The following is a 57,172-nucleotide window of genomic DNA, read 5'->3' as shown; positions in this document are numbered from 1 at the left end:
GACTACAAAATATCCGAAAAATTAATAACTACCTGACTCCTGACTCCTAGCCCTAATTATCTGGTGATTTGAGAGCTTGATCTAAAACCTGCCTTGCTTGTTCAGCTTTAGTTCTAGCTTCTTGATAACGGATATTGGCTTGGGCAAAGTTTTTGAGAACCTTAAAACCTTCCTTGAGTCGAGAAATTTCTTCTTCTGATACTAAACTATCAGAGAAAAGAACATCAACCGCTTTGCGAATTTCCAAAGCTTCAGCCCGTGACTCTTGCACTTTGAGCTTGAGTGTAGCTAAATTGCTCAGAAGTTGAACAGCTTGGGTAATTGTATCCTCACCAGCAGCCGGATCAATATTAGATTCCTTAACTTCAATCAACTGTTGAGGGCTAAATCCCTCTTCTAATTCTGTGGGTAACGTTCCTGCGTCCATCATTTCCATCAGTTGATCCATTGCTTTGTCCCGTGCTTTAGCTGAATCTTTACCGGGAACAGAGAGAATAATTTCTGGGCTTTGAGCTAGAGTATACTGAACCATATTTAGAAAGAAAATTTCCTGGTTAACTAAGTCAAATAGAGATTAGATGGCTTTTAAATTTACCATTTTTCTTTTTAATAACATATTTTGGTGACATTTATTTCAATATTGTCTAAATCGCAAGATTCAGATCCCCTACTTCTTAGAGAAATTGGGGATCTCAGTAGTTCAAATCTAGGTTATAATCTATTTGCAGCCGGTACCAAATCCTTACAGGTTGATGAAATACTGCTATAAATTAAAGATAAAGTGAAATACTAGAGGAGGGGAAAGAAATGATTCCCAATCCCGCCATCATGCGATCTGTGGAAGAACTGGGCTATCGAGTTACCGTTGGTGATGTGGCAACCCAGGCAGGATTAAATGTAGCTGAGGCAAATCAAGGATTATTAGCCCTAGCATCTGAGGCTGGAGGGCATTTGCAGGTTGCAGAATCGGGTGATATTGCTTACCAGTTTCCGAGAGATTTTCGGACAATTTTACGGAATAAATTCTGGCAATTACGGCTACAAGAATGGTGGAAAAAGGTTTGGGGGGTTTTATTTTACCTAATTCGCATTTCCTTTGGCATTTTTTTGATTGTATCCATTGCCTTGATTACTGTCACCATCGTTATTATTATTACTGCTGCTAACTCCAATCGGGACAATGACGATCGCAGCGATAATTCCCGTGGGTTTAACTTCTTCTTTTTCCCAGATTTATTTTGGTATTTTAGCCCTAATTATAGCGATCGCTCTATAGAAAGGCGACAACAAAGGGCAGAAAAAAACGATTTGAATTTCTTTGAAGCGGTATTCTCATTTTTGTTTGGTGATGGTGATCCTAACGCCAATTTACAGGAACGACGCTGGCAAGAAATCGCTACAGTAATTCGTCATCAACAAGGAGCAATAGTCGCAGAACAAGTTACTCCATATCTTGATGATTTGGGCGAGTCTTATCAACAAGATTATGAAGATTATATGCTAACTGTACTCAGGCAATTTAATGGCGAACCAGAGGCAAGTCCAGAGGGTCAACTTGTTTATTATTTCCCAGAATTGCAGGTAAGAGCCAGTAAAAAGGAGCGTCACCCAGTAACAGAGTATTTACATGAATTTCCCTGGCGTTTTAGTGCAGCTAGTTCTGGGCAAATAATGTTGAGTGCTGGTTTAGGTATACTCAATTTTGTTGGTGCATTGGTGCTGGGAAGTCTGTTAACAGATGGTACAGCCGCAGCCGAATTGGGGGGATTGGTGGCATTTGTCCAAGCAATTTATTGGCTACTCTTGGCTTATGGAACGGGTTTTTTAGGTATACCCTTAGCCCGTTATTTTTGGATTCAATGGCGTAATAAAAAGATTAGCGATCGCAATCAAAAACGTCAACAACGAGCCGAGCTTTTAGCAAATCCCGATCCAGCATTAGAGAATAAAATCAACTTTGCCCGTCAATTTAGCGCAGAGAAAGTCATCAGTCAAGAAGATTTGGTCTATACCACCGAAACAGACCTACTAGAACAAGAATTTGAGCAAGTTAAAAAACAGCAAGATTAGGTAATAGGTAATTGGATAATATTCAAATCCGTGTCATCCGTGTAATCCGTTAAATCCGTGTTTGTGATTGGTAATAAATTAATTATTCCTCCCCTGCCCCCTACCCCCTGACTCCTGCTATAATTGCTTTGCTAATTCTATCGCTTCTGCTGCTGTGGAAATTTTTCCTTCAGCCTGTGCCACAGCAATTTCTGTTAAGAGTCTACCGATTTCTGGTGAAGCGGGAATTTCTAAAGCGGCAATTATCTCTTTTCCAGTTAGTAAAGGGGTGGGATGGGCTACCAGATTATCGGGGGTGAGGTAACGATTAATCATGGGGGCTATTTCTTCGATTAGGATATCATTGATTAGGGCTAAAAGAGCGATCGCTCTAAAGACATTCCCGGCTTCACGAAAGAAAAAATACTGTTCTCGAATCGACATATCAGTTTTTTGACATTGGGGAAACAGTCTCATGGCAGTGGTTACAGCTTTATTTTCGACACGACTGTAAGTTAATTCCTGTAGTTGTATTTCCGCAATTTCTGGATTTGGATTAACTAGACAAGCCAGTTTAGCAATCCCTAACCAAGTGGTTTTAGTTGTATCGCGGATATATTCTGATAATTCCTGCCCTAGCTGTTGCCAATTTTGAGAAAGTATGATATAGGCTTGATCAATTGCTGCTACTTTCTGCAAACTTTCAGCAGTGACATTTGGGAAAATTTTAGTTAATAAACCATCTTCCCAGGCAGCTTTTAACCAAGGAGTACCTTGAGAATTTGCTAAAAGATAACCAATTTCTACCCGCACTCTTTCGGCTGCGACTTGAGTAATATCTGCTGATAAAGCACGAATTACGGTTTGGGTAGTTGGTTCAATGATAAAACCGAGTTGAGCAGCTTGACGATAAGCTCGCATTAACCGCAGGGGATCGTCTTGCAGATTTTTACATGAGATCATCCGCAATAAACCAGACTTGATATCTGCACAACCTTGGAGAGGATCAATAATTTCTTGGGTGTGGGGATTGTAAGCGATCGCGTTAATGGTAAAATCCCTTCTATGCAAGTCTGTGATTAAACTATCGCCTTCTTGTTGAGCAAAATCAGCCGTAGCTTGGGGAAATACCACACGGGCAATTTGTCGTTCAGCATCGAGTAAAACAAAACCGGCTTGATAATGTTTAGCGATCGCTCTGGCTATTTTTACCGCCCCAGATGGGATAATAAAATCTAAATCCCAATATTCTCGACTCCTGCCCAAAATGGCATCACGTACCGCACCACCAACCATATAAGCAGGTTGTGGCAACCATTCTAGGCTAAAAGGCCAATTGTTTACGGCTAGGTGAGAAGCTAGTGAATCATACATATAATAAAAATCAACCTAGCAACTAATGATTAATGCTGTGGTTTGAGCTAAATTAACTATATAAGGTTTCTGGAGTTGGTACTATTATGTGTATTTGCGTCAACTGCCACTATGTAGACCGTTGTGTAACCTACAATGCTGTAGAAGCACAGCACCAACAGCCCCACTTAACCGAAACCCCAGATTTTGACCCCAATGAACCCTCCATTAATGTCAATATTCGCACAGCCAATGAGATGATTGAGATGGAATGGGATGTAGTCGGTTGTCTGAGTTTTAAACGGGAAATGGGTAAGTGGTCTAAGTTACGTCCTGGTGAATTAGTTCCTACTTGAATGATGATAGCGATCGCCATGAGGTTGAGTTGGTAGTGATGACAAAGAGCGATCGCTAGAAACAATTTCTACATCTAATCTTCTTTCCCAACTAAATAAACTAGGACTTACGCACTATATAAAATGCAGATGATATGTAGGGTTTGCGGAAAAAGTCCTTTCGTTAGGGCTAGGAGTCAGGAGTCAGGAGTCAGGAGAATAGTTTAAAACATTTTTTCATCCTTGGCTATCGACAAAAGTGCAAGGTTTTTCAGTAACTCCTAGTTTTCGTAGGTTGGGTTAAGCGATAGCGCAACCCAACAAAAGCCTATCAATGTTGGGTTTCCTAACGTCAACCCAACCTACATAATTATATTTTTTGGTGGGATTAACCGAAAAGTATTATGGCTACTGTTGGTGAAATTATCGGGTCTTGAAAATTAGTGACTCTAACCTAAATTATTCTGTTTGACGCACCCTACAGACTACAAAATACAAAATATCCAAAAGTTAATATCTAGCAAGTCGAGTTAATAAATTTAATTTTTGCAGAAAACAGAACAATACCGTCCAATTCTAATAAAAATATAGCATAAAAATAAATCTTGTAAACCCCCCTAGCTGAAATGACCAAAATTCGTTAAATTATTGACATTATTCTCAACATTATTGAGAATAAGCTAGATTTTATTGCGAAAATCTTTTTTGACTATCAGGTTAATTAATCTCAATCTCCCCTTACTTTATCGCCATTGTGTAATTAATTCATTAGGATTAAATGATATGATTTTAATCATCAATAAACCTATAGCGGTATGCACTTGCATGAGCTATATTATAGCCCCCTCCTCGCTTGCGGGGAGGGGCTTGGGGGTGGGGTTTTTGTATCTCACTCAATCGAGTACCGTTGTATATACCTAAATTTACTTTGACAACTCAACTCCAACATTTCCCACAAACAAAATACGCACTGGGACTACATACCAGCACCCCTGAATTAGGTTTAACTATCACTAATTTTGCAGGTGATACCCGTTGTCAGATTTGGAATTTGGGACGGGATTTATCCAGTCATCTACATCAATATTTAATTGATTTTATTAAACCACAAAACTGGGGTGATTTAGAATTTATTGCCGTTGCTAAAGGTCCTGGAGGTTTTACTGGAACTCGCATTGGTGTAGTTACAGCCCGTACATTAGGACAACAGTTAGACATTCCTGTATTTGCTGTTTCTACTTTAGCCGCAGTAGCTTGGACAGAAATAATTAAAAGCCAAACAAATCAAGCTATTGCTGTAGAAATGCCTGCACAACGAGGGCAAATTTTTGGTGCTATTTATCAATCTACATCTAATAATTTTGGACTCACAACTTTATTATCAGATAATGTATTCACACCAGAAACATGGCAAGAAAATCTCACTAATTGCAATTGTAGCTATCAATTAATTAAAGCCACATCTGGTTTAGCCGCAACAGTTGATAGTATTGTAACATTAGCTGGTTTCGATTGGCAACAAGGGCTGCGTCCTGATTGGTCTCAAGCTTTACCTTATTATGGACAGCATCCAGTAGATGTGTAATTATTTAGCAAGCAGTAGGAGTCAGGAGGTTTTCTATTTAGTTCAGCCAATTTACTTAAAATACAAAAAGGGCTTGGCCATTTTAACCAAGCCCAGATATATACCAAGTGTTTACCATACCTAGCTAATTTATAACTACTTTTAATTCTATTCATCTATCTAAAGGAAGTGTACAAGGATCAGCTAAAATGATATTGCTAAAAATAAGAGTGTAATTCATGTTTTCGCTGATTTTAAGGGTATTGTTGGGTTTCTTTGTGTTAACCCAATCGACAAACTACTGGAGATATAATTCCTATATTTAATCCTCGAAAACAAAAATGGTCTGATCATTTCATTTGGTCAGCAGATGGTTTAAAAATTATTGGTATTACTCCTAGAGGAAGGGCTACTTGTAATCGCTTAGACCTCAATAATGAAAGGCATAATGAAGGTTGTATTGTCAAAGCACGTCGTTTTTGAGTAAAAGGTGGTTAGCATCCACCAGATGAAGACTTTAACTTTTACTCCTTGATACGGCTGGTCTTTTTTTATTAGTTGAGCTTTATGAACTTCAGCTTCAATAGAGTCTGGTAAGAAAATAATGCCATCTTCTTCACACTCTATCAAGCAAATTTCTTGAAAAACTTTCTTTATATATTCGACTTCATTATTGCCATGACTCAGAAAATCTATATCTTTTGTTGCTCTATGTGGTTCACCATTCCACACATTAAAAAGAGTAGATCCTTTTAAAAGCTTCATTTTTCAATTTACCTTGGATAGAGACTGCTATATTAGTAGGCTTTTTCGATGTCATGGGAGTGATTCTAGATAAAGACGCATTACATTATGGACTCGGCAAATTTTAGCGTAATGCCATAGTTCATCCATTGAGCATCTTCTTTCTTTCCAACATTCTCGAAGTGCTTCTAGTGCTACTTCTAGAGTAACTTTGTTACGAAATTTAAAACAATCCACGACTGTTTTAGCCAAGGAATATACTCTTACATTAACACCCTCTATTAGATGGTTTTCAATGCCTTCTTCTAGAGATTGACCAGACATATAAACGATTCTTAGAGGTAGAAGATTATCTTTTGGTGGACGATGTTTGTGAGGAATAGCAAGCCATACTTCAAAAGGTGATTGCGTAGTTAGCTCATAAAAACTGAGTGCTGATAGAAGACAAACTACCCCACTAGGAACTCGTTTAGCAGTTTCAGCCAAAGTGTGACTTTAAAGGTCTTTAATCGAACCGCAGAGGCGCAGAAAACACAGATTCAGGAGGCAGAAGTAACCCAAGGTTAAAAACGTGAGTGCTACGCATCTCGCTTAATTCCTCTCTGCGCCTCTGCGCCTCTGCGTGAGACAGAAAAAGGTGGAGCATTTTCAACACACAACATCTAAACCCAAAGCCACAGCCCCCCATAATGGCGCATCATCACCTAACAAAGCCCGGACAATTTCAAAATTCACTTCTGGGAGTGCAGTTTCCCGTGCCACCTTTCGCACTACTGACCAAAAAGTTTCCCCAGCCTTGGTAACACCACCACCTAAAATAAAACGTTGGGGATTCATCAAATTAGCAACATTACCAATACCTACACCCAACGCCCAAGCCGCTTTGTACATAACTTCCTGGGCTAATTCATCTCCAGCCCCAGCCGCAGCACTTACTACCTGCCCGGTAACTAAGTTTAAGTCATTTCCTACCAAATACCTGAGTATTTCTCCTCTATTATTTATTGGAGAATCCTGGGTTTCTTTCTCTAACAATTCCCGTGCATTTTGCGCTATGTAGGGTCCAGAAGCGAAACGTTCCACGCATCCCCGCTTCCCACATAAACAGATTGGTCCACTAGGATCTACTACTATATGTCCAATTTCTCCGGCCATGCCTGATGCACCTGACCATGACTGATTATTCAGTATCCAACCACCACCTACACCAGTGCTGATGGTGATATAAAATAAGCTATCATATCCCTGACCTGCGCCGAAGCGATGTTCACCAAAGGCTGCCACATTAGCATCGTTATCTACACTGGTAGGGGCATGATAATCTTCCTCTAGCAGTTGTTTGAGGGGAATATTTTCCCATCCAGGGACATGGTGAGAAAGTCTGACTATACCGGTCGCTGCGTCTACAGGCCCCCCAAAGCTGACACCGATCGCATCCGGTTTACTGCCATCTAGCACCGAATCAATTAGCGATCGCATAATATCTATATCACTAATAGCATCTGCATTTGCTGGTGACAAGCGCCGTTCATACCGCAGCCACTCCCTAGAACCAACCTTTACTGTCCCTGCGGCTAATTTAGTTCCGCCAAAATCAAGAGCTAAGATTATTTTCATAGAACTTTACAATGAGCATAGATGCCGAATAAGATCAAAGAGGTTTATCCTCCACCTATCCCCTTAATCCCTCATTCCCATTATCACTTTAATAACCACTTGTAGTCGTTCATCATGAGATCCTTTCTAAAATCAATATCTCAAACAAGGAAATAAAAAAAATTATTCCAAATCCAAAATTATGGCTCTTTTTAAGATTTTTTGCGTAGATTCTACATATTAGGTACTGAAAAACCTAAAATGCTTGCCTTTTTGACTAAATTCAGTTATAATCGAAAAGCGATTTCTGATTTCAAACCCAATGCAATCAGCCAAAACTTGATGTATTATAAATATTCGGCATTTGAAGATGCTCGGATTATATCAATTTTTACATCAATAATAGCCGTTGTATTTTTTTAAAAGATAATTGAGAATCTTTCGCAATATATCTATATTCAGATAATAAAACTTTATCAAGATATGCTTATTGCTGAATGGAGAATTTATTAACCGGAAAGACTTAAAAAAGTCAGTATCTTATAAAATGCCTACTTGTTATTTAGTTGAGAAATCTTTTTGAGAATAATTGATTTCTTTAAAAAATTAGCATTTGTAGCCCTAAACACAATGATACTTTTTGATTACCTTTGTCCATAAAATCTATTCTTGAGTACATCTAGATGAATACTTTATTTTGCTCTGAATATTCGCGGCAAATAGGAGAGGAAATTATTGGTAGTGCCACCAACTACCAAACCTATATTTTAGTAGAATGTCCCCAACCTTGGGTATCAGCAGCATTTAAATCTAAATGGGTTCCAGATAACTTGCGGGTTTTGGTAGAAGAAGTAAAACGAGCTAAATTACCAATTCAGTTTTTATTAATTGCTAATGGTCAATCACATAAAGTAGATTATACAACTCTTTTGATTTATCAAAAACGAGAAGGTTTAAGTAATGGCTACTGTCGGCAAGAATATAAACTACCAAATATTGAACAAGTAGCTGGATTAGTCCGTAAATGGTTATTGGGTATTGCTTCTGACTATCAAGTTGAATCTAATATCAATAGAGATATTTTAGTTTGTACTCATGGTAGCCATGATCAATGTTGCGCGAAACATGGCAACCCTTTTTATTTTTATGCTACCAAAACCATCTCTAATTTACATTTAGATCATATCCGACTTTGGAAATCCACTCACTTTGGTGGACATCGCTTTGCACCAACAGCAATAGATTTACCAGAAGGGAGATATTATGGTCTTCTTGATCAAGATTCTTTCAGTTCAATTTTAATCCATAGTGGTGATATTCAATGTTTGAATAAAGTCTATCGTGGCTGGGGAATTTTGCCATCTGCATTACAAATTTTAGAAAGGGAATTTATTTTTGCTCACGGTTGGGATTGGTTTAATTATCAAGTAGCCGGTAAAATATTAGAGCAAAGTTTAGATAATAATACGATGTTAGCCGAGCTAAGTTTTGAACAACCTGGTGGTGCTTTCTACACTTACCAAGCCAAACTCGTGAAAGATGAAATCAAGACTCAAGTTGTCAAGAGTTCTTGTAATGCTACACAAGAGTTAACGGTTGTTAAATATGCTGTTGCTAATGTCTGGATGGTTGCGAGGAAGGTAGCCACATTCGCAAATAATTGAGTCAAGTTGCTAGTTATGACTTGGTGATAGGGTTTTCCTCAAGTTCTATAATAGGAATCAAAACTCAACAAAAGAGCGAGATGAGTATTAACCTGAATTTACCACCAGAACTAGAAAAAGAGCTTCACACCGAAGCTTCTCAACTTGATGTACCGTTATCCGAATATATTTTAAGTATTTTATTTACCAGGAATGTTGCAGATAATCTCCCCAAAACTGGAGCAGAACTTGTTAAGTATTGGGAAAATGAAGGTGTAATCAGTTCAGTTCCTGATATTACTGATAGTCAAGCATACTCTCGTGAGTTACGTCATCAGGCTGAAACAAGGGATCGAGCATAGGTAAATTTAATGTACTTATTAGATACAGATATTCTAATTGACATTCAGCGCGGTCACGCTCCTGCAATTACCTGGTTTGCCAGTCTCCTAGAAGTACCGAGCGTTCCCGGTTTTGTGGTTATGGAACTCATTCAAAATGCCCAAAATACCCAACGACTCCGGGATACTCTCAAGCTCGTTGCTCCTCTACCAGTCATTTGGCCTACTGAGGTTGACTGTGCTTTTGCTCTATCCAATTTCACCACCTATCACTTATCAGATAATTTAGGGTTATACTAAAGACGGCTTAATTATTTGATTCTGTGGGTAGGGGTTTAGCACTGCTAAACCCCTACAAATCCCGGTTTTTCGTAATTTTGCAAAAGTCCATGTCTCAACCGTTTTTAGTATACTTGATACTTTGATTGGTGCTTGTGCCGTTGGTAGAGGAGCTACCCTATGTACTTTCAACGTCAAGCATTACAGGATGATACCTAACCTTACTATAGCAAAACCCTATACACGATGAAAGCTGATTATATTTTGGTATATGGGCAGTACGATCGCTATAATGTCATCTTAGTAATGAATGGGGGAAACCCTCTTCCCTGCGGGACGCTTTGCGATCGCCTAGCATCTCGTAGAGAAGACTGGGTGCTTCACCTGTTCCCTTTTTCCTATAGTGTTAAAGATTGGGGATTGGTTTCAATCAATTTTGCTAAATCTTGCAAGAAAGCCGCCGCATGAGCGCCGTAAATAATGCGGTGATCTGAGGTAATATTAACTTGCATTTGTTGACGTACACCAAATAAACCATCAGCAGTGGCTACAACTTGGGGACGGGATGCACCGATCGCTAAAATTGAGCCTTGTCCTGGTGGTAAAATCGCATCAAATGTATCTACACCAAACATCCCCAGGTTAGACAGAGTAAAAGTACCACTGTTGTATTCTTCTGGTTGGAGTTGTTTAGCTTTAGCCCGTTCTACTAAAGATTTCCAGGTGCGTGATAGAGAATAAATATCTATGGCATCGGCATTTTGTAACACGGGTGTAATCAATCCCCCATCATCCATCGCTACTGCTACAGCAATGTTGATATTGGAATGATGGACAATTCCCTGATCTGAATAACTGGCATTTAATAGAGGGTGTTTTTGCAACGTCATGGCTACGGCTTTTGCTAGTAAAGCCGTCATTGTTACGCCTTTAGACTTAATTTGTTTGTAAATTTTGTCTAGTCCATCAGTGCTAATTGTGTAAGTTACACGGAAGACTGGCACGGTGAGGCTAGATACCATACCCCGAACTACGGCATTTTGCAGAGTGGTAAAAGGTACTACCTGACCTGGAACGGAAGTGACTGGTGCTGGTGCTGGTTTTGGTGCTGGTGTGGGTTGTTTTTCAATTACAGCAGGGGTAATTGCTGGTTGAACTTTACCAACTGCGGCTTCCACATCTTCCGCCACAATGCGACCGTAAGGGCCACTACCCTGGAGAGTATTTAAATCTACTTTAAGTTCTTTTGCTAACTTGCGGGCGCGGGGGGAAACTACGAGCCTTTCTGGACTATGGTTTGAGCCATTTTGAGATCCTGTGGCTGGTGTGATGACTGAGGCAGTAGCGGCAACGGGTACGGGAGCAGGTGTAGCAGGTGTAGCGGTACTGGTGGGGTTAGCCAAAGACTTTGCGGTTTCGATTTCTGCTTGGGTTTCGGCTACGTAAGCGATCGCTGCACCTACAGGGGCGGTTTCACCGGCTGGGACGATAATATGGGCGAGAAATCCTTCATAGAAAGATTCTACATCCATATCTGCCTTATCTGACTCGACAACCACCACTGTTTCGCCTTTTTCCACTTTATCTCCTGGCGACTTTACCCAAGAGACTATTTTCCCTTCGGTCATGGTGGAACTAAGCGCCGGCATAAATACTTCGTTAATGCTCATAATGGTGGTTCGAGAATCAATAATTTATGGAGTTTAACAGCTATTGCTAGATCGAATTGTATCTTGACTAGAAAGTTTTTGTACCTTGATCATGGTTTTATTTTTTCCGTTATTTCCCTGTTGACAGACCAGAACAAGTTAAGACAACCTTGATCCCTATCTGGTAGATTAACTGTTCACAGTTGGAACATTAGCTTGGGGTAAATGTCTATGTATACCAGGTGAGAGGGAAATAAGGAAGGTAGAGGAAAAATGATGATCAGTCTTCAATATCCATTGTGCTGATCAAAAGTTGTCTGTCAAGGGGAATTAAGAGCGATCGCCCGATCTTTCTCTCAGAAATTTAAATTTGGTGATTAACCTGTTTGTACTTATAGCAGGAGTCAGGAGTCAGGAGTCAGGAGTCAGGAGTTAAGAGTCTCTTGCCATAAGGCTTTTACTGTAGATTCTGTATCTCATTCAAGTGCATACCGCTATATCTTTTAATATTATGTCGGTAAAGTTCAAATTGTGTTTAATTTTGACATTAGGCATTTTTGTCACTACTGTTGGCGCTTATCTCAGCCAGCATCAGCCAGATGGAAATATTACCCAAACTACTTATCGAACAGAACAGCCCCAAGTGTCGGCAGTTCTAGTCTACCGCCAGCGTGCTAATTATCAAACAATTCCTTTAGAAAGTATCAATTCTTTGCTGCGGGGGAGTGATCCTGCGGCTTTGGCGTTAAATGCTTTAGAAGGAATAGGGGTGGATCAGGGGGAGCGAAAAATCAAGGTTGAATATCCCGAACCCAATCAGGCTTTAGTGACTGTTACGGAAATTCAGCAGGGGCGTAATAATTCAATAAGTCAAATAAATTACCGTGTTGAAATGAGTAGTTTTGGGCGATCGCTCTTAGTTAGTTCCCCTCCTATTTGGCAAATTATTTGGGCTGGGGCGAGTAAGGGTAAAACACCGTAGTTTACCCCTACTGCTAATTTTTTAGATGTCGCCGCGAATTTCTTCTACAATGCCATCACGTAAAAGGATTTCCACCTGCGTCTTGCTAATTAAGTTATCACCGGGTTCGATGCTAAAAAATCCTTCCATTTGACCTTGAATAACTTCCTGTTCTGATTCTAAAAACTGTACTTGCTGAAGATTTTGCAGCAATTGATTTTTTTGTTCTAGAAATTCACTTTTCTTTTGATTAACTTGGAGTTGGATATTGTCAATTTGTTGGAGAGTTTGGGGTCCTGGTGGTTGTAAACTCTGCTTTTGAATCGCGCTAATTGCTCTTTGTCCTTCAATGTCTAGCTGTTGTAGTTGCTGATCAAGTTGATTGATCTGTGCTTGTAACTGCTGTTGTATTTCGTCTTTCCACAGGGGAGTGACGACAGCTTTGACATTAACCACGCGCTTTAAAAGCAATTTAGGGTTGGAGACATCCATAAAGATTTCACGTTCACTCTGATAGTTTACAAGGAAATTTATTTGGCAAACATTCCGTCAATAATATCGCGATAGCGTTCTGTAACAACGTGCCGGCGAATTTTGAGGGTTTGTGTCATCATGCCATTTTCAATGGAAAATGGTTCGAGAATTAGCTTGAACTGGGCAATACGGTCGTCGGCTCGATAACCTGGACGATTTTGTACTTCCCGATTCAATTCTTGCCGAAATAAATCCTGGATTATTTTACTCTCCAACTGCGTAGATAGGTTAGCTTTCTGGAGTCCTTCATCTGTATTATTGATGCTCAATGAGGATTCTTTTGCCAGATTTAGGGATAAATTCTGGGTTCGCGCCCATTTTTCTAAAGCTTCAAAATTGGGAACTATTAAAGCACCGATGCTGCGCTGATCTTGTCCCACTAGCATAATCTGATCAATGTAGGGCGATCGCACACAGGCATCTTCTATGGGTTGGGGTTCGATATTTTCCCCATTGGTTAAGACAATTGTATCTTTGGCTCTCCCTGTTAACACTAAATCATTTTCCGGTGTCACCCAGCCTAAATCACCACTATCAAACCAACCTTGTTCATCAATGGCTTTTTTGGTCGCTTCGGGATTTTGGTAATAGCCCTGCATAATTTGTGGACCTTTGAGCAGCACTAAACCACGTTTCCCCACTGGTAGCGGTGTACGAGTTTCAGGATCAACTATTTTAACTTCTGTTCCCGGAATGGGTTGCCCAGATGAACCCCGAAAATTCCGCCAAGGACGACGGGCATTAGTTACTGGTGAGGTTTCTGTTAAACCATAGCCTTGTAATATCTCAACGCTAATAATTTCAAAAAAGTTATCTATGTGCCGAGGCAACGCACCACCACCGCTAATTACGTGTTTAATTTTTCCACCTGTGGCTTCTCGCACTTTAGCGTAAACTAATTTTTCTCCCAGGGCATGAAATGGCAGCAAAACAATTTCTAAGATTTTAGCTGTGAATTTGGCAATAGATGAAGCGTGAGTATGTTCTAAACTTAACCCATTGGCTATTCTTTTCGCTCGAATATATTTGTGACTCATCTCCAGCAAAAAGTTAATTAGTTGTTGTTTTTTCGCTGGTTGTTTACGAAACTGTTTTTGTACTCCTTCGTAAATTGATTCCCATAACCTGGGTACGGCAATCATGTAGTTAGGTTTGAATTTCTCTAAATCTTCTTTAACTGAACGTAAGTTGGTGTAAATTTGTGTACAACCTTGAGAAAGTAAAAAATATTCTCCACTTCGTTCGTAACTGTGCCACGTTGGTAAAATGCTGAGGGCAATATCGCCTTTTTGTGGTTGTACTACTGTTCCTAAAGTTTTGACTTGGTGCAGCAAGTTACCATGAGACAACATTACTCCCTTGGGTTTGCCTGTTGTTCCAGAGGTGTAAATTAAGGTTGCTAATGTGTCGTTGTTTTGCTTAGATAACACCAAAGTGCTGTTTTTACCAATTTCTAGTAATTGCGAAAAGTTGATTACTCTCTGGTTTTCTTCTGGTGCGGCTTCTTCGGTGAGTAATATTACTAATTTAATCGGTAAATCATTCAATTTTGGCTGTAGTTTATTGAGGGTTTTCATATCCTCAACTACTAACACCGTACTGCCACTATTAGCGATAATATAAAGTAGTTCTTCCCTTTCTGCTTGGGCGCTACGCACTGCATTTACAGCCCCAGCAGTCATGATACCTTGATCGGCTATGAACCAACGAGGGCTATTGTCGGCAATTAGGGAAATGCGATCGCCCCCTTGTACTCCTAAAGTTTGCAACCCAGAGGCAAATTGCTGAATTTTTTCTGCTAGTTGCTGATAAGTTATCTTGACTTCTGGTTGGCTATGGGGATTATACAAAGCCACCGTATCACCAAACTTTTTGGCAGCTAAAATCCAAATTTCTGGTAGTGATTTGACATCGGTATAGTCTACCAAAGTCTGTAATGCCCGATATTCTCGTTCGGTAATATTGGATAAGTAATCAGTTTGAGGTTTGGTCATAACAAAAGCTAGAACTATGAATTTATACAGTTTAAATGCAGAATAGTTTATGGCTTCTAAAAATTTAACTGGATCTTGGGTTTATAAATATAAACCTTTATGCTATGATAGGAATATGTATGAATACTATGATCCCGTTTTTATGAAGTTTCATAGATTCTATCACGAGCATCAATTAATAAACAAATAATTCGTATTCACTTCATTACAGTTTCTAATTACGAATTATATTTTCCATGGTAAATACTTATGGGTTTTATGGATATGCTACTGATTACATTTATCAACCTAGTGGTTTGTTTAGCTTCTCCTAAAGTTATATCTATTTTGATCAATAGGAAAAGCAAACCTTTGGATCTATCACCAATAGATTCCAAATCGAAAAAACCAAAGATCACAGTTACGAGTTTCCCCTATTGTACTACTTATTCATTGACTGGTCGCCAATTCTGTAAATTTAGTCCTAATTTTTGCAGCCGATGTTCTGTTAATTGAATCAGCGAATACAGGACTTCAGAAAATAAGTAGGGTTTGATGAAAAAGTCTTTTCATTAGGGCTAGGAGTCAGGAGTCAGGAGTCAGGAGTCAGGAGTCAGGAGGAAGAATTAGAAGCAGAGAAGAACAGTATTCAATCTGGTCAAGTGATAGGTAAATGAACAGTTTCAACGCTTAATTCCTTGCACTTGATTCACCTTTTTCACCTTTTTCACCTTCAAACCCTTGATATATCTCAGTTTTAGCTTTATATGCCTAACGGCACGCTACGCTATCAGCAACCCCTAAGTAGAAGCCCTAGAAGCTGCTGTTGAATATTAACAGATGGCTGAATTTTTGCAAAACAATGATATATTAATTGATGAAATTTAATATTTATTCATAAATTCAATAATTCTTAGTAAAGTTATATAAATATATTATATTCACTTATAAATAACAAAAGAAATTTAAAACTTGATATATGAGCAAAGGGATCAGTTTTGCTTCAAACTAAAGATTAATAACAAAAAGTTTTCGACTGAGGAGATTAAATATGGGATTGAGAGATGGTTTACTTCTGACTTTAGTAAATACCATTGCTTGTTTAGCGGTTCCTAAACTGCTGTCTGTGATTTCTGCCAATGGCCAAAACAAAAATACGGCGACTGTAGCGATCGCCCAACGTTCAGATTCTAATTCCTCTGCTATGTGAAGTCACAGGAGTGCTGAGTTAAAAGGAAGATATAATTCGGCACTCACTTCTGAGAACTGCGCTTTTCCCGTCGCCACATTCCCCGCACCAGACGAATTTCATCAAAACTGTAGCTTTCACCCAAATGTTCACGAATGGGTGTGAGGGCAATATCACCCAGAACTTCTAAAACCTGCCAAATTTTTTGTTGATGTTCTAAAGTTACCAACTGACTTAAATCAATACGTTGATTTTTCTCAATTAAATCTGCTAAATGACGGATAATTGTTGTGGGGCGGATATTGCGTTCTTTGGCAATTTGATCAATACTTAAACCCTGTTGATATAACTGTAATGTAGTTAATTCTGTATCAGAAGGTGAGTTAGAAGAAGGACGAGAATTAACTTTGATATCTGACGGTAAACCTTGTTCTTGACGATAAGCCTGAATTTCTGCTAAAAATATTTCACCATATTGGGCTAATTTATGGCTACCAACACCAGAAAGTTTGCCAAATTCAGTTAAGGTTGTTGGTTGAACTTGGGACATTAATTTGAGAGTAGAATCGTGAAAGATGACGTAAGGTGGGATAGACTGTTCATCAGCTAGTTTTTTACGCAGCGATCGCAATCTGTGGGTGAGAATTTCCACTTCCACACCTTTAGCACTACTTGTTTCTTCCCAGGTAATTTTTTCGGCTACAGGAACCACAATCATCACTTGACGCTGTTTTCGCATCACCTCCCAACTGAGGGCATTAAGTTTTAAAACTGAGTAACCATCGCTAGTTTGTTCTATTAGTCCTTGATGTAATAGCGATCGCCCTAACATTCGCCATTCATCTACAGTTTTATCCTTACCAATACCATAAGTAGAAAGTTCATCATGTCTGTTGAGGGCTATTTTTTGAGTTTTACCCCCTCGCAGCACATCAATAATATGTCCCATGCCAAATCTTTCTTTACATCGTGCCACACAAGATAAAAATTTCATCGCTTCAATGGTCCAATCTTGCACGGGTTTAGGATTACGACAATTATCACAATTTCCACAATTTCCAGGAAATCTTTCCCCAAAATAACCTAACTGAATTGTGCGCCGGCAATCTGTCCCTTCAGCATAATCAATTACTTGGCGTAGCTGTTGTTTAGCAATTAATTGTTCTTGGGCATCTGTTTTTTGGTTAATACTCCATTCAATAGTTTTAATATCACCATAATTGAAAAAAAGTGTACAGCGTGAAGGTTCATCATCTCTCCCAGCCCGTCCTGACTCTTGATAATAACTTTCTAAATTACGAGGTAAATCAGAGTGAATTACAAACCGCACATCGGGTTTATTAATTCCCATGCCAAACGCCACCGTAGCCACCATTACCCGCACATCATCTCGAATAAATCTAGTTTGATTTGTTGAACGTTCTTCATCACTTAATCCGGCATGATAAGGTAAAGCCGCAACTTTATCATTTTGTAATTTAAAAGTTAATTCATCAACTTTTTTACGAGTTAAACAATAGATAATTCCTGAACCTTCATTTTCTCTGACTATTTCTAATATATCAGCGTAAGCCCTTTTACTTTTAGGACGAACTTCATAATAAAGATTTTGGCGATTAAAGCTAGTAATATGAATACTTGGCTGCTTTAATCCTAATTGTTGGATAATATCAGCCCGGACGCGATCTGTAGCGGTGGCAGTGAGGGCAGTGGTGGGTACTTGGGGGTAACGCTTCCGCAAAGATATTAATTGACGGTATTCTGGACGAAAATCATGTCCCCATTCTGAGACACAATGGGCTTCGTCGATGGCAAAATTGGCAATCCCCACCTTTTCTTTAACTACATCTAAAAGCGGGAGAAATCTTTCACTAACCAGACGTTCTGGGGCAACATAGAGTAGTTTAACTTTACCATTCATGATTGCCTCTTCGCGCGATCGCACTTGATAAGCATTCAAACTACTATTCAAAAATGTTGCCGAAATGTTATTATTTCTTAATGCTTCCACCTGGTCTTGCATCAAAGCTATCAACGGAGACACCACCACTGTTAACCCCTGCTTCAACAGTGCAGGTAATTGAAAGCACAGAGATTTACCGCCTCCTGTGGGCATCACCACCATTAAATCACGGTTTTGTAGTGCATCCTCAATAATTTGCCGTTGTCCAGGACGGAATTGATCATAACCAAAGTGATATTTAAGCTTTTTTTCGAGTTCAGGATACTGAAGCATGGTAGATGGCTGTTTCTGTGCTGGTTGCGTGGGTTGTGATCAAGATATTAACCCAAGTTACTAGGTATTAATTTTCGGATATTTTGTAGTCTGTAGTAGCCTGTAGGGTGCGTCAGACAGAATAATTTAGGCTAAAATCAGTAATTTTAAGATTCTGACGCACCTTACTTAACTAAAAAAGCAACTTACGTTATTAGGATTTTAACTTACGAACGCAAATTTAATAACTTGCAATTCTGATTTAACCTGGAATGGTGCGTTACGCTGTCGCTAACACACCCTACTTTTGCACTTTATTTAATTCATATTCCTTACGTTGACGAATAGGGAAAAGGGAATAGTAGCTATAATTATAGACAAAGATCAATAAAAATTCTCAGAATTGTGATTTCCAATTATAGTAAATAACCATGACCCAAGAATTAATAGATTTAAAACAAAGTATATTAGAAGGTCGTTATGATGATGCTTTAGAAATTATTGATGATTTGGAGGAGATGAGTAAACAGGGGACTTTGCGAAAAATAGAATGTTTTTTAGTCAGATTAATTATTCACCTTATTAAAAATCAACTTGAACAGCGTTTAACTAATTCCTGGATTGCTTCTATTTCTGATTCTGTAATTCAAATTGCTAAATTAAATGTTAAAGATCATCAAAAATCCTATTATATTAAATCGGATGAATGGGGAGAATATTTAGCAGAAGCATTAGAAATGGCAATTCGTCCAGCTAGTGCCGAGATTTTTGGAGGTACGTTAAAACCAAGTCAAGTTTCTCAAAGGCTGAATCACAAAGCATTGATTAATTTTGCTGAAAATCTTTTGTTATTAATTTACCAATATCAGCCTAAAGAATTGGCAAACATGATTGATAATCATTTAGCACAATTACCAGGTGGAAAAGATTGGTTTGACTGATTTTATAATGCCCAGATTTAATACTGTTCCAATACTTATCGGTTAAGAGTTTTTGTAGGTTGGGTTAAGCGACAGCGCAACCCAACAAAAGCCCGTAAATGTTGGGTTTCCTAACGTCAACCCAACCTACCTGATTTAATGTTTTTAGCTTAACCGACAAGTATTAAATACTGTTCTTATCTTCTTCTAATTCTTCCTCCTGACTCCTGACTCCTAATCCTACATAATATTCATTGGGTCTACATCTATGGTTAAACTAACCGAAGAGGGACAAAGCGCCCTAATTTCTGTCCATTCTGGTAAATTTGGCAGAACATCAGGAGGAAATTTTAGTAATATTTGCCAGCGATAACGATTAGCTACTCTTAAAATACTCGCTGGTGCGGGTCCTAATATCTCAAATCCTTCTTTAGAACTTAACGCTGTGGCGATGATTTGGGCTGTATTCTGCACTTGAATGGGATCTAAGCTACTCAAACGCAATAAAATTAAGCGTCCATAGGGCGGATAATTTAGGGCTTGACGTTGTTCTAATTCTGCATCACAAAAAGATTGATAATCATGTTTTTGTACGGCTTCAATAACGGGATGTTGTGGGGTGTAAGTTTGGACAATTACTCTCCCTGGTTCTTCTCCTCTCCCTGCACGTCCCGCTACTTGAGTTAATGTTTGAAAGGCTCGTTCACTAGCGCGATAATCAGATAAATGTAGTAATCCATCAGCAGCGATAACACCTACTAGGGTAACTTGAGGTAAATCTAAACCTTTAGTAAGCATTTGTGTTCCTACTAATAAATCTGCTTCACCATTAGTAAATTGAGTGAGAAGATTACGATGTGCGCCTTTGTTGCGGGTCGTATCGCTATCAAAACGAATTAAACGTAAGTTAGGAAATTGGCGATTTAATTCTTGGGCTACTCTTTGCGTTCCACTACCAAAAAATTTTAAATAGGGAGAACTACATTCGGGACAATGGGGCGGGTGCGATCGCACATAATTACAGTAATGACATCGCAATAATTGACTAGCCCCTTCTTCTGTGTGGTGATAAGCCAAAGAAACGTCACAGTTAGGACATTCCAGGACAAAACCACAACTCCGACAAGAAACAAAGGTACTATGTCCCCGTCGATGAATAAATAAAATTCCCTGTCGTTTACTTTCTTGTAATTCTTTTAGTGCGTCTTGTAAATTTCTACTAAAGATAGACCGATTTCCCTCTTGCAACTCTTGACGCATATCTACTATTTCTACCGGCGGCAGAGGACGAGAGTTAATTCGTTCAGGCAAACTTAAATAAATTGCTGTATTAGCATTGTTAAAAGTTACATCTTGTCCCCCCTCATCGCTTGCGGGGAGGGGGCTAGGGGGTGGGGTGATGGGATTACCGACACTAATCCAACTTTCTAAAGCGGGGGTAGCAGAACCTAAAATGAGGGGACAATGTTCTAATTCTGACCGCCATTGGGCGACTGTACGGGCGTGATAGGTGGGAATGGGGGAATCTTGTTTAAAACTACCGTCGTGTTCTTCATCTAAGATAATCATGCCCAAATTAGGTAAGGGGGCAAAAATGGCGCTGCGTGTACCAATTACCACTTGGGGATCGCCTGTGAGCATTTGTCGCCATGTGTCGTAACGTTCACCGTCGGAGAGGGCGCTGTGATAGACGTTAACTTTATTCCCAAATCGAGCGCGAAATCTGTCTGTGAGTTGGGGTGTGAGTCCAATTTCTGGGACTAGAACTAAAGCAGATTTACCTTGATGCAATATGGGAGCGATCGCTTGTAAGTATATCTCTGTTTTTCCCGAACCTGTCACCCCATGCAACAAAATTTGTACAAATCCATTCAGGGAATTAATTGTTTCTAAAGCATTGGTTTGGGCTGATGTTAAAGATTTATCTTGATCCCCAACTAACACTACTCCCTTTTCTGCTCTTAATACTTCCCTTTCCTCAACTATAATGTAGCCTTTTTTTACTAAAGTGTTGACAACTGAGGTGCTAGTGCTGCAAGTTTGTAACAATTCACTGTGCCATAATTCTCCACCATTGCGCCGTAAAACCTCAATAATTTCTCTTTGACGTAGTGTTAAATCCCGATCTATTTGTTCTATTAATATGACTGCTTTTTGTAACTTAGGTTTTGTTAGTCTTGGTGGTTCTAAGTAACTTTCTGCTAATCCTAACCTTAATAATTCACGTATTCCCCTATAGGCGGATTTTATTTTTTGTTGGATGTAGTGATAACTATAATGTCCTGCTGCTTGTTCTTGCAAAAGTTCCAGAATTTGCTGTGCTGTTGGAGAAAGGAAAGTTGAAGGGTTATTATATGTAAATAAGGGTTGAGTTTCTGGCTTTTTTTTTCCTAATTCAGTCAAGCGGAGACGACGTTGCGATCGCCCTAACAAACCTGGTGGTAAAGCAATGCGGATCACCTGAATTAACGGCGTATAGTAATAAGCAGCAACACGATTGAGTAATTCCCAATATGCCTTTGGAAAGAATCCTCTACTCACTACATCTTCCACTTCCCGGATTTTTTCTGGTGCTAAATCTGTTTGATTTAGTAACCGAATAGCAATTCCCCCCAACTGCTGAGAACCGAAGGGAACACTTAAAATATCGCCCGGTTTAATTTCTAACTGGGGTGGTAAACTATAGGTAAATAAGTCTAAATTTCCCGGACAATCTACCAATACTTCAATCCACCGATATCCAGTTGTTTTTGACTGATAAGACTCGCCCGGTTCAGCTACCGCCAGTGAAGATAATTTTACGTCGCTAATGTACATGATTTCTACTTTCTAGACCGATAATTTACTTTTTTACCTGGACAAAATTGCCTAATTTGATTAACCATCACCTATTAGTTTTATCCAGATAAACTGTATTGTGCCATACTGTTATTAGTGATCATATTTGAGCAGAGAATAGAGTTACAAGGTGTTTGATTTTTATAATCACCTGTGTTTTGATTTACCTAGCATCCTGATTATGTAATTTACTAGACAAATCAATTTATCTTGTACGTTACATAAATGTTTAATATCAAGTATACAAATAATGTTATCCTGAATATTAATCAATCAGTTTCTTGAACTACTAAATCAGGACTATGGATTTTCCACCTATTGATAGATATTCAAGACTTTTTGTATATGGGATGCTTTACACAGTCAAGAATATCCGGATTTTCAGCTATCATTCTCGTAATTTGTATCATTTAGTAAGGCTTTTTTCAGGGATGCTTAACTGTCGTAACATAATGTTGATTTATTCAATCATTCCCATCCCTTAAACTTGTATAAAATTCAGGAAAGTACATAAAAATTTAAGATATAAGGTTATTTGCCTGCGACTTTTATATTTGTTAAGGTTGAGAATGTTTGAGGGGGGTTTGACATATTTGCTAATTCAGAAAAAGATTATAAATATGTCTACTGGTAGTCTGAGAAGATAGTTTTTGGGTACAAATAACATTATTCATTATAGGTTATATATTGATGTAACCAAGTAATGACAGACAGATACAGGTATTCATTCCTGAGCAGGAAATATGGAAAGACCGTATTTGACTACCTTTACAAGTGTATGGTTTGGGTAATCTACTAAGCCTCAAAGGAGCAGCTATCACTAAATTATGTACCAAACAAAGCAACAATCCCTAAAGGAAACTATGAATATTGCTGAATTGGGAACAATGGAAATACTGGATAATGCTGCGGAGCAAGAAGAACCGTCAATTGATAGTTTAGACCCAGTAATATTTGAAGACTCCTCTGTTGTCGAAAATTTGGAGTCAGAGGAACGGGACGGGGATGACATGGCGGCGGCACGGCCTTCGGGATATAATAAAACCGAACATGACGATGCTGTTGGCGCATTTTTTAAGGAAATGGCTCGTTATCCTCTACTCAAGCCAGATGAAGAGGTAGAGTTAGCTAGACGAGTAAGGTTTCTCGAAGAAGTTAAGGATTTGCAGGAGTCCTTAAACACAGAACTGGGACAGATAACTAGCAAAGCTCAAGTTGCGTCCCGGCTAGAAATGACAGAGAAGCAGCTAGAAAGTCGATTGTATCAAGGTCGGGTAGCGAAACGGAAAATGATTCGCTCTAACCTGAGATTAGTGGTATCCATAGCGAAGCGATATTTAAATCGGGGAGTACCTTTTCTGGATTTGATTCAGGAAGGAGCAATGGGCTTAAATCGTGCGACAGAGAAGTTTGATCCAGATAAAGGATATAAGTTCTCAACCTATGCTTATTGGTGGATTAGACAGGCTATAACGAGAGCGATCGCTAATGATGCCAGAACCATCCGTTTACCGATCCATATTGTTGAAAAACTTAATAAACTCAAAAAAGCCCAACGAGAACTCAAGCAAAAACTCGCTCGCAACCCCTCGGAAGCAGAAATGGCCGAAGCATTGGAAATAACTGTCCAGCAACTACGCCAACTGCAACAACTTCGTCGTCAAGCACTTTCTCTCAATCATCGTGTCGGTAAAGAAGAAGACACAGAACTAATGGATTTGCTAGAGGACGAAGACAACCAATCTCCAGAAGCAAAAATGAACGAAAACATGATGCGTCAAGAGATTTGGGAAGTTTTAGGTGACGTACTCACCCCAAGGGAAAAAGATGTAATTTCCCTCCGTTACGGACTAACAACCAGCGAACCTTGCACCTTAGAAGAAGTCGGGAATATGTTCAACCTTTCCCGTGAACGAGTACGTCAAATTCAAAGTAAAGCTATGCGAAAATTACGTCGTCCCCACATAGCCAAGCGTTTAAAAGGATGGTTAATCTAAATCATTAATCAATATTACTCCCCGTTCGCCGTGTAACGGGGATCATCACCTCAAAAGAGGATTTTTTTTATTCTCTCTGCGTCTTCTGCGTCCTCTGCGGTTAGTTAAAAACAGCTAACTTTGATCTAGCGGTTATCGGTCAGATGCAATACAATCAAAGACGGTGAACCTGCGATTTACTGACTGTATACCAAAAAATACAAACTAATGACTTCTAACACTAACTTAATTATTCGTTTTGCCGAACCCAGTGATTCTCAAACACTATTTAAATTAATTCAAGGATTGGCAGAATATGAAAAATTAAGCCACACTGTTACAGGTAATGTTGAATTATTGCATGAACATTTATTTGGTTCAAGAAAATACATAGAAGCAATAATAGCAGAATTTGAAGGTAAAGCTGTGGGCTTTGCTTTATATTTCTACAATTATTCAACTTATCTAACCAAGCCAGGAATCTTTTTAGAAGATATCTTTGTTTTACCAGCAAATCGTTATCAAGGTATTGGTAAGGCACTTTTAATTAAAATAGCTCAAACTGCTCTAGAAAATGATTGTGGACGCTTAGAGTGGAACGTTTTAGACTGGAATATTTCAGCCCAAGAATTTTATCGTAGTATGGGAGCATATATAGTAGAAGATCGTCGGCTTTGTCGTGTAAACGAAGAAAACTTAATTAAATTAGCTACGGTGAATTGCATAAAATAAAACTAAAAGAACCTCTTAATTTCCCTGTTACAATTCCTCATAAATATGATAGTAACTTTCCTTCATTCCTAGAGCTTTGTAAGTTTTTTGAGCGACAGTATTTTCCTGTTCAACGTAAAGTCTAAATCCGCATACTTTTAATTGATTTTGCTCACTTTCAGCCTTCTGTTTTACAAACTCATAGAGACTACGATAAATTCCTTGACGACGAAATTCTGGACGGATATAGACACTTTGTATCCACCAGTATAAACCATTACGCCAATCACTCCATTCAGTGGTAATCATCAGAGAACCGACGACTTGATCATTTTTTTCTGCTAAAAGATAAAATCCTAAATTCGGATTTTTAAGAAGTGTCTCCACACCCGCAGTTACTACATCTATTAGTAGTTTTCTTCCTTCGGTTTCATCTGCTAATGCACGATTGAACTCAACCAAAACTTCTAAATCATTCAGTTCAGCAGTACGAATTAACAACTGATTCATCATTTATGTTGTCTCAGGGGGTAAGGTAAAGTATAAATATTTCCATTTAATGCCGTACTTGTCGTAATGCCTTAAAGAAGTGCGATCGCCATATTTTTGGTAATATAGATAAAGCTAAACCAGTCCAAGCTTTCGCAGCAGAAAAAGACTTACCAGCTAAAACCAATTTTCTCCCCTCTGCGGTTTCTCCCTTTTCAATTAACCGTAAACCCAACAATAGTTTTGATTCTGCTAAACGACGTTTTCTAATTTCTTCTAACTTGTCTGAATCAAATTTATAAGTTTCTAAATATTCTATTTTACCATATAAATAAGGTATAGCTCGATCTATCCCCTGTTGTTCTGCATGAACCCGATACTCCATTAATAATTCTGGCAAATAATAACCTCTTTTACCAGCTAAAGCCAAGCGCACAAATAAATCATTATCCTCACAATTTTGCCAATTAGCTCTCATAAAGCCTAATTCTTGCAAAGTTTGACGACGAAATAATGTTGCACCAATTTGAAAACTTTGCTGAACAAAAACAACTTCTAATAAGTTATTTACTACACCTGCTGATAAATTTTCTCTTCCCCAACGTCGAGAATTTTCTTTAGTCTTTTCTAGATCACGGTGATTATTAATATCAATAATCCAATGGTCTGTACCCACAAAATCAATACTATGGTCTTGATCTAGTATAGCCGCAGTCTGTGATAAAAAATCAGGCAACAAGCGATCGTCGTCATCAAACTTAATAAAATAATCCCCACTAGCTGCATCAAACCCAGAACGCATATTATTACTTTTACCAATATTTTGTGGATGACGAATATATTTAATTCGTGTATCTGTGTAGTTTGCCATTAATTCAGCCGTACCATCACTAGAACCGTCATCACAAACAATTAGTTCAAAATCTTCCTCAGATTGCTTTAGTACACTTTCAATGGCTTCAGGTAGTAGTTGGAAGCGATTAAAAGTAGGAATACATATACTGATTTTAACCACTAGATTATATACTTAATAAATAATTAACATCATCATTTATATTATATAATTTAAATTCATCACGGATGGACTTATTTACCCATCTAGCATCAAATAAAGCCTTAAATTTTAAAAGTCTGATTTTCAAATTAATCGGTCTATTTTGATCTTCAACACCGTAAAACTGATTGTCTTGATGACGGGTATTATAAATAGCACCTGCAAAAGGTAGAGGTTCTAAAATATGTCCTTTCTTAGCTAGAGTATCTCCAATCTCCCGATGACGATAATGATTAAATAAGCATTCTGTATATTCATCCATTGTGATATCATCTATAATTTCTGGCACATCATATAAGTCATATCTGATAATATTGCTAGTTCCACAATATCTATCAAAACCTTTTCTCATAATGCGAATTAGTTTACTTCCCTCAGCATAGATATAACCTTTTTTTATTAACCATCCATTTGCTTGATAATGACGATCAACAAATTCTGCTAGATATTTACTTACACAATCATCAGCATCAACACACATAATATGTGATGGTTTGATCTGTTTAGCATAATCTAATCCTGTAATCAGTTTACGGGTTCTATCTAAATTCTTATTTTTCCAATCTGGAATGGGTACACCAAAATCCTTTTCAATGTATATGATATTAGGATGGTTAAATTCTATTTTTGGTTTTTCACTACAAACAACTATAGCTCTAAAGTTATTTGAAGTTTGGTTGCAAATTGATTTTACACTTCTTTCAAATAATTTAGATACACGTTCCCATGATTTGCTAATACCTGGACTTTTGAGGGGTACTACGAAAACTAGCATTTAGTTATCTCCTTTTTAATACTTGTATATTCTCAACAGAAGTTATTAGTACGATATTTTTAAGAATTCTCCTAATTCCTACAACTCTACATAAATTTTAGTTTGACTTTTTTTACAATTTTGTCTAGAAATTCATTTGTTTTTGTGAGCAGATTAGGTGGTTGGAGTTGTTGTGGTTTTTTATCTGGCTCTTTTAGAAAACGATAATGCAAAAATTCATGTTTATAACGAATATTTGCATCTCGTCCTAAGCATAGTTTAGCAAAGTCGCTAGAAGAATAATTCATGTAGTGAATTCGATGAATTGGTTTTAATCCTTCTTCATTATAAAGAACATTATTAATATTTACGAAAGGATCTGCATCGGCACAATTTCCAGTTCGTTCTTGTCCTTTATTACTCCTAGTAAAGTTAAATATTTTCAGGTTTCCTGGGAAGGTCATGTAACTGAATAAACCAGAACTAGACCACCAAGATTTGCTGCGAACCCATTCTACTTCTCCTCGCTCGATAGCTCGTTTTTTAAACTCCTCTAATTGGTTAGCACTGAATAAAGATTTTTTTGAGCCAAAGAAACTATCACAGTGCAATTTAGGACGAATTTCATCTTCTGTTAGTCCAGTTATTTCTTCAATTATTGACAAATCTAGTTCTGTTAATTCTCGGGGCTTTTTATGTTCCCAATCATTAAAAACTAAATCGTACTCATCGAGTTTTTCAAATATATCATCTAGGGGTTTCATTGCTAGACTATCGGCATCAAAAAAGACAAATTTATCAAATTCTCCGTCGAAAGCAGCAAATTTTCTATGAACAAAGCCTTGATACCAAGCAGGACGAGATAGTTTTGAATCTCTAGCCCTCGAATGAGCCTCCCAAAACTGATTTACAAAATTGTCCCAAGTTTTAATGGCACTTTTATTTTCAAATAGAGTAACATTTTTTCTAGTGATTATTTCCTGCTTAACTTTTTCTAAGCGATTGTCATAGGGAATTATACAAACAGGAATATCTGTACTAACATTAACTTCGATGCTATTGAGTAAAGCTACTAATTGATCATAAACAACATCATTAGCCAGGGTATAAATTCCAAAAGATTTCATGTTAATAATTCCTTAATTTCAAGGAGAGTTTAAATTTATTTGAGTATCTAAGTTAACCTAATGCTATCATAACGGAAGATTAAAAATTTTTTGGCTACAGTAAAATTTATATCATTGTTTGACGGAGTTTAATTTCCAGATGGCAGATTTTCTTAATATCTTAATGCTATCTTCCACCTTTCCCTATCCACCAAGCAGGGGAGGGACGCAAGTGAGGACGTTTAATTTACTCAAATATCTGAGTCAACATCATAATATCATTTTGGTAACTTTGCGCGATCGCTCTGTCACTGATTTACAAATATCCGAACTATGCAATTATGTCAATCATCTCATAGTCTTTGCTCGTCTGGTTAATTCAGTCAATAATACAGGTTTTCGCTTCCGGGAACACCCCCAAGTCTGTAGTCTGTAGGGTGCGTCAGATATCAAAAATCTGTTTATTTACCAGGGCTATGTAGTATGACGCACCTAATTAATCAGGACTTACGCAAGTAGTCTGTAGGGTGCGTCAGATATCAAAAATCTGTTTATTTACTAGGGTTGTGTAGTCTGACGCACCTGATCAATAGACATCTGGTGAAAATTAAATATGCGTTTTTTAGAACCCTTGTAGAGACGAGAATCCCTACCCATGGAACGTCTCTACATTCCTTTCTGGAGATGTCTAATCAGGACTTACGCAAGAGTTTTAGATTGCTAAGTCAGCCTCGCAATGACCAAAATACGTTAATTTTGCGTAAGTCCTATCAATGTGCGAGTTGGGTATTTTTAGTGAAAATTAGGATTGTGTCGGATCAAATTCATAAACTCCTCACGGGTGCGTGCATCTTCTGAAAATACACCACGCATGGCACTGGTAACAGTCCAAGAACCGGGTTTTTGGACACCGCGCATTACCATACACATATGAGTCGCTTCCAACACTACTGCAACCCCTTTGGGTTTTAGTAAACCTTGCAGTGCATCAGCAATTTGTAAAGTCAGACGTTCTTGCACTTGTAAACGTCTTGCATACATTTCACAAATGCGGGCAATTTTTGATAAACCAATAACTTTGCCATTAGGAATATATGCTACATGAGCGCGGCCAATAACTGGCAAAATATGATGTTCACAGGAACTGAAAATATCAATATCCCGGATTAATACCATTTCATTAGCATCTTCTGTAAAAACTGCTCCATTTAGCAGTTCATCCAATGATTCATGATATCCCTTAGTCAGAAATTGCAAGGCTTTGACAACTCTTTTAGGAGTGTCTTTTAACCCTTCTCTATCAGGATTTTCTCCTAGTCCAATCAGCAAAGTTCTGACAGCGTGCATCATTTCTGCTTCTGTTACCGTTGGTTGTTGCTGAGTAGATAAAGATGAGACAACTTGAGCAGCAGAATTTAGATCGGGACGAATCGATAAAGTCATTTTCTTTGTTTGATGAAGATAGATTATGTTCCAATACCTATCGGTTAAGCGACAGCGCAACCCAACAAAAGCCTGTAAATGTTGGGTTTCCTAACGTCAACCCAACCTACCTGATTTAATGTTTTTAGCTTAACTGACAAATATTGGATTATGTTCTGGTAACTATTAACTAAATTTGGCGATTATTTCACACTTCTTGATCATAGCAAACATTTGTTAAGTTTTGTATGAATTTCACTAGCATCTAATTTTCTACCAATAAAAACTATCTGATTTTTAGGTAAGCTAATCCATTCATCGGCCTGTAAGTTGTAGCGGGGTCCACTTAGTTGAAAGATATGGCGTAATTCACTATCACTAAACCATAAAATACCTTTAGCTCGAAATATATTTTGTGGCATTTCTTCTATGAGAAAGTTCTCAAATTTATTCACATCAAATGGTCTATCTGATTGAAAAGAGATTGAGATAAAACCATCATTTTCTAAATGATGAGAGTGATGTTCGTGGTGATGATGATGGTGGTCATGATTGTGAGTATCTTCTACATTTTTAGAAATGTACTTATCTTTTGGTGTTAAAGCTACATCTAAAATTAATGGTAAAGCAACTTGGCCATATTGAGTATGTAAAATTCTCGCTCCCTGTTTCACATCACGGATGAAATTTTCTACTTCTTCCAGTTTTCGTTGGTTAACAAGATCGGTCTTATTCAGAAGAATAATATCTCCATAGGTAATCTGTTGTAAAGCTGCTTGACTCTGAAAATGTTCTTGATCAAATGTCTCTGCATCTACTACTGTGAGTATGGAATCTAAGTTTGTTAAATCTCTCAGTTCTGTCCCTAAAAAAGTTAAGATAATTGGTAAAGGATCAGCGACTCCGGTGGTTTCTATGACTAAATAATCTATCCGTTCTTCTCGTTCTAAAACTCTATACACTGCATCAACTAAACCGTCATTAATGGTGCAACATATACAACCATTGCTGAGTTCTAACATATCTTGGTCTACAGAAACTAGCAATTGGCTATCAATATTAATATCACCAAATTCATTAACGAGGACAGCAACTTTTAAATCTTGTTTATTTTGCAAAATTTGATTTAAAAGTGTGGTTTTGCCACTACCTAAAAATCCGGTAATGATAGTAACAGGCATTCCTTGTTTGGGAATATCAATATTTACGTTTGATGTTGGTACGGTTAGAGTTTTCATCTTGAAATATCGTAATCAAACCAGAATGAGAATCGTTATCAGGATAACACACAAATATCTAAATGTTAATGATTTTGGAGTTTATTTTGGGAAAAATGTTTTGCAGTGCTTAGAGGTTGTTTTAAAACTTTTTCGTGTAGGATATGACACCCGCAGATCCTCCTTTTTTTGGTGATTGGGAAAAATAAAATTGATTACTCAATCACCTATGACTTGAGTTACATCAACATCAAAGCTACTTCCTTGGCAAAGTAAGTTAAAATTAAATCAGCACCAGCCCGTTTGATACTGGTTAAAGTTTCTAAAATTACCTTTTTCTCATCAATCCAACCCATCTGGGCTGCGGCTTTAATCATTGCGTACTCACCGCTAACGTTGTATGCTGCAACTGGTAAGTTAGTATTGATTTTGACTTGATGAATAATATCAAGATAAGCTAGGGCAGGTTTAACCATGACGATATCTGCACCTTCAGCAATATCTAATTCGACTTCTTTTAAAGCTTCTTTGCTATTAGCAGCATCCATTTGATAGGTTTTTTTGTCGCCAAATTTGGGGGCTGAATCTAAGGCATCGCGGAATGGTCCATAATAGGCTGAAGCGTATTTGGCGGAGTATGCTAAAATACCAACATTGATATAACCTTGGGTATCTAAGGCTTTACGAATTGCCCCGATTCTACCATCCATCATGTCAGAAGGGGCAACAAAATCAGCACCGGCTTCCGCTTGGGAAAGTGCCATTTTGACTAATACTTCTACGGTGGGGTCATTCAAAATAATCCCGTTTTCATCTACTAAACCATCATGTCCATGGGTGGTGAAGGGATCAAGGGCTACATCGGTAATAACGGTGATTTCGGGAACGGCTTTTTTAATGGCTTTGACGGTTTCTTGTACTAAGCCTTCTGGGTTGTAGCTTTCTGTACCTGTGTCGTCTTTTTGATCTTCTGGGATGACGGGGAAAATTGCGATCGCATTGATTCCCAATTGTGACACTTCCGCAATTTCTCTGAGGAGTAAATCTAGCGAAAAACGATAACATCCAGGCATGGACGCAATTTCTACTTTTTGTCCTTCTCCTTCGGTGACAAACATCGGATAGATCAGGTCATCTACAGTTAAAATCGTTTCCCGTACCATCTTCCGCAATGTTGCAGTCCGACGTAGACGACGGGGACGTTGGAAGGGTTTTAGCGGTTGATCAGCAGTTGGATTTATAGGTGACATGGGACTTTATAAAAATGATAATCATTATTATAAGGCTGATCAGGTTTATTTTCTACCAAGGTGCGATCGCTTTATGATGGGGGATGAGATCAATATTTGACGGAGTTTGATTTCCAGATGGCAAATTTTCTCAATATCCTCATGCTATCTTCCACCTTTCCCTATCCACCAAGCAGGGGAGGGACGCAAGTGAGGACGTTTAATTTACTTAAATATTTGAGTCAATATCATCATATTACTCTGGTAACTTTGCGCGATCGCTCTGTCACTGATTCAGAGATATCCGAATTACGCAATTATGTCAATCATCTCGTAGTCTTTGATCGTCCGGTCAATTCAGCCAATAATACGGGTTTTTGGCAAAAAATCCAGCGTTTTCAAAGGTTTTTGCGTCAGGGAACGCCCCCAAGTGTATTATCTCAATATTCCCCAGAAATGCAGCAATGGATTAACGAGTTTGTAGAAGCTGGTAAATGTGATGTTATTACCTGTGAACATAGTGTGAATGAAATTTATGTTCAGAGTCATTTTCAGACACAGATCAAAACTATAGTTAATGTTCATAGTTCGGTTTATGGTACTTGTCGAAATCAGTTGATGACAGGTACAGCAGAAAAGAAATGGCGCGATCGCTTAAATTTGCCGTTATTATATCAGTATGAAAAAAAATATTGTGCCAAGTTTTCAGATATTGTGGTCACAACCCAGGAAGATCAACAACAACTGCAACAATTTAACCCAAAAGCGAAAATAGCAGTTATTCCCAATGGTGTGGATTTAACCACCTTTCCCTTGCGTTCTAGCGATCCTGGAGGACACAGAATAATTTTTATTGGTGCGATGGATAACCTTCCTAACATTGATGCAGTCTGCTTTTTTAGCAGTGAAATTTTACCAGCAATTCAAGAAATTTATCCTGATACAACTTTTGAAATAGTCGGTTCTCATCCTACACCAGAAGTTTTAGCATTGCAACAAAAACCGGGAATTAATGTAACTGGACGTGTACCGGAAATGGCTACATATCTGCACAAAGCGACAGTTTGCGTGATCCCCATGCGGACAGGATTCGGGATTAAAAATAAAACCCTAGAGGCCATGGCCTGTGGTGTACCGATAGTAGGGAGCGATCGCGCTTTAGAAGGACTAGCTGTAGACACTCAAATAACCCCACTTCGCGCCCTTAGAGCCAACCAACCATCAGAATATATTACCGCAATTTGTCAACTATTTGACCAGCCAGAACTACGATTTCAACTCTCTCATCATGGTAGACAGATGGTAGAAACTGAGTTTACTTGGGAGATTGCTGGTGAAAATTATCAACAAATCTGTCTTGGTCAGAATTATTGAATAAGGTTGAAAAATGAGTTATAATTTACCACATTTATATCAATAAATAGTTAAATGGAGTAAACAAGTGTTAGAAAAATCATTTTTTTATCAAGAAATTTTGCAAAAAGGTAGAGAAGAAGGACAGAGAAAAGAAAGGCTATTAGGAATTGAATTAGCTTTAGATGTCAAATTTGGGAATGATGGTTTACAGTTGATGTCTGAAATTTCTGAAATTTTTGATTTAACTCAGTTGAGGGATATTCAAAAATACATTTTGACTGTAAATAGTTTGAATAAATTGCAGGATATTCTTCAAAATATTAATAACCTTGAAGATTATGTAATTTAACATTGTAATTTTAAATTTCTTACGCACCCATTCCTGAATATCTCTTTAATCCTGCACGCCAGAGAAATCTATTCAGAGCATAACATACCACAATCCAGCCGACAATTGATAAAAAGCCTCTGGTTAAATCTACAGGTAAACCTACCAAAATTCTTGCTGGAAAATCAATCATGTAGGGAAAAGGTGTGAATAAGACTATGTTTCGTACATTTTCCGGGAAAACGTCTAAAGGTGCTATCATTCCAGATAGGAATAAATAGAATAGAAACCAAAAATTTTCAATAGCGATCGCTCTTTCTGTCCAAAATGCGAACATAGCAAAGGTATACTGAATTGCGAACCGTAAAATAAAAGCGAGAATTGCGGCTAAAGAGAATAAAATCAAATTAGTTAAACTTGGTAACCATAAAGCCTGGGGATAAAGGACAAAGAATAATATTATTAACATAATCACAAAAGGCATTCTAGCAAATCGTTCACCAACATGATTAGCTAAATGATGCCATCCAGGATCTAATGGTTGTAATAATCGCGGTGAAAGTTTCCCTTCGACTACTTCTTTTTCAAACTCATAAATTACCCACACTACGGTCATTTGTCTGACTAAAAATACAGCAAAAAAGTAACGAGCAAAATCCATAGGTGCGAACCCAAATTGTCCCCCTTGTGCTGCTTGAATCCATACTCCCATGAGGATAATTGGTAATGAACCAGACAAAACCCACAATATTAATTCTGACCGATACTCGACCATATAAGCATAATAAACTGATAGCAAAGTCAAAGCTTTTTTAATCATCTGTTTAATATTTTTCACCTTGTATATTATTAATTATAGTCCCCTTTAGAAAATCCATCTTCCCCCTTCTTCCTTCGCGTTCTTCGCGTCTTTGCGGTTTATTAGAAAGAATTGTACTAGATATTTTAATCCCCTTGCGGGGAATTATTGGGTCGAAACTTGCCGAAGAAAATTGGAAATATTATTTGGGTGAAAAGTTTCAATCCCCTTGCGGGGAATTATTGGGTCGAAACACAGAGATTGAAACTGCTAGGGAGTTCGCTACTACTGCTAAGTTTCAATCCCCTTGCGGGGAATTATTGGGTCGAAACATGGTTTTTGAGAATGATGGGTGGAAGGATTCGGTAACGTTTCAATCCCCTTGCGGGGAATTATTGGGTCGAAACCGGTTTCTTCCTACTTAATTTATGGGAAATAAAATGTTTCAATACCCTTGCGGGGAATTATTGGGTTGAAACTCCGCCGTCTGAAACATAGTATAGGAGGGGAATCTAAAGACAGTTTTGGCGGGACTCAATTAAAACCTTATTTCAGACATCGAGTGAACCACCAATTGAAACTTATGAAACGCTGAAAGTATTTAATTATCAAGGTTCTGGGCATTTGGCGGGAGGTTTTTGACCAAGCTTTTCCCTGCCAAAAATCAAACTCATGAGTAAATATTATAACGATTCTTTATCCTTGTCTAGGTACATTTGAACTATAAAGGATATTTTTTCACATTAAAAAAAATCAGCAATCTTGGGTTAAACAAAACCAGCTTGAAAAACCCTACCAATAACCTCTTCCACAGGTGGTTCAGTTACCGTTAAATCAAGAACCTCCAAATCGGCTAAAATTTGGGACACCGTTCGAGTCAGTGCTTCCCTTTCGACAATAAACCGCACCGCACGACCTTCTAAACTTTGCAAATCACCATAACTCATCAACTTTTCTCTAGTTAAAGGTTCAGCTAACTCAACATAAATTTCTCGATAGGGAGCAAAACGTTCTAAAAGTTGATCTAAACCACCATCATACATTAACTTTCCTTGATAAATTAATAATACACGTTCACACAAAGCAGTAATATCTGCCATGTAATGACTCGTTAATAAAATTGTCGCTTGATAAAGTTGATTATATTCCCGTAAAAAATCGCGCACAGCCACCTGAGCATTTACATCTAATCCTAAAGTTGGTTCATCTAAAAACAAAACCTGCGGACGGTGTAAAAGCGCTGCTAACAATTCAGCCTTCATTCGTTCACCCAAAGACAACTTTCTTACTGGTTGAGTCAGCTTATTTTCTAAACCCAACATCTCTGTTAACTCTCCCACACGACGATGAAATTCTTGATCAGAAATGTTGTAAACTGCGGCGTTAATTTTCAGAGAATCCATTGCCGGTAAATCCCAAATTAACTGCTGTTTTTGTCCCATTACTAAAGTGATTTTATGTAAAAATGCTTCCTGACGATTAAAGGGAACAGATCCCGCAACCTTAACCATTCCACTAGAAGGATGAATTAATCCTGTGAGCATTTTTAAAGTAGTGGTTTTACCTGCACCATTTGGACCCAAGAAACCTACAACTTCACCAGGTGCAATTTCAAAGGAAACATTTTCAACAGCTTTAATTGGTCGATATTTGCGATTAAAAAAGTGGTTAATTGTCCCAGCAATACCCGGTTCTTTAATTGCTACTGGATAATATTTACTCAGGTTTTCAGCGATGATAATCGGCATAAAATTTAAAGGATAAAAAAATTAAATCATTAAAACCGCAATTTATACTTTTATTATAATAGAATTATGGTGTTGTGGAAAACTTAAACTATAAAAGTAAATTAATAAATCTCAAAGAATCTGGAGGAATTAACAATGAGTATCTGGGAATTACTCAAACAAAAGCGAGAAAAAATTTTACAAATTGCTGCTGAACATGGCGCATCAAATATACGCATATTTGGATCAGTGGTACGAGGTGAAGCAAATGCTGATAGTGATATAGATTTTTTAGTGGAAATGGAATCAGGGAGAAGTCTTTTAGATCGGATAGCACTCATTCAAGACTTAGAAGATTTTTTAGAGAGGAAAGTAGACGTAGTTACTATTAAGGGATTACGGGATAATTGGCGTGATAGAATTTTGGGTGAGGCGATTTCATTGTGACAGATGATCTTGTGTTCATAAAGGATATTCTAGAACGCATTCAGCGAATTGAAGCTTACACTAAAGATGGAAAAGAAGAGTTTTTTCAATCACTTTTGATTCAGGATGGAGTAATTCGTTCTTTTGAAGTCATTGGAGAAGCAGTTAAGCTGCTTTCTATGGAATTAAGACAGAATTATTCAGAAATTCCTTGGCGACGAATTGCAGGTTTTCGGGATGTATTAATTCATGATTATATGGGAATAGACTTAGTTGAAGTGTGGAATGTAGTTGAGCTAAACTTACCCAATCTCAAGGAAAAACTTTTAGCAATTTTGCAGGAACTAGAAAATGAAACTTGAAGTTTCTTTTCTTCAGATTGAATGTTTAAGAAAAAGCTTTATGAAAAAGATTTTCAACTTTATTTCCTACTATAACAATTTATCTTAAACGCCCCGATCGCAATATACTAATAATTAACCATAAACCCAATAAACTCGCAGCAGCAAAGAGAACGCTACTCAAAAATGATAACTGGGATGTCTGGGCATTAGTTGTAATAATAGCTGCTCCCATAATCAGTGAACCTACTAGAATATTAAAAGAGAGACGATTGGCTGCATCGTCCATTGTGCGGCGTACACCATCTAATCCTTGTAATGATAAATTCCATTGTAAAGTCTCTGAAGTTACACGATCTAATAAAAGCTCAATTTGGCGAGGAGATTGTAAAGATAGACTTTTGATATCTAGGGCTGTGCGTAAGAGCGATAGCTCCGCTCGCCGAAGGCATCGCACTGGATTCTCTCCCAACAATTGACGACGAATTAAATCACTAATTAATGGCTTAATTTCATCAAATAAATTTATCTCTGGATTAAAAGTACGCGCCACTCCTTCTAAATTTGCTAAGGTTTTAGTATATAAACCCATATTACTAGGTAAACGGATTTTATTATTCCGAGCAACTTGTAAAATTTCATAAAATACCTGACTGAAATTAATATCAGCTAGACTCACATTATAATATTTTCTCAACATCCGGTCATAGTCATTTTCTAACCGAGCTAAAATTACTGGTTGTGCTGTTAGTTGACTGTTAAGAGTTCCCTTTTACTTTTTTTCAAAATAGAGGCTCAAAACTGTTGATGGAATTAACTGTCACAGAATATAATTAATAATACAGTTATAATTGAAAACAGCACATTTGAGCCTCTACCAAGGGTTTTAACTTTTACATTAGGTCAGTAAATCGGGGATCGCTTTGTAAAGTTTTGACAATCTGCTTAATTTCCTGGGTGCGGTCTTTTTTAACTACCAGGGTGACATGGCGATCGCGCACAATCACCACATCCTCTAAACCAATAGTCACAATTACCTCCTCTGGATTTGAGGCATAAACAATTGCTCCTTGAGTATCTAAACATACATGAGTAGCAAGTTCTACATTAGGGTTATCTTGGGTTTTAAGTAACCGCTCAATTGCATTCCAGTCGCCTAAATCATCCCAACCAAACTCTACCGGTAAAACGTATGCTAGACTGGTTTTTTCCATGAGCGCGTAATCTATACTTTTTTTAGGCAACAGAGGATAAATACCAGGGCCTTGTTGTTCTAAAGGTTCGATAATTTCTGGAGCATGGGTACGCAGTTCTTTTAGAACCACTCCAGCCCGGAAGACGAACATACCACTATTCCAGCTAAACTGTCCCGTCGATAAGAAAGTTTCGGCTGTTTCACGGCTAGGCTTTTCAGTAAAGCGATTGACATGATAAGCTGGCAAGTCATTAAAGCTACCAATTTTCTCACCTTGTTCAATGTAACCGTAACCAGTTGATGGAAAAGTTGGCTTGATCCCCAAAGTGACAATAGCTGCTTGATCAGTAGCTAATTGAATTGCTGCATCTAAAGTATGGGCAAACGCCTCTTGATTAGCAATCCAGTGATCAGCCGGAAAAAAGCCAATAATAGCGTCTTCTCCATAACGCTTTTGAATTTCTAAACTAGCCCAAGCCACAGCAGCAGCAGTGTCTCTACCCTCTAACTCGATCAATAAATTTGACTGTGGCAGATCAGGCAATTGTTGTGTTATTCCTTGAGCGATCGCACTAGAAGTTATTACCCACAAATCATCCCAACCACCTACGAGTTTTATTAACCTATCGGTGGTTGCTTGTAGTAGGCTTCTAGCGCTACCATCGAGACTTAAAAATTGTTTAGGTCGATCTTGGCGACTGAGGGGCCAAAAACGCTCACCTTTACCACCAGCGAGAATTACGGGATACCATGAGTTATTCATGTTGTCATACACACTTACAGAGGAACAATACAAGTTTACAGGTAGCTCTTACTCTGGCAAGATTTGTATCTTGCACTAACATACCTTTAAGAAGTGGTTGAGTGGGGAGAGAATTGTGATTAAACAAATTCAATGGTCAGAAAATCAGGTTACACCTCAGCAAGTACCAGTATTAGATCAAGAGGTGCGTAGGCATAGCCCACCAGAAACAACCCAACAATTACAATGGGTAGAAAATCAGGTTGCACCTTTAACAACACCAGTCTCAGATCCAGAAGCTAGACTGCAACAATCACAAAGGGCAGAAAATCTAGTCTCAGATCAAAAAGTCACAGCCAAACACCCAGCAAATACTTCTCGTCAGGCGATTCAGTCAGTTGGGTCAATTCCCCACGAACTCTACAGTCGCTTAGGTTTAACTATACCACAATGGCTACTGTGGATATTAACTGTTGTTTTAGGGGTAATTTTATCCGGCTTAATGGTGTCAACATTGGCACTGTGGACTCCTCTATGGAGTAATCTAGATCAAGCCAATGAAGACGATTTGGGATTTGGTGCAAAAAATCAGGTCAAAATACCTGGTGATTTAAGTAGTAAGCTTTCCCAGTATAAACTATCCCGACCCATGAATATTTTAATCATGGGAGTTGAACCAATTAAGGGTACAGTGGATGGTTCACCAGAAAGTTTTGCCGGCAACAGTGATACTATGTTATTGGTACGGCTTAATCCTAGTGATAAATCTATTCGAGTGCTTTCTATCCCCAGAGGTACAATGATTTCCATCCCAGAACAGGGATTAACCAAAGTATCTGAAGCCAATGCTAAGGGGGGTCCAGTTCTAGCAGCACGGGTAGTTAGTCGCACGTTAAACAATGCCCCCATCGATCGCTATATTCGCATTTCTACCAGTGGCTTTCAGCAATTAGTTGATCAATTGGGTGGAGTAGATGTATTTGTACCCACAGCAATGAATTATCAAGATCAAGCTGGTGGATTGTCGATGAATTTAGTTAGCGGTTGGCAAACCCTTAATGGTGAACAAGCAGAACAATTTACTCGTTTCCGTGAAGAAGGTTTAGGCGATTTACCCAGAGTGCAACGACAACAGGCAATGATAGCAGCTTTGTTGCAAAAGATGAACAGTCCCACAGCTTTACCCAGGTTGCCTCAATTAACTCGCATTATGCGAAAATACTTTGACACTAACCTGAAAATGGAAGAAATGATGGCATTGGCGAATTTTTCCCTGAATGTAGAACGGGATAATTTTCAAATGTCGATGCTTCCTGGAGTTTTTAGTAAATTTAGCCAAGATCCTAATAGTTACTGGTTAAATTTGACAGGACAACAAAGTTTATTGAATGATTATGTTGGGGTAAATATTCCCACCCTAAAATCAGAAGATAAACCAGTTTCTCGTCTTAGAATTGCTATTCAAAATGCTTCCAATCAACCTCAATTAACTGACAAAGTTATTGCTTATCTCAAACAAAAAGGTTTCACTAATGTTTATGCGGTGTCTGATTGGCCTGATACCCAACGCCAAACTCAGATCATTGTTCAAACAGGCAGGAGAGAATTAGGAATTGATATGCAAAATGAATTAGGTTTAGGACAAATTGAGGTTTCAGCTAATGGAGATTTAGGATCTGAAATCACAATTCGTATTGGTAAAGATTGGAAATAGGGAACAGGGAACAGGGAACAGGAAATTAAACCCACGGAGGTGGGTTTTGCCTGTGTAGATGCGGTTTCTAACCGCCATTTCAATTTTAAGCCCCGGCGATTATAAATCGCGGCTATACAAACAAAGTCCACCTGCGTGGACTAAGAAAAAACAGGATTTGAAACCCACGGAGGTGGGTTTTGCCTGTGTAGACGCGGTTTCTAACCGCCCTTTCTAACCGCCCTTTCTAACCGCCCTTTCTAACCGCCCTTTTCAACTAACCACCCCCCTGCCGCTTTAATGTTAAGCTGAGTTATAAATTATGAAAAAGATTTGGGTGCGAATTTTTAGTTTAATTTTGATTTTAATTTTGGCTTGGTTATGGGTAATTATTAATCCTAAACCCGCCTTTGCTCAAGTCAATACTATTAACTATAGTAATACCAGTTTAGAAAATCGTGATTTTTCTCATCTTGATTTGACAGGTGGAACTTTCGTTGCAGCAGAAATGCGGGGAACAAATTTTCAAGGGACAAATTTAACTAATGCAATTTTAACTAAGGGTGTTTTATTAAAAGCAAATCTAGAAGCTGCTAATTTAACAGGTGCATTAGTTGATCGAGTTACCTTGGATGGTGCTAATCTAAAAAATGCCATTTTCACAGAAGCAACATTGACCCGTAGCCGTTTTTATGATGCTGATATCACCGGGGCTGATTTTACCGACGCTTTGATCGATCGCTATCAAGTATCGTTATTATGTCAAAGGGCAGATGGTGTAAATCCTGTGACGGGTGTTGCTACTCGTGATAGTTTGGGATGTCGATAAATTAATCATAATTAGTATTTGTGACACAACCAGAACAAAAACCCCCTCGTTCCTTCGCTGGAATTGCTGGCATTGTAGCCGCAGCCACATTAATTAGTAAAGTATTTGGTTTAATTAGACAACAAGCGATCGCAGCGGCTTTTGGTGTTGGTGCAGCAGCTACAGCCTACAGTTACGCTTATATTATTCCCGGTTTTCTGTTAATCTTGCTTGGTGGTGTCAATGGTCCTCTGCATAGTGCAGTTGTCAGCGTTTTAGCTAAACGCCAAAAATCAGAAGCCGCACCTTTGGTAGAAACCGTCACAACCATCGTCGGTAGTTTGTTGTTGTTGGTGACAGTTGCACAGGTTTTTTTAGCAGAACCAATTATTGATCTAGTTGGCTATGGGTTAGAAGCAAATACTAGAGAAATTGCCATTCAACAACTACGAATAATGGCACCCATGGCCTTATTTGCCGGGTTAATTGGTATTGGTTTTGGTACACTAAATGCCGCAAATCAATATTGGTTACTCTCCATTAGTCCTTTATTATCTAGTATTACCGTAATTGGCGGTATTGCAATTTTAACTGTGCAATATGGCAAAGATATCATTAAGCCAGAATACGCTTTAATCGGTGGCATAGTATTAGCTTGGGGAACATTAGCAGGGGCAGTTTTGCAATGGGCAGTACAATTAATTGTCCAATGGAAATTAGGTTTAGGTACATTACGCCTCAGATTTGATTTTAAATCTCCTGGTGTCCAAGAAGTAATTAAAATCATGACTCCAGCGACAATTTCATCAGGAATGATGCCGATTAATGTCGCTACCGATTTATATTTTGCCAGTCCAATCCCCGGTGCAGCAGCAGGTTTCAACTATGCTAACTTATTAGTACAAACACCCTTGGGGATTATTTCTAATATTATCTTACTACCATTATTACCAATATTTGCTAAACTCGCCGAACCGCAAAATTGGCCAGAATTAAAATCCCGTATTCGTCAAGGACTTTTACTCACAGCCGTTACCATGTTACCTTTAGGGGCGATGATGGTAGCGTTATCTGTACCAATTGTGCAGATAGTTTATCAACGTGGTGCATTTAAACAAGAAGCGACAGAATTAGTTTCTTCTTTATTAATTGCCTATGGAATTGGGATGTTTGTGTATTTAGGACGTGATGTTTTAGTTAGAGTATTTTATGCGTTAGGTGACGGACAAACACCTTTTAAAATTAGTACATTTAACATTTTTCTCAACATCTTCTTAGATTGGATTTTAGTTAAACAATTTGGCGCACCAGGCTTGGTATTAGCTACGGTTGGGGTAAATTGTAGTTCAATTTTAATGCTATTGTGGTTACTAAATCGCAAACTAAACGGCTTACCTTTGCGTGAGTGGAGTGTACCAATTTTCGGTTTAACTGTCGGTAGCATTGTGGCTGGGGTTGCAAGTTACGGAACTTTGGTTGGTTGTCAGCAAGTTTTAGGTACTCAAGGTTTAGGAATTTTGTTAGTGGAATTGGGTATTTCTGGTTTAGTGGGAATGGGGATATTTACAGCGATCGCTCATTCAATGAAAATACCAGAAGTAGATAGTTTTGTGGTGAAAATGCGTCAAAAGTTTTTTAGGATTTAAAGTATAATCATTAATTGCATAAAGAGCGATCGCTCTTTGTCACCCTAGAATTATACTGTAAATAATCCTTCAATAAATCACAACTATTGCTAAGTAAACTTTCTAATTCTAACTTAGAAATATTGCGTAAAATAACTGTTCCATTACCACTACCAGCCGCTAAAATCTTACCATCTGGACTAAAACTAACACTTGTTAATTCTTCTTTATCACCCTTCAAAGCCATTAATAAAGATCCGTCCTGACTCCACAACCGCATCTTATCTTCACTACTCACAGCAATAGTTTGATCAACTGGATTAAAACTAACACTAATAAAATTATCACCATCTCCTGACAGTGTTTTCTGTAACTGTCCGTTGCGACTCCAAAGTTTCACCGTACTATCAATACTCACAGAAGCAAGAGTCTGATTATCGGACGACCAAGCGACACCATTTACCCGTCGAGTATGACCAGTTAAATCATTCACAAATTGACTATCAATGGGTCGTTTTTCTATTTTCCAAATCTTCACCATCGTGTCATCACTCGCTGACGCTAAAAACTGACCATCGTGACTAAAACTCACCCAATTAACCGCATCTTTATGACCATCCAAGGTTTTTAATAACTTACCCTCCCGACTCCAAAGTTTAACTTTACTATCCTTACTTGCAGAAGCAATAATTTCACCATTAGGCGACCAATCTACAGCCAAAACCGTATCTTTATGACCATTCAAAGTTTTTAATAACTTACCTTCACGACTCCAAAGTTTAATTTTACTATCCTTACTTGCAGAAGCAATAATTTCACCATTTGGCGACCAAGCCACACCCCAAACTTGACCAAGATGACCGGAAAATGTTTTGATTAATTTACCTTCCCGACTCCAAATTTTTACGGTTTTGTCCCGACTCCCAGCCGCCAAAATTTTACCATCTGGACTAAAGCTAATACTTGTCACCCAATCAGTATCAGATTTAGGATTTCGCAGCAGCACATCATCCCAACGCCAAAGTTTAATCATTTTATCCCGACCAGCAGAAGCTAAGGTGCGATTATCTGGACTAAAATTAACACTATTAACCCAATTATTGTGTCCTCTAAGAGTTCCTAACAACTTACCTTCTACACTCCACAGTTTAATGGTTTCGTCGGTACTAGAAGAAGCAATTGTTTGACCATTATGACTAAAACTAACACCAGTTACGCCAGAAGTGTGACCTGATAAAGTCTTTAATAATTTACCTTCTCGATTCCATAATTTAAGAGTTTTATCTAAACTAGCAGAAGCAATAATTTCACCATTTGGCGACCAAGCTACACTTTTAACTGCGTCTTCGTGTCCTATTAAAGTTCTTAATAGTTTACCTTCCCGATTCCACAGTTTAATATTATTATCAGCACTCACTGAAGCAATAATTTTGCCATTTGGCGACCAAGCTACACCCAAAACTGCACTACTATGACCTGATAAAGTTTTTAATAACTTACCTTCTTGATTCCATAATTTAATGGTTTTGTCAATACTTCCCGAAGCAATAACTTGATTATCTGGACTAAAACTAACAGTATTTACTACCCCACCATGTCCAAGAAAAGTATTTAATAATTTACCATTCCGACTCCAGAGTTTGACAGTTTTATCTTGACTTGCAGAAACAATTAATAAACTATCTTGACTAAAGCTGACACTATTAACTACCCCTATATGACCAATTAAAGTTTTGATTAATTCACCACTATTTCGCCAAATTTTAATTGTGTTATCTGCACTAGCTGAAACAATTAAAGATTTATCTGGGCTAAAAATGACGCTATTAACTCCAGATAAATGACCTTCTAAACGATTACGTTCTTTGACTCCATAAACTACTTGATATAAAGCTGTAAGCACCTGTTCTTTAGTATTAGCATCTACCCAAACAGTTTGTTGTAATTTTCTGCCGGCTTTTAAACTGTCTTTAAGTGCATCAATTCCTTTTTGGGATGCAAATAAAGCTTCACTAGATGCACTAAGAGTTTTAATTTCGCTATTTATAGCCGTGATTACAGAAACACTTAAACCCAATATAGCAACCACAGAAGCAGTAAGGGCAGCTTTTAAAGTTTGATTTAATCTAATTTCACTTAATCTTTGTTTTTCCTGGCTTTCTACAAGCTGTGCAGTTAATTCTTTTTCCTTTAATTCTGCACGCAGATATTCCATTTCTAACTGACTTTGTTCTTCTCGCTTCCGTAATTCTCGTAATTCTTTTAGTAAGTCCACGCCCTGTTGATGTTGAGTATCTACTAATGTAGCTTGCTGTTTATTTTGTCTGAGTTCTCTTTTGAGACGTTCAATTTCTTTGTGGCTATTTTCGACTTTATAACGTAATTGATTGAGTTGTGCTTGTAAGCTTGATTCCTGTTGTTGTAAGTAGCGAATTAAGTCTACTAAATAATCATGTATCAGTTGATAGCGTTCTGGTGCGTCAGGAAATAGAACGACTAAACCAGATAAAACTAGGATATCTAAAACTAATTCTAATTTATTCGATTCTTCTAATTCTGCTAACTCTGTTGCTAATTCAGCACGAGTTTTAAATGGTCGTTGGTTGCTGTCATCAGTTAATAAGTATAAAACGATTAAAGCTGCCCTTTCATTATCAGGTCCACAGTCTTTAATTAGTTCTTTTAGATATCTTTCAATTAGTTTATTCGGTCTATGAGGCTGATATTGAGCTAGAGTAGTAATGTGTTCATCTTGCAATTGCGCCCCTACTACTTGTAATTCAATTGGACGAACTTCTCCTAATTCGGCGGATAAATCGGCAACTAGGGCATCTATTAAATTAGGTTCTAAATTTAATTGCGATCGCTCTGTTAATTTCTGTATAATTACTTTAGCATATTCTGGGCTAAAATTATTTAATTGGTAACGAATATTTTTATCAAGAATGTTATGATTAATCGCTTCTAACGCCGAAAGATGTTTAAAATCCAATAATCGGTGTAAATAATCTTCTCGTAAAGATAAAATAACTTTCACAAAAGATATATTTAAACAATCACTAATAAATTTATCGAATTGTTGTTTTTGATTACGGTCGGTATAACCAAAGAAAAATTCCTCAAATTGGTCAAAAATTAAAACTGTAATTAAATGATTATCTGCATTTTTTCGTAATTGTTGCCAAATGTCTTCAATGGTAATTGGTGTTGCAATACAGGGAAGATTTCCTAATTCAATGGCAACTTTTTCATGTTGAGACATCGCCTCTGTTAAAGATTTACCTAATTCCCGCACCCAATCTGTATAAATTTGTAGCACCACAGGGACGGCAATTTGATCACCAATGGCGCGATTTTGCAAAGCTGGAACTAAGCCGGCGGTAACGGTGGAACTCTTACCCACACCAGATTGACCATGAATTACGGTCAACTTTTGGTCAGCACGGCCAATTCTGCCAATTAAGTTATTAATATCACCTTCCCGACCAGAAGCGGCAATTTCTAAAGCAATGCTGCTATTGCCTGATGCAGACATTAAAGCGGGGTTGGTGGCTTGTCTTTGGGGTTGTAAGCGTCCCGCCCCGATAAAAGCCCGAAACCCGTATTGCTGCTCAACAGAACGGCGTTTCTGACGGATTATGTAAGCCTCTAAATAACAACCTGCTTCAAAATAGAGCGATCGCAATGTCCGCAATAGGCGAATATAACGATGGGCATCATATTGGTGTTGACTGTTTTCTAAAGATATAGAAAGTTCCTTTGTAGCTTGATCAAGATATTCCTGTGCTACCTTTTGTTCACCTAATTTCTGTTGAGCTTTGGCTAAAGTTAAATAATAAATTTGTGCTAACAATAGGGGAAATAAGCAATCGTAAGATTCAATTTGTTTTTGGGCTTCCCCTAATTTTAATAATGCAAAATGAGCTAAAATAGTCGCTTGCATCCACCGTGATTCATTAACAGCTACTTGGGCTAAAAAACCATAATCACAAGCTAATTGAATTTGATTTCCATAATTTTGATGTAATTCTAAAGATTTTTGAGCGACAACTTGCAATTCTGTCCAATCTTCTATACATTGTAAAACTTCAGCCAATTGTCCAATCACTTCTGCTACTAAATCTATGCGTTTAGCACTTTGAAAAGTTTGTAAACATTGCTGAAAATTTGTTTTAGCAGCATCCCAATATTGAAAATTAGTGGTTTTATTTTTTTCAGCTAAACGACAATAACAAAGACCTATATAAAGTAATAAAATTCCTTGTTTTAAAAGATGAGATAATGAATTAATAGGAAGTTGAGGTGATGGGGCGGTATTTTCCCATTCTAAAATTCTTCCTAGATCCCAATTTCCTCCCCGTTCCTGATCTCCTGCTTGTTGCCAAAATAGCAAACTTTGGCGAAAATGAGATAAGGCTGGATGAATGCGATCGCTAACATAATCATCCAGACCAAAAACAAATTGTAAACTAGCATTTAACTCTGGTTCTAAATTAATTCCCCGTTCTTGTAATTCTTTAATTGCTACATGAAGTTCATAGCTTTTAATCCAAACTTGTTCTACAGTACAATTATGATTATTGATTTGATTATTTGAAGTATTTTCTCCACGTAAAGCCTTCGCAAATAATCCATCTGTTTCCTGTTGCAAAAATTCCAGCAACGCCTGAGAAGTCATTTCAAAGCGAATAGGTGTAGCCGCCCAACTAGCAAAATCTGGGGCTAATTTTACAAATTTTTGTAATATTTCATCATTCACCCATAAAACCATCGGGAATGTATGGCGTTTACGAAATTCATCGCGAATTTGATTAATAGAACTGAGAAGATCATCAATTTCATCGACTGATTCTAACCCGAAAATCATTAAACCTGCGAGTTGATTTTGTGATTTTGGCAAATGGATGGTACTATATAAAGTTCTGGCGTTATGGGGTAAAATAAGTTTTTCAACTTGGTCAGATACCAAACCTTTTTCTGTCAGTTGTTGGAGAATTGATTCACGCAAAACACCATAGTTACAACAGACTAAAACTACAGAAAATTGTCCGCTAGAAAGACAAATTGCTCTTCCTAAACTTCTCAAAGCACGTTCATTGGCGGCGGTTATATCTTCTGTTGAGAGTCTTTCAACCATGATTTAAATTTCTGAGTTTCAGCTAATACCGGATTAACAGCAAACCAAGCGCCTTGACGATCGCGATATTCAAAGACAAACAAACTCCGCAATAATGTATGATATTCGATATCTCCTCTGACTTTTTGCTCTTGTACAACCTGAAAAATTAACTCCCATTCGTGGGGGTCAATAGCGTTAGCGCGGTAATCTCGTTGTCTTTGAATTACCAACTCCACACATTCCCGGTCAAAGGGAGGATCTTGTTCCCTCAGACAATCAAATAGTAATCCCAATAGGTCGCGCACATGACCACCACTGATCAAACATAAGCGATCTAAGGTTTCTAAATTATCAAATACCTCTGTAATTAAGCTTAACCGATCATCTGGTAAAATGTCGGGGAAGGCTCTAGCCAATACCATTTGGCGCATCAATTCCAAACCAGTTGTGAATACCTCTCCACTGCGTAAATACACAGGAATCATTGGTAAAACCTTCGGTGCAACGCCACCCCCTAAACGATGTTGTAGTTCGGCGCTATCATTAGAGAAAGTCAGAGCCAAAGGAATAGTATATACAACATGACAATTTAATTTGCGTAATTGCTCACCTCTATCTATAAATAAATATTCTGGCAGCGATCGCCCTGATGGTAAAGGCCGAATTGCTACCCGGTCTAAATTATCGACAATCACAACTAAACCCTTGCTACCCCTAGCTTTGAGTTCAGTATTCGCCTTTTCTAGCAGTTCTTGATTAATAGACTGTAAAATATTTTCTGTTCGTGGTTCTAAATAATCCCGCAACCGTCGCCGTAACTGAGGACTTTCTTTCGTTTTCGCCGTAATTTTAGCAATTCCCACCGATAACTCCGCCTCTACCCCCAATTCTATCGGAGTTTGGAGAAAATCCACCACTTCGTTAAATAATTTGGTAAAATAATTAGGCTTAATGCGGATCTTCATCCCTTCGAGAGTTTCACTCACCTGGCCAGCGATCGCTAACAGCACATCAGTCACATCCACATCCGCCATTTCCAGCACACGGGTAGACTCAAAATATACTACCTGAAATTGTTGCTCCTCCAACTCCGCCTTTAGCCGCAGTAACTCCGTTGATTTACCACAACCCAAATAACCTGTAAATAGCTGACAAGTTGGCGTATTCGGTGATATTTTACTAATAGTGCGCTGCAAAGCCTCAATAATTTTACCACCACGCACCGAAGCAAAATCAATATAATACAACCGGTCAGCCGCATTTCCAATCATTAGCGGTCTACTCGGATTACAAGCCTGATAAAATCTTTCTAAATTTAAAACCATAACTAATCGAGTTCACGGAAGAAGTAGGATCACAAAGGCTAAATAGGACTTGCTAATAAAGTCTTTGGGTTAGGGCTAGGAGTCAGGAGTCAGGAGGAAGAATTAGAATAATAGTCTTCAATCTAGTCCTAAATAAGTATATTTACTTTTGGTAATTCTTTCTTTACTGTATTACATCCTACTCAAATTACAAACTCAAACTGTCTAATTCAGGATAATTTTTAGATATATTTTTTCTCAACACACACGGATAATGGCAAACGTGATCATGATTTACAGGATTATAATGATAAACAGGATGATTTTTGGGCTTAGTTTCAGGAATAGACATTAAACCCATCAAAAAACATTCATTTTGCTTTTATTCTCTACTATAAGCTACACCATACTATTTCTCCTGACTCCTGACTCCTGACTCCTGACTCCTGACTCCTGACTCCTGTCCATTATTTATCAGTCCTTACAAGTTCCAAACCTGAGACAATCTCCTGTTTGTTCATCTCTGGCCTCAACCCTCTGTGATAATAATCCTAACTGAGCATCAGTACCAGAAATAATATCCCCACTTGACATCCTTAACCAGCTATTATGAATAGCAAAGCCAAAACCAGCATTATAGAAATAAACTGGTAACATCATCAGTCCCATACAAATTGTTTTATTCATCACCAAACCTCAGTTCAAATTAAAGATCACGCTTTTAGGAAACGCCATCTTGATGAACCGGATTTTAGAAACCGAGCATTATTTGTTGATTTTGAGTCAAATTAGTTAATGCTAGTAGCCGCAGAGACTTAATTTACAAATTAACGGTTCTACCCTATTTTTAGAGTAGGAACTGCCAACAAGATGGCTTCCTGGTAACTTATCCAGAGGAAACACCAACAAACCGGAAGAAAATCTCAAATTTACCATAAATGGGAAAAAATTAATCCTGTTAATCCTTTAATCCTGTACATCCTGTTCGCATAGCGTGGCGTTAGCCATATCAGACAAATAAAATAACAAATATTAACCCCAGATTTTTTTTGTAGAATCAATCTAAAATCTAAAATTAATTGACTTATGACACCTTCCCCCGACCTAGACCTAAAAACAGATCCATTTGACGAATTACCAGATGATGTAGAAATGGACTTCTTCGACCATTTAGAAGAATTACGCTGGCGGATTTTTTATGCTCTGATTGCTGTAGCAGTTTGTGTAGTCGGCTGTTTTCTTTTTGCTAAACCCATAATCCAGTTATTAGAAATACCAGCCCAGGGGATAAAATTTATCCAACTAGCACCCGGAGAATACTTTTTTGTTTCTTTGAAAGTTGCTGGTTATAGTGGTTTAGTTCTGGCCAGTCCGTTTATTCTTTACCAAATCATCCAGTTTGTGCTTCCTGGACTAACGCGACGTGAACGCCGATTAGTTGCTCCAGTCGTTTTCGGGTCCAGCGTGTTATTTTTCGCCGGGTTAGTATTTGCTCACCGCTTACTTATTCCCGCCGCCTTAAACTTTTTTGTCAGCTACGGTGCTGATGTTGTTGAACAATTTTGGTCAATTGAAAAATATTTTGAATTTGCATTGTTACTATTATTTAGCACTGGGATAGCCTTTCAAATTCCCATCATTCAACTATTACTTAGTAACTTAGGAATAGTCTCCTCAGAAAAAATGGTAACTGGGTGGCGTTTTGTAATTATGGGAGCAGTAATTTTAGGAGCAATACTCACCCCTTCCACCGACCCCCTCACGCAAAGTCTGTTAGCAGGAGCAGTTTTGGGACTTTACTTTGGCGGTGTAGGTTTAGTCAAATTAACAGGTAAATAATCAAAAAAAACTCCTTATTCCTCTCTGCGACTCTGCGCCTCTGCGAGAGAAACCATCACCTCTGCTTCCAGAAAATCATGAATAACAAAAGGTAAATCAGCGCCAAATAAACCCCGTTGAATCCGTTCTGATGACTCATTAAAAACAAGAAACAGGGGATAGATAGTTTCACTACCCTCACTGAGAATGTGACTATGGCGGGGGTGCATCATCCATTCATAATAATTATCTAACAACACTTGAGTTTGTCGCCAACGTCCTAACAACTCCGAAAAATCTTCGTGGGGACGATGAATAAACAGTAAAATTTCCGCGCCGGTTTTGATTTTCCATTCAGGATCGCACATCAAAATAGACACATCACAGGGTAGACAGATGGTTTGAGAAGTTTTAGTTTCAGTGTCACGAATACGGACTATAGGTAAAGTCAAAGTGATGACACTTTCGCTGGGACGACGGAGACTAGGGATCATTTCCCAGTATGGACGGTGTTGTTTGAGGAGAGCGATCGCTGCTTGATGATTACTATACTCTGCCAAACAAGTTTCGTAAAGAGATTTTAGCATAAACATAATTTGATTAAATATGACAGAAAAAAAATGAAGTATGAAATCTTCAATTTAACCTCAATCTTCATCATTAGACATCGAGTGAAAATTAAATATGCGTTTCCTATAACCTTTGTAGAGACGTTCCATGGGTAGGGATTCTCGTCTCTACATTGTTTTCTGGAGATGTCTATGCAGTTAACCCAGTGTTTCAAATACCTTAAACATTGGTAAATACATTGCTAACAAAATAGTCCCTACCATCCCCCCAAGTACAACAATCATAATTGGTTCTAAAATGCTGGTGAGGGCTTTTACTGCCTGTTCTACTTCATCTTCATAAAAATCTGCAACTTTCATTAACATTGCATCTATTTCTCCAGTTTCTTCACCAATACTAATCATTTGAATAGCCATTGGCGGAAAAACCTTGTGTTTTTGCAAAGCCAGACTAATCATCCCCCCTTGTTGAACATCAGCCCTAGCTGAATCTATGGCGTTAGCAACTATTTGGTTTCCTGAAGTATCTCGGACAATTTCTAAAGAAGTTAAAATTGGTACGCCAGAACGGGATAAAGCCCCAAAGGTGCGGCTAAAACGGGCAACAGAAGATTTTTGAATCAAATCACCAAACAAAGGCATTTTTAGAGAAAGGCGATCAATATTTAGACGGCCATTGGCAGTTTTATAGTATGCTTTATAAGCAATAAATGTACCGATTACCACACCGAAAAGTATCAAAATCCTCCAACTTCTTAAAATTTCACTACAATACATCAAAAATTGCGTCAAAGGCGGCAATTCTGTTCCCAAATCGGTAAAGATTGCGGCAAAAACAGGAATTAGAAAAATAGTCATTCCTAGAAAAATAGCAGTTGCTAAGAAACCCACAACCACTGGATAAGACAAGGCTGATTTAATTTGATTTTGTAATCGCGCCACATCTTCTAATAATTTAGCTAGGCGATCTAATACCTCATCTAACACACCCCCAACTTCACCGGCTTGCACCATACTGACATACAAACCATCAAAGCACTGAGGATGTTTCCGCATAGCATCTGAAAGGTTTACACCATTTTGAATATCGCCACTAATTTCAGTTAGAGCTTTTTTAAGTTTGGGATTACTGCACTGTTCAGAAAGTACCCCTAAACTTCTGACAATTGCAACTCCAGCATTCACCAAAGCAGCGAACTGTCGAGAAAATACAGCCTTATCTTTAACAGAAACACTGACAAAGGAATTTTGAATTTTTTGCAAATCAAAGCGGGAAGCTAGGCTTTGAGATTCTTTTAAGTCTTGGACTACTAAACCCTGATCTCTGAGATTAGTACGAGCATCTACTAAAGAATCAGCGATAAATGTTTCCATACGGGATTTTCCTCTGGAATCCCGAACACGAGCTAGGTAAGTTGGCATAATTGGTAATTGGTAATTGGTGATTGGTGATTGGTGATTGGTAATTGGTAATTGGTAATTGGTAGCTGCTATTACTCCAATAAAGTAGTCTGTAGGGTGCGTCAGACAGAATAATTTAGGCTGAAATCAATAATTTTAAGTTTCTGACGCACCTTAACCTTATTACTCCAATCAAGAACACAGGATGTTGAGAATTATGAGGATAAATATCAAAACTTAATGCCCTCTAGCACCCGCACCTGCTTTTGCTTGTCCCTGGGGTGCAGCAGCCCCAATCAGACGCTGAATTTCATCGGGTTTAGAAGTTTTAGATATTGCTGCTTCAAAAGATATTGTTCCAGCTTTGTACAAATCAGCTAAAACCTTTTCTAGTGTTACCATACCCAACTTCCCACCAGTTTGAATTGCTGAATAAATTTGTGCTGTTTTACCTTCACGAATCAAGTTAGAAATAGCAGGTGTAATAATCATAATTTCCTGTGCCATTACCCGACCAAATTCTCCTGGTTTGGGATTTTTACGGGGAACTAATGTTTGACTAAAAACCGCTACTAGAGAGTTAGATAACTGTACTCGCACTTGGGTTTGTTTTTCATGGGGGAAAACGTCAATCATCCGGTCTACAGTTTGGGCTGCTGAACTGGTGTGTAGGGTGCCAAATACCAAATGTCCTGTTTCTGCGGCTGAAATTGCCAAAGAAATTGTTTCTAAATCCCGCATTTCCCCTACCAGAATAATATCTGGATCTTCCCGTAGAGCCGCTTTTAAGGCATTGGCAAAACTTTTTGTATCTTCGCCCAATTGTCTTTGATGAACTAGACTTTTAATTGGTTCATAGACAAATTCTACAGGGTCTTCTACTGTTAAAATATGTTCGGCTCTGGTGCGGTTAATTAAGTCAATCATTGCCGCTAAAGTTGTGGTTTTACCTGAACCTGTGGGTCCGGTGACGAGAATTAACCCTCTGGGTTTTTCAGACATTTCTCTGACAATATCTGGTAAACCTAATTTATCAAAGTTAGGAATTTTAGAACTTAATGCTCGCAAACAAGCAGCATAAGTACCACGTTCTTTGTAGACATTGACCCGGAAACGGGCTAATCCTTTCACACCATAGGAACAGTCTAATTCCCAGGTTTGTTCTAAGGTTTTCCGTTGGGTGTTGTTGAGCATACTAAAAATTAGTTTTTGGCATTGTTCAGCAGTAAGCTTTTCTTCACCAATGGGGGTGAGTTTGCCACTAATCCGAAAATATGGAGGTAATCCGGCAGATAGGTGTAAATCCGAGCCACCCATTTCAATTAACTGCTCCATCAAGTCTTCGATCATCATTTCCATAGTTTTGTCTCCTTGGTTTTAGTTATTTTAAACATTTAAAAGTCCCGAATTTGAATTTTCAATTTAATCGACAAATCGGGGTGTTAAACAGTAAGGACAATCTAACCATTCTGGTTGTAATATGGCGTTACAAGTCAGACAGGTAAGACCACTTTTCCGTTTGGCTTTTAATTCAGCTTCTAGACCGGTATCTGTAAATGTTACCCGGTCTACTTCTTCTAAAGTCGTAGCACCTTGACGTACTAGGTCTAGGCTGTAAGCGAGGAGGGTTTTCATCCCTTCTTCTACAGCTACTTCTTTAATGCGTTCTGTGGGTGCTTCTTTGTTAATCAGAGTTTGGAGGTTTTCGGTGACTCGCATGACTTCATAGACACCACAACGTCCTTTGTACCCAACTCCACCGCAAGCTGAACAAACCTGATTTTTGGCTTTAGCTTCTATTAGCTGTTCTGCTTTTAAGATGTTAGCTTTGTAAAAAGTTACAGTTCCTTCTTGGGAAGCTGATAGACCATAGCGAGCTAGTTCCTCCGTTGTGGGATTATAGGCAATGCGACATTGGCCACATACACGTCGTACCAGACGTTGGGCTAGAACACCGATGAGGGAACTGGAAACCATGAAAGGTTCGATACCCATTTCTCCTAACCGAGCGATCGCTCCTGGAGCATCGTTAGTATGTAAGGTAGTTAATACTAAGTGTCCTGTCAATGCTGCCTCGATCGCTGTTTTGGCTGTTTCTTTATCCCTTGTTTCCCCCACTAACAACACATCGGGATCCTGACGTAAAAAAGCCCGCAAAGCCGTAGCAAAATCCAGTCCTTTCTCCCGAATTACCTGTACCTGAGTAATCCCTGGCAAACTGTACTCAATCGGGTCTTCTACCGTACTAATATTAATTCCCGGATCATTTTTTTCTGATAACGCTGAATAGAGGGAGGTTGTTTTCCCAGAACCAGTCGGACCTGTCACCAAGATCAAACCAAAGGGACGACTCACCATGTCCAAAACGATCGCTAGAGTCTCTGGATTGGTAATTAATTTATCTAACCCCAATTGTGTCGCGGAGTTATCTAAAATCCGTAATACCACCTTTTCACCGTAGCGACTCGGTAAGGTATTCACCCGGAAGTCTATTTTACGTCCATCTAATAATCGTCGAATCCGACCATCTTGAGGTAAACGTCTTTCCGCAATATCTAAATTAGCAATGATTTTAAATCGGGCTGTGACGGCGGGAATAATTTTCTTAGGTAGGGGATCAAAAGCCTCACGCAGCACCCCATCTTTACGGAAACGAATGCGTAAATTTTCTTCTTGGGGTTCAATATGAATATCAGAAACCTTTTCACTTAAAGCCTTGAATAGAATCCGGTTGACAAGGTTGATGATGGGAGCATCTTCAGCCCCCTTCATTGCTGAACCCAGGTCAGCTTCCATGTCCTCACCGACATCTTCCAGGCTCATAGTTTCCAGGTTTTCTAAATCCTGGTTAATATCTATAAATTTTTCTTTTTCCAGATGTTTTTGCTTAACAGCGAACTCATCTAAATATTTGTTGATTAGTTGTTGATAATCTTCTGTAGTGATTACCATCCGTTTCAAGGCCAAGCCTTGGGGACGTAAAATTCGGTTCAAGTCATCAGAGGCTTGGAGATTATCAGGATCGACCATTGCCACCAAAGCATAAGGGGGTTTTGCTTCCTCATGCTTAGACAATGGTACTAAACGGTGACGACGACAGACATCAACTGGAATCAGGGTTTCAATTAATTGTGCTACGGTTGTTCCACCAATTTCATTCAGTTCTGGGTCAAGGGACTCAACCCCGTATAATATTTTCAGTTCAAATAGATGATTTTTCTTGTATTCCCTGAGTAATTCTGGTGATAACTGCTTCCCTGTCACCGATTCCAGTATTTCCGTCAGGGGTTTTCCAGATTTGCGGCTTTCAATCAATGCCTGTCTCATCTGTTCGCTATTAATAAAGCCAGATTGTACTAGCTTGTTCCCAAAGGGTGAAAATTCTGTTCTCGTTGTTAGAGCGGTGCTGCGACGTTGGGCTGAGGAGTAAGTCATAAGTAATTATTGGGGAAACCGCTTGTTTAAATTCAATAAAGAAACCTCTTGTTTAAAGTATTCCCATACTCTGGTACATAATTTCCATTCATAATGTATTAATTTAATGAAGGTGATTGGTAATGGGTAATGGGTGATGGGTAATGGGTGATGGGTGATTGGGAACAGAGGTTCGGCTTACTATGGCTAACGCCACGCTCCGCGGTAAACGTCAGCTATGCCGTTAGGCTTTACGACTTCGCTACCTCGACTTACTTCGACTTCGCTCAGTACAAGTCGCTCACCGACCAGAAACAGGGAACAGGGAACAGGGAACGATTTTCCTGTGGAGATGAACAATTTTCC

The 57,172-nt window shown here is 38.3% G+C and carries 47 protein-coding genes and 2 pseudogenes; 21 read left to right on the top strand and 28 right to left on the bottom strand.

The genetic code is table 11. The features are described 5' to 3' along the window. Nucleotides 1-52: 52 nt before the first annotated feature. Nucleotides 53-532 carry a hypothetical protein gene (locus tag VB711_RS06370; RefSeq protein WP_323284951.1) on the bottom strand — a complete coding sequence of 160 codons (480 nt, stop codon included), beginning with the start codon at nucleotides 530-532 and terminating at the stop codon, nucleotides 53-55. Between the two features lie 275 nt (nucleotides 533-807). Here VB711_RS06370 and VB711_RS06365 point away from each other — a divergent pair, with 275 nt between their 5' ends. After that, complete coding sequence (locus tag VB711_RS06365; RefSeq protein ID WP_323284950.1) at nucleotides 808-2,070, top strand: hypothetical protein; 1,263 nt, start codon at nucleotides 808-810, stop codon at nucleotides 2,068-2,070. 117 nt (nucleotides 2,071-2,187) lie between these two features. On the opposite strand, the gene VB711_RS06360 is transcribed toward VB711_RS06365, so the two are convergent. Beyond that, nucleotides 2,188-3,423 carry a CCA tRNA nucleotidyltransferase gene (locus tag VB711_RS06360; RefSeq protein ID WP_323284949.1) on the bottom strand — a complete coding sequence of 412 codons (1,236 nt, stop codon included), beginning with the start codon at nucleotides 3,421-3,423 and terminating at the stop codon, nucleotides 2,188-2,190. A gap of 86 nt (nucleotides 3,424-3,509) precedes the next feature. Here VB711_RS06360 and VB711_RS06355 point away from each other — a divergent pair, with 86 nt between their 5' ends. Together VB711_RS06355 and tsaB are read left to right on the top strand one after the other, a co-directional pair. Continuing rightward, a complete protein-coding gene (locus VB711_RS06355; protein WP_323284947.1) occupies nucleotides 3,510-3,758 on the top strand; it encodes a Ycf34 family protein in 249 nt (82 codons plus the stop codon). 907 nt (nucleotides 3,759-4,665) lie between these two features. Then, nucleotides 4,666-5,322, top strand: a complete 657-nt coding sequence (tsaB, locus tag VB711_RS06350; RefSeq protein ID WP_323284946.1) for a tRNA (adenosine(37)-N6)-threonylcarbamoyltransferase complex dimerization subunit type 1 TsaB — start codon at nucleotides 4,666-4,668, stop codon at nucleotides 5,320-5,322. A 402-nt stretch (nucleotides 5,323-5,724) separates the two neighbouring features. Here the strand turns inward: tsaB and VB711_RS06345 are convergent, their stop codons facing one another. The 3 genes from VB711_RS06345 to VB711_RS06335 all read right to left on the bottom strand — a co-directional run bounded on the left by VB711_RS06345 (nucleotide 5,725) and on the right by VB711_RS06335 (nucleotide 7,662). Beyond that, on the bottom strand, nucleotides 5,725-6,066 hold the full coding sequence (locus VB711_RS06345) for a nucleotidyl transferase AbiEii/AbiGii toxin family protein (RefSeq protein ID WP_323284945.1): 342 nt from the start codon (nucleotides 6,064-6,066) through the stop codon (nucleotides 5,725-5,727). A gap of 51 nt (nucleotides 6,067-6,117) precedes the next feature. Next, nucleotides 6,118-6,531 (bottom strand): hypothetical protein, encoded by a 414-nt coding sequence (locus VB711_RS06340; protein ID WP_323284944.1) that lies wholly within the window; start codon nucleotides 6,529-6,531, stop codon nucleotides 6,118-6,120. Nucleotides 6,532-6,693: 162 nt separating this feature from the next. Further along, on the bottom strand, nucleotides 6,694-7,662 hold the full coding sequence (locus tag VB711_RS06335; RefSeq protein WP_323284943.1) for an ROK family protein: 969 nt from the start codon (nucleotides 7,660-7,662) through the stop codon (nucleotides 6,694-6,696). Nucleotides 7,663-8,324: 662 nt separating this feature from the next. Between VB711_RS06335 and VB711_RS06330 the strand changes: the two genes are divergently transcribed. From VB711_RS06330 to VB711_RS06320, 3 genes are all read left to right on the top strand, one after another. Continuing rightward, nucleotides 8,325-9,305, top strand: coding sequence for a sucrase ferredoxin (locus tag VB711_RS06330; protein WP_323284941.1), 981 nt, complete (start codon nucleotides 8,325-8,327; stop codon nucleotides 9,303-9,305). An 80-nt stretch (nucleotides 9,306-9,385) separates the two neighbouring features. Beyond that, nucleotides 9,386-9,646, top strand: coding sequence for a hypothetical protein (locus tag VB711_RS06325; protein WP_323284940.1), 261 nt, complete (start codon nucleotides 9,386-9,388; stop codon nucleotides 9,644-9,646). A 9-nt stretch (nucleotides 9,647-9,655) separates the two neighbouring features. Beyond that, a complete protein-coding gene (locus VB711_RS06320) occupies nucleotides 9,656-9,925 on the top strand; it encodes a VapC toxin family PIN domain ribonuclease (protein WP_323284938.1) in 270 nt (89 codons plus the stop codon). Between the two features lie 377 nt (nucleotides 9,926-10,302). Here the strand turns inward: VB711_RS06320 and VB711_RS06315 are convergent, their stop codons facing one another. Further along, nucleotides 10,303-11,574: a dihydrolipoamide acetyltransferase family protein gene (locus VB711_RS06315; protein ID WP_323284937.1), complete on the bottom strand. Its 1,272-nt coding sequence runs from the start codon at nucleotides 11,572-11,574 to the stop codon at nucleotides 10,303-10,305. Nucleotides 11,575-12,064: 490 nt separating this feature from the next. On the opposite strand from VB711_RS06315, the gene VB711_RS06310 reads away from it, so the two are divergent. After that, nucleotides 12,065-12,535, top strand: a complete 471-nt coding sequence (locus VB711_RS06310) for a hypothetical protein (protein WP_323284936.1) — start codon at nucleotides 12,065-12,067, stop codon at nucleotides 12,533-12,535. A gap of 21 nt (nucleotides 12,536-12,556) precedes the next feature. Here the strand turns inward: VB711_RS06310 and VB711_RS06305 are convergent, their stop codons facing one another. Further along, nucleotides 12,557-13,006: a YlqD family protein gene (locus VB711_RS06305; RefSeq protein WP_323284935.1), complete on the bottom strand. Its 450-nt coding sequence runs from the start codon at nucleotides 13,004-13,006 to the stop codon at nucleotides 12,557-12,559. A gap of 38 nt (nucleotides 13,007-13,044) precedes the next feature. Next, a complete protein-coding gene (locus VB711_RS06300) occupies nucleotides 13,045-15,042 on the bottom strand; it encodes a long-chain fatty acid--CoA ligase (RefSeq protein ID WP_323284933.1) in 1,998 nt (665 codons plus the stop codon). 1,030 nt (nucleotides 15,043-16,072) lie between these two features. Between VB711_RS06300 and VB711_RS06295 the strand changes: the two genes are divergently transcribed. Next, nucleotides 16,073-16,231, top strand: coding sequence for a hypothetical protein (locus VB711_RS06295; protein ID WP_323284932.1), 159 nt, complete (start codon nucleotides 16,073-16,075; stop codon nucleotides 16,229-16,231). 43 nt (nucleotides 16,232-16,274) lie between these two features. Here VB711_RS06295 and recQ read toward each other — a convergent pair whose 3' ends face one another. Next, the gene (gene recQ / locus VB711_RS06290) at nucleotides 16,275-18,446 is read right to left on the bottom strand and encodes a DNA helicase RecQ (RefSeq protein WP_323284931.1); all 2,172 of its coding nucleotides are present in this window, start codon (nucleotides 18,444-18,446) and stop codon (nucleotides 16,275-16,277) included. 410 nt (nucleotides 18,447-18,856) lie between these two features. Between recQ and VB711_RS06285 the strand changes: the two genes are divergently transcribed. Continuing rightward, a complete protein-coding gene (locus tag VB711_RS06285) occupies nucleotides 18,857-19,366 on the top strand; it encodes a DUF29 family protein (protein ID WP_323284930.1) in 510 nt (169 codons plus the stop codon). A 219-nt stretch (nucleotides 19,367-19,585) separates the two neighbouring features. Here the strand turns inward: VB711_RS06285 and priA are convergent, their stop codons facing one another. Continuing rightward, nucleotides 19,586-22,162, bottom strand: coding sequence for a primosomal protein N' (gene priA / locus VB711_RS06280; protein ID WP_323284929.1), 2,577 nt, complete (start codon nucleotides 22,160-22,162; stop codon nucleotides 19,586-19,588). An 848-nt stretch (nucleotides 22,163-23,010) separates the two neighbouring features. On the opposite strand from priA, the gene VB711_RS06275 reads away from it, so the two are divergent. Both VB711_RS06275 and VB711_RS06270 read left to right on the top strand, forming a co-directional pair. After that, nucleotides 23,011-24,180 carry an RpoD/SigA family RNA polymerase sigma factor gene (locus VB711_RS06275; protein WP_323284928.1) on the top strand — a complete coding sequence of 390 codons (1,170 nt, stop codon included), beginning with the start codon at nucleotides 23,011-23,013 and terminating at the stop codon, nucleotides 24,178-24,180. Between the two features lie 207 nt (nucleotides 24,181-24,387). After that, nucleotides 24,388-24,891: a GNAT family N-acetyltransferase gene (locus VB711_RS06270; protein WP_323284927.1), complete on the top strand. Its 504-nt coding sequence runs from the start codon at nucleotides 24,388-24,390 to the stop codon at nucleotides 24,889-24,891. Between the two features lie 27 nt (nucleotides 24,892-24,918). Here VB711_RS06270 and VB711_RS06265 read toward each other — a convergent pair whose 3' ends face one another. The 4 genes from VB711_RS06265 to VB711_RS06250 all read right to left on the bottom strand — a co-directional run bounded on the left by VB711_RS06265 (nucleotide 24,919) and on the right by VB711_RS06250 (nucleotide 28,294). Continuing rightward, a complete protein-coding gene (locus VB711_RS06265) occupies nucleotides 24,919-25,383 on the bottom strand; it encodes a GNAT family N-acetyltransferase (RefSeq protein WP_323284926.1) in 465 nt (154 codons plus the stop codon). A 43-nt stretch (nucleotides 25,384-25,426) separates the two neighbouring features. Further along, complete coding sequence (locus VB711_RS06260; protein WP_323284924.1) at nucleotides 25,427-26,374, bottom strand: glycosyltransferase family 2 protein; 948 nt, start codon at nucleotides 26,372-26,374, stop codon at nucleotides 25,427-25,429. A gap of 4 nt (nucleotides 26,375-26,378) precedes the next feature. Further along, on the bottom strand, nucleotides 26,379-27,188 hold the full coding sequence (locus VB711_RS06255; protein WP_323284923.1) for a glycosyltransferase family 2 protein: 810 nt from the start codon (nucleotides 27,186-27,188) through the stop codon (nucleotides 26,379-26,381). An 86-nt stretch (nucleotides 27,189-27,274) separates the two neighbouring features. Beyond that, a complete protein-coding gene (locus tag VB711_RS06250) occupies nucleotides 27,275-28,294 on the bottom strand; it encodes an Npun_R2821/Npun_R2822 family protein (RefSeq protein ID WP_323284921.1) in 1,020 nt (339 codons plus the stop codon). 139 nt (nucleotides 28,295-28,433) lie between these two features. Between VB711_RS06250 and VB711_RS06245 the strand changes: the two are divergent. Next, nucleotides 28,434-28,643: pseudogene (locus VB711_RS06245) on the top strand (glycosyl transferase family 1); the annotation flags it as partial. 422 nt (nucleotides 28,644-29,065) lie between these two features. On the opposite strand, the gene folE reads toward VB711_RS06245, so the two are convergent. The 3 genes from folE to hemB form a co-directional block, all read right to left on the bottom strand. Further along, nucleotides 29,066-29,716 carry a GTP cyclohydrolase I FolE gene (folE, locus tag VB711_RS06240; RefSeq protein WP_323284919.1) on the bottom strand — a complete coding sequence of 217 codons (651 nt, stop codon included), beginning with the start codon at nucleotides 29,714-29,716 and terminating at the stop codon, nucleotides 29,066-29,068. Nucleotides 29,717-29,916: 200 nt separating this feature from the next. Next, a complete protein-coding gene (locus VB711_RS06235) occupies nucleotides 29,917-30,933 on the bottom strand; it encodes a GTP-binding protein (RefSeq protein ID WP_323284918.1) in 1,017 nt (338 codons plus the stop codon). 218 nt (nucleotides 30,934-31,151) lie between these two features. Next, the gene (hemB, locus tag VB711_RS06230; protein ID WP_323284917.1) at nucleotides 31,152-32,162 is read right to left on the bottom strand and encodes a porphobilinogen synthase; all 1,011 of its coding nucleotides are present in this window, start codon (nucleotides 32,160-32,162) and stop codon (nucleotides 31,152-31,154) included. A 117-nt stretch (nucleotides 32,163-32,279) separates the two neighbouring features. Between hemB and VB711_RS06225 the strand changes: the two genes are divergently transcribed. Beyond that, on the top strand, nucleotides 32,280-33,515 hold the full coding sequence (locus VB711_RS06225; protein WP_323284916.1) for a glycosyltransferase family 4 protein: 1,236 nt from the start codon (nucleotides 32,280-32,282) through the stop codon (nucleotides 33,513-33,515). 67 nt (nucleotides 33,516-33,582) lie between these two features. Beyond that, complete coding sequence (locus VB711_RS06220) at nucleotides 33,583-33,846, top strand: hypothetical protein (RefSeq protein WP_323284915.1); 264 nt, start codon at nucleotides 33,583-33,585, stop codon at nucleotides 33,844-33,846. A gap of 19 nt (nucleotides 33,847-33,865) precedes the next feature. Here the strand turns inward: VB711_RS06220 and VB711_RS06215 are convergent, their stop codons facing one another. Together VB711_RS06215 and VB711_RS06210 are read right to left on the bottom strand one after the other, a co-directional pair. After that, nucleotides 33,866-34,654: an ABC transporter permease gene (locus VB711_RS06215; protein WP_323285030.1), complete on the bottom strand. Its 789-nt coding sequence runs from the start codon at nucleotides 34,652-34,654 to the stop codon at nucleotides 33,866-33,868. Between the two features lie 737 nt (nucleotides 34,655-35,391). Continuing rightward, entirely contained in the window at nucleotides 35,392-36,372 is a 981-nt protein-coding gene (locus VB711_RS06210) for an ATP-binding cassette domain-containing protein (protein ID WP_323284914.1), read from the bottom strand. A gap of 135 nt (nucleotides 36,373-36,507) precedes the next feature. On the opposite strand from VB711_RS06210, the gene VB711_RS06205 reads away from it, so the two are divergent. After that, complete coding sequence (locus tag VB711_RS06205; RefSeq protein ID WP_323284913.1) at nucleotides 36,508-36,798, top strand: nucleotidyltransferase family protein; 291 nt, start codon at nucleotides 36,508-36,510, stop codon at nucleotides 36,796-36,798. Further along, complete coding sequence (locus tag VB711_RS06200; protein ID WP_323284912.1) at nucleotides 36,795-37,139, top strand: DUF86 domain-containing protein; 345 nt, start codon at nucleotides 36,795-36,797, stop codon at nucleotides 37,137-37,139. The genes VB711_RS06205 and VB711_RS06200 overlap by 4 nt, the downstream gene beginning before the upstream one ends. Nucleotides 37,140-37,218: 79 nt before the next feature. Here VB711_RS06200 and VB711_RS06195 read toward each other — a convergent pair. Together VB711_RS06195 and VB711_RS06190 are read right to left on the bottom strand one after the other, a co-directional pair. Next, nucleotides 37,219-37,866, bottom strand: a pseudogene (locus VB711_RS06195) (AarF/ABC1/UbiB kinase family protein); the annotation flags it as partial. A 145-nt stretch (nucleotides 37,867-38,011) separates the two neighbouring features. Further along, entirely contained in the window at nucleotides 38,012-39,076 is a 1,065-nt protein-coding gene (locus VB711_RS06190; RefSeq protein ID WP_323284910.1) for a mannose-1-phosphate guanylyltransferase, read from the bottom strand. 115 nt (nucleotides 39,077-39,191) lie between these two features. On the opposite strand from VB711_RS06190, the gene VB711_RS06185 reads away from it, so the two are divergent. From VB711_RS06185 to murJ, 3 genes are all read left to right on the top strand, one after another. Next, on the top strand, nucleotides 39,192-40,769 hold the full coding sequence (locus VB711_RS06185) for an LCP family protein (RefSeq protein WP_323284909.1): 1,578 nt from the start codon (nucleotides 39,192-39,194) through the stop codon (nucleotides 40,767-40,769). A 301-nt stretch (nucleotides 40,770-41,070) separates the two neighbouring features. Continuing rightward, the gene (locus VB711_RS06180; RefSeq protein ID WP_323284908.1) at nucleotides 41,071-41,577 is read left to right on the top strand and encodes a pentapeptide repeat-containing protein; all 507 of its coding nucleotides are present in this window, start codon (nucleotides 41,071-41,073) and stop codon (nucleotides 41,575-41,577) included. 20 nt (nucleotides 41,578-41,597) lie between these two features. Beyond that, nucleotides 41,598-43,202 carry a murein biosynthesis integral membrane protein MurJ gene (gene murJ / locus VB711_RS06175; RefSeq protein ID WP_323284907.1) on the top strand — a complete coding sequence of 535 codons (1,605 nt, stop codon included), beginning with the start codon at nucleotides 41,598-41,600 and terminating at the stop codon, nucleotides 43,200-43,202. 10 nt (nucleotides 43,203-43,212) lie between these two features. Here the strand turns inward: murJ and VB711_RS06170 are convergent, their stop codons facing one another. The 3 genes from VB711_RS06170 to VB711_RS06160 form a co-directional block, all read right to left on the bottom strand. Further along, nucleotides 43,213-48,318 (bottom strand): eIF2A-related protein, encoded by a 5,106-nt coding sequence (locus VB711_RS06170; RefSeq protein ID WP_323284906.1) that lies wholly within the window; start codon nucleotides 48,316-48,318, stop codon nucleotides 43,213-43,215. Further along, nucleotides 48,288-49,625: a P-loop NTPase fold protein gene (locus VB711_RS06165; protein ID WP_323284903.1), complete on the bottom strand. Its 1,338-nt coding sequence runs from the start codon at nucleotides 49,623-49,625 to the stop codon at nucleotides 48,288-48,290. The genes VB711_RS06170 and VB711_RS06165 overlap by 31 nt, the downstream gene beginning before the upstream one ends. Nucleotides 49,626-50,078: 453 nt before the next feature. Further along, nucleotides 50,079-50,291 (bottom strand): hypothetical protein, encoded by a 213-nt coding sequence (locus VB711_RS06160; protein ID WP_323284902.1) that lies wholly within the window; start codon nucleotides 50,289-50,291, stop codon nucleotides 50,079-50,081. Nucleotides 50,292-50,690: 399 nt separating this feature from the next. Between VB711_RS06160 and tatC the strand changes: the two genes are divergently transcribed. Next, nucleotides 50,691-51,443 (top strand): twin-arginine translocase subunit TatC, encoded by a 753-nt coding sequence (gene tatC, locus VB711_RS06155; RefSeq protein ID WP_323284901.1) that lies wholly within the window; start codon nucleotides 50,691-50,693, stop codon nucleotides 51,441-51,443. Nucleotides 51,444-51,457: 14 nt separating this feature from the next. Here tatC and VB711_RS06150 read toward each other — a convergent pair whose 3' ends face one another. The 4 genes from VB711_RS06150 to VB711_RS06135 all read right to left on the bottom strand — a co-directional run bounded on the left by VB711_RS06150 (nucleotide 51,458) and on the right by VB711_RS06135 (nucleotide 56,827). After that, on the bottom strand, nucleotides 51,458-52,015 hold the full coding sequence (locus VB711_RS06150) for a hypothetical protein (protein ID WP_323284899.1): 558 nt from the start codon (nucleotides 52,013-52,015) through the stop codon (nucleotides 51,458-51,460). A gap of 174 nt (nucleotides 52,016-52,189) precedes the next feature. After that, nucleotides 52,190-53,413, bottom strand: coding sequence for a type II secretion system F family protein (locus VB711_RS06145; protein WP_323284898.1), 1,224 nt, complete (start codon nucleotides 53,411-53,413; stop codon nucleotides 52,190-52,192). Between the two features lie 216 nt (nucleotides 53,414-53,629). Next, complete coding sequence (locus VB711_RS06140) at nucleotides 53,630-54,751, bottom strand: type IV pilus twitching motility protein PilT (RefSeq protein ID WP_323284897.1); 1,122 nt, start codon at nucleotides 54,749-54,751, stop codon at nucleotides 53,630-53,632. Nucleotides 54,752-54,814: 63 nt separating this feature from the next. Further along, the gene (locus tag VB711_RS06135) at nucleotides 54,815-56,827 is read right to left on the bottom strand and encodes a GspE/PulE family protein (RefSeq protein WP_323284896.1); all 2,013 of its coding nucleotides are present in this window, start codon (nucleotides 56,825-56,827) and stop codon (nucleotides 54,815-54,817) included. A gap of 150 nt (nucleotides 56,828-56,977) precedes the next feature. Between VB711_RS06135 and VB711_RS06130 the strand changes: the two genes are divergently transcribed. Continuing rightward, nucleotides 56,978-57,172, top strand: a 195-nt coding sequence (locus VB711_RS06130; protein ID WP_323284895.1) for a hypothetical protein, incomplete at its 3' end; no start/stop codon positions are given.

Source organism: Cronbergia sp. UHCC 0137, assembly GCF_034932285.1.
Lineage (GTDB): Bacteria > Cyanobacteriota > Cyanobacteriia > Cyanobacteriales > Nostocaceae > Cronbergia.
This window is presented reverse-complemented; position numbering and strand designations above follow the sequence as displayed.

Excerpts from the sequence above, each read along its gene's own strand:
- VB711_RS06370 (WP_323284951.1), bottom strand. The coding sequence starts at position 532 with ATGGTTCAGTATACTCTAGCTCAAAGCCCAGAAATTATTCTCTCTGTT.
- folE (WP_323284919.1), bottom strand. The coding sequence starts at position 29,716 with ATGACTTTATCGATTCGTCCCGATCTAAATTCTGCTGCTCAAGTTGTC.
- VB711_RS06325 (WP_323284940.1), top strand. The coding sequence starts at position 9,386 with ATGAGTATTAACCTGAATTTACCACCAGAACTAGAAAAAGAGCTTCAC.
- VB711_RS06310 (WP_323284936.1), top strand. The coding sequence starts at position 12,065 with ATGTCGGTAAAGTTCAAATTGTGTTTAATTTTGACATTAGGCATTTTT.
- VB711_RS06365 (WP_323284950.1), top strand. The coding sequence starts at position 808 with ATGATTCCCAATCCCGCCATCATGCGATCTGTGGAAGAACTGGGCTAT.
- VB711_RS06255 (WP_323284923.1), bottom strand. The coding sequence starts at position 27,188 with ATGCTAGTTTTCGTAGTACCCCTCAAAAGTCCAGGTATTAGCAAATCA.
- VB711_RS06180 (WP_323284908.1), top strand. The coding sequence starts at position 41,071 with ATGAAAAAGATTTGGGTGCGAATTTTTAGTTTAATTTTGATTTTAATT.
- tatC (WP_323284901.1), top strand. The coding sequence starts at position 50,691 with ATGACACCTTCCCCCGACCTAGACCTAAAAACAGATCCATTTGACGAA.
- VB711_RS06345 (WP_323284945.1), bottom strand. The coding sequence starts at position 6,066 with ATGAAGCTTTTAAAAGGATCTACTCTTTTTAATGTGTGGAATGGTGAA.
- VB711_RS06235 (WP_323284918.1), bottom strand. The coding sequence starts at position 30,933 with ATGAAAACTCTAACCGTACCAACATCAAACGTAAATATTGATATTCCC.
- VB711_RS06160 (WP_323284902.1), bottom strand. The coding sequence starts at position 50,291 with ATGAATAAAACAATTTGTATGGGACTGATGATGTTACCAGTTTATTTC.
- VB711_RS06360 (WP_323284949.1), bottom strand. The coding sequence starts at position 3,423 with ATGTATGATTCACTAGCTTCTCACCTAGCCGTAAACAATTGGCCTTTT.
- VB711_RS06270 (WP_323284927.1), top strand. The coding sequence starts at position 24,388 with ATGACTTCTAACACTAACTTAATTATTCGTTTTGCCGAACCCAGTGAT.
- VB711_RS06225 (WP_323284916.1), top strand. The coding sequence starts at position 32,280 with ATGGCAAATTTTCTCAATATCCTCATGCTATCTTCCACCTTTCCCTAT.
- VB711_RS06275 (WP_323284928.1), top strand. The coding sequence starts at position 23,011 with ATGTACCAAACAAAGCAACAATCCCTAAAGGAAACTATGAATATTGCT.
- VB711_RS06355 (WP_323284947.1), top strand. The coding sequence starts at position 3,510 with ATGTGTATTTGCGTCAACTGCCACTATGTAGACCGTTGTGTAACCTAC.
- recQ (WP_323284931.1), bottom strand. The coding sequence starts at position 18,446 with ATGCTTCAGTATCCTGAACTCGAAAAAAAGCTTAAATATCACTTTGGT.
- priA (WP_323284929.1), bottom strand. The coding sequence starts at position 22,162 with ATGTACATTAGCGACGTAAAATTATCTTCACTGGCGGTAGCTGAACCG.
- hemB (WP_323284917.1), bottom strand. The coding sequence starts at position 32,162 with ATGTCACCTATAAATCCAACTGCTGATCAACCGCTAAAACCCTTCCAA.
- VB711_RS06305 (WP_323284935.1), bottom strand. The coding sequence starts at position 13,006 with ATGGATGTCTCCAACCCTAAATTGCTTTTAAAGCGCGTGGTTAATGTC.
- VB711_RS06140 (WP_323284897.1), bottom strand. The coding sequence starts at position 54,751 with ATGGAAATGATGATCGAAGACTTGATGGAGCAGTTAATTGAAATGGGT.
- VB711_RS06250 (WP_323284921.1), bottom strand. The coding sequence starts at position 28,294 with ATGAAATCTTTTGGAATTTATACCCTGGCTAATGATGTTGTTTATGAT.
- VB711_RS06135 (WP_323284896.1), bottom strand. The coding sequence starts at position 56,827 with ATGACTTACTCCTCAGCCCAACGTCGCAGCACCGCTCTAACAACGAGA.
- VB711_RS06150 (WP_323284899.1), bottom strand. The coding sequence starts at position 52,015 with ATGTTTATGCTAAAATCTCTTTACGAAACTTGTTTGGCAGAGTATAGT.
- VB711_RS06170 (WP_323284906.1), bottom strand. The coding sequence starts at position 48,318 with ATGGTTGAAAGACTCTCAACAGAAGATATAACCGCCGCCAATGAACGT.
- VB711_RS06265 (WP_323284926.1), bottom strand. The coding sequence starts at position 25,383 with ATGATGAATCAGTTGTTAATTCGTACTGCTGAACTGAATGATTTAGAA.
- VB711_RS06210 (WP_323284914.1), bottom strand. The coding sequence starts at position 36,372 with ATGCCGATTATCATCGCTGAAAACCTGAGTAAATATTATCCAGTAGCA.
- VB711_RS06190 (WP_323284910.1), bottom strand. The coding sequence starts at position 39,076 with ATGAATAACTCATGGTATCCCGTAATTCTCGCTGGTGGTAAAGGTGAG.
- VB711_RS06145 (WP_323284898.1), bottom strand. The coding sequence starts at position 53,413 with ATGCCAACTTACCTAGCTCGTGTTCGGGATTCCAGAGGAAAATCCCGT.
- VB711_RS06320 (WP_323284938.1), top strand. The coding sequence starts at position 9,656 with ATGTACTTATTAGATACAGATATTCTAATTGACATTCAGCGCGGTCAC.
- VB711_RS06315 (WP_323284937.1), bottom strand. The coding sequence starts at position 11,574 with ATGAGCATTAACGAAGTATTTATGCCGGCGCTTAGTTCCACCATGACC.
- VB711_RS06330 (WP_323284941.1), top strand. The coding sequence starts at position 8,325 with ATGAATACTTTATTTTGCTCTGAATATTCGCGGCAAATAGGAGAGGAA.
- VB711_RS06300 (WP_323284933.1), bottom strand. The coding sequence starts at position 15,042 with ATGACCAAACCTCAAACTGATTACTTATCCAATATTACCGAACGAGAA.
- VB711_RS06295 (WP_323284932.1), top strand. The coding sequence starts at position 16,073 with ATGGGATTGAGAGATGGTTTACTTCTGACTTTAGTAAATACCATTGCT.
- VB711_RS06205 (WP_323284913.1), top strand. The coding sequence starts at position 36,508 with ATGAGTATCTGGGAATTACTCAAACAAAAGCGAGAAAAAATTTTACAA.
- VB711_RS06335 (WP_323284943.1), bottom strand. The coding sequence starts at position 7,662 with ATGAAAATAATCTTAGCTCTTGATTTTGGCGGAACTAAATTAGCCGCA.
- VB711_RS06165 (WP_323284903.1), bottom strand. The coding sequence starts at position 49,625 with ATGGTTTTAAATTTAGAAAGATTTTATCAGGCTTGTAATCCGAGTAGA.
- VB711_RS06285 (WP_323284930.1), top strand. The coding sequence starts at position 18,857 with ATGACCCAAGAATTAATAGATTTAAAACAAAGTATATTAGAAGGTCGT.